General features: G+C 73.7%; 52 protein-coding genes and 1 pseudogene (1 of these 53 cut by a window edge). 27 read left to right on the top strand and 26 right to left on the bottom strand.

Features of this window, described 5'->3' with window-relative positions; all coding sequences use genetic code 11:
- Positions 1–155 precede the first annotated feature (155 nt).
- Positions 156–1901 carry a malto-oligosyltrehalose trehalohydrolase gene (gene treZ / locus ACFWJB_RS11955; RefSeq protein WP_386921918.1) on the bottom strand — a complete coding sequence of 582 codons (1746 nt, stop codon included), beginning with the start codon at positions 1899–1901 and terminating at the stop codon, positions 156–158.
- A 175-nt stretch (positions 1902–2076) separates the two neighbouring features.
- On the opposite strand from treZ, the gene ACFWJB_RS11960 reads away from it, so the two are divergent.
- The 3 genes from ACFWJB_RS11960 (at position 2077) to ACFWJB_RS11970 (ending at position 4568) form a co-directional block, all read left to right on the top strand.
- Positions 2077–2628, top strand: a complete 552-nt coding sequence (locus ACFWJB_RS11960) for an FHA domain-containing protein (protein WP_385464087.1) — start codon at positions 2077–2079, stop codon at positions 2626–2628.
- A 192-nt stretch (positions 2629–2820) separates the two neighbouring features.
- Positions 2821–4143, top strand: a complete 1323-nt coding sequence (locus ACFWJB_RS11965) for a M14 family zinc carboxypeptidase (protein ID WP_386921920.1) — start codon at positions 2821–2823, stop codon at positions 4141–4143.
- Positions 4140–4568: an SSI family serine proteinase inhibitor gene (locus tag ACFWJB_RS11970; protein WP_385464093.1), complete on the top strand. Its 429-nt coding sequence runs from the start codon at positions 4140–4142 to the stop codon at positions 4566–4568. The genes ACFWJB_RS11965 and ACFWJB_RS11970 overlap by 4 nt, the downstream gene beginning before the upstream one ends.
- Positions 4569–4603: 35 nt before the next feature.
- Here ACFWJB_RS11970 and lpdA read toward each other — a convergent pair whose 3' ends face one another.
- Positions 4604–6007, bottom strand: a complete 1404-nt coding sequence (lpdA, locus tag ACFWJB_RS11975; RefSeq protein WP_385464096.1) for a dihydrolipoyl dehydrogenase — start codon at positions 6005–6007, stop codon at positions 4604–4606.
- 120 nt (positions 6008–6127) lie between these two features.
- Between lpdA and ACFWJB_RS11980 the strand changes: the two genes are divergently transcribed.
- The gene (locus ACFWJB_RS11980; RefSeq protein ID WP_385464099.1) at positions 6128–7075 is read left to right on the top strand and encodes a LysR family transcriptional regulator; all 948 of its coding nucleotides are present in this window, start codon (positions 6128–6130) and stop codon (positions 7073–7075) included.
- A 61-nt stretch (positions 7076–7136) separates the two neighbouring features.
- Here ACFWJB_RS11980 and treY read toward each other — a convergent pair whose 3' ends face one another.
- Both treY and ACFWJB_RS11990 read right to left on the bottom strand, forming a co-directional pair.
- Entirely contained in the window at positions 7137–9533 is a 2397-nt protein-coding gene (gene treY / locus ACFWJB_RS11985) for a malto-oligosyltrehalose synthase (protein ID WP_385464102.1), read from the bottom strand.
- A gap of 74 nt (positions 9534–9607) precedes the next feature.
- Positions 9608–10294: a TetR/AcrR family transcriptional regulator gene (locus ACFWJB_RS11990; RefSeq protein WP_385464105.1), complete on the bottom strand. Its 687-nt coding sequence runs from the start codon at positions 10292–10294 to the stop codon at positions 9608–9610.
- 140 nt (positions 10295–10434) lie between these two features.
- On the opposite strand from ACFWJB_RS11990, the gene ACFWJB_RS11995 reads away from it, so the two are divergent.
- Positions 10435–11553, top strand: coding sequence for a serine hydrolase domain-containing protein (locus ACFWJB_RS11995; protein WP_385464108.1), 1119 nt, complete (start codon positions 10435–10437; stop codon positions 11551–11553).
- 22 nt (positions 11554–11575) lie between these two features.
- On the opposite strand, the gene glgX is transcribed toward ACFWJB_RS11995, so the two are convergent.
- Complete coding sequence (glgX, locus tag ACFWJB_RS12000; protein WP_385464111.1) at positions 11576–13693, bottom strand: glycogen debranching protein GlgX; 2118 nt, start codon at positions 13691–13693, stop codon at positions 11576–11578.
- 342 nt (positions 13694–14035) lie between these two features.
- Between glgX and ACFWJB_RS12005 the strand changes: the two genes are divergently transcribed.
- Together ACFWJB_RS12005 and ACFWJB_RS12010 are read left to right on the top strand one after the other, a co-directional pair.
- Complete coding sequence (locus ACFWJB_RS12005; RefSeq protein WP_385464114.1) at positions 14036–15283, top strand: SAV2148 family HEPN domain-containing protein; 1248 nt, start codon at positions 14036–14038, stop codon at positions 15281–15283.
- Positions 15284–15399: 116 nt separating this feature from the next.
- Positions 15400–16215, top strand: a complete 816-nt coding sequence (locus tag ACFWJB_RS12010) for an exonuclease domain-containing protein (protein ID WP_385464117.1) — start codon at positions 15400–15402, stop codon at positions 16213–16215.
- A gap of 29 nt (positions 16216–16244) precedes the next feature.
- On the opposite strand, the gene ACFWJB_RS12015 is transcribed toward ACFWJB_RS12010, so the two are convergent.
- Positions 16245–17108 carry a phosphotransferase enzyme family protein gene (locus ACFWJB_RS12015; protein ID WP_385464120.1) on the bottom strand — a complete coding sequence of 288 codons (864 nt, stop codon included), beginning with the start codon at positions 17106–17108 and terminating at the stop codon, positions 16245–16247.
- A gap of 237 nt (positions 17109–17345) precedes the next feature.
- Here ACFWJB_RS12015 and ACFWJB_RS12020 point away from each other — a divergent pair, with 237 nt between their 5' ends.
- From ACFWJB_RS12020 to ACFWJB_RS12035, 4 genes and pseudogenes are all read left to right on the top strand, one after another.
- Positions 17346–18284: a carbohydrate ABC transporter permease gene (locus tag ACFWJB_RS12020; protein WP_385464123.1), complete on the top strand. Its 939-nt coding sequence runs from the start codon at positions 17346–17348 to the stop codon at positions 18282–18284.
- Positions 18281–19114: a carbohydrate ABC transporter permease gene (locus tag ACFWJB_RS12025; protein WP_385464126.1), complete on the top strand. Its 834-nt coding sequence runs from the start codon at positions 18281–18283 to the stop codon at positions 19112–19114. Before ACFWJB_RS12020 ends, ACFWJB_RS12025 begins: the two co-directional genes overlap by 4 nt.
- Positions 19114–20397, top strand: coding sequence for an ABC transporter substrate-binding protein (locus tag ACFWJB_RS12030; RefSeq protein ID WP_385464129.1), 1284 nt, complete (start codon positions 19114–19116; stop codon positions 20395–20397). Before ACFWJB_RS12025 ends, ACFWJB_RS12030 begins: the two co-directional genes overlap by 1 nt.
- A gap of 44 nt (positions 20398–20441) precedes the next feature.
- Positions 20442–21681 (top strand): annotated as a pseudogene (locus ACFWJB_RS12035) (glycosyltransferase).
- A 71-nt stretch (positions 21682–21752) separates the two neighbouring features.
- Here the strand turns inward: ACFWJB_RS12035 and ACFWJB_RS12040 are convergent.
- The gene (locus tag ACFWJB_RS12040; RefSeq protein WP_385464132.1) at positions 21753–24005 is read right to left on the bottom strand and encodes an MMPL family transporter; all 2253 of its coding nucleotides are present in this window, start codon (positions 24003–24005) and stop codon (positions 21753–21755) included.
- Between the two features lie 383 nt (positions 24006–24388).
- On the opposite strand from ACFWJB_RS12040, the gene ACFWJB_RS12045 reads away from it, so the two are divergent.
- The gene (locus ACFWJB_RS12045) at positions 24389–24943 is read left to right on the top strand and encodes a DUF1697 domain-containing protein (protein ID WP_385464135.1); all 555 of its coding nucleotides are present in this window, start codon (positions 24389–24391) and stop codon (positions 24941–24943) included.
- 41 nt (positions 24944–24984) lie between these two features.
- Here the strand turns inward: ACFWJB_RS12045 and ACFWJB_RS12050 are convergent, their stop codons facing one another.
- From ACFWJB_RS12050 to ACFWJB_RS12115, 14 genes are all read right to left on the bottom strand, one after another.
- Positions 24985–25734 carry a sirohydrochlorin chelatase gene (locus ACFWJB_RS12050; protein ID WP_385464138.1) on the bottom strand — a complete coding sequence of 250 codons (750 nt, stop codon included), beginning with the start codon at positions 25732–25734 and terminating at the stop codon, positions 24985–24987.
- Between the two features lie 8 nt (positions 25735–25742).
- Positions 25743–26639, bottom strand: a complete 897-nt coding sequence (locus ACFWJB_RS12055) for an ABC transporter permease (protein WP_385464140.1) — start codon at positions 26637–26639, stop codon at positions 25743–25745.
- The gene (locus ACFWJB_RS12060; protein ID WP_385464143.1) at positions 26626–27414 is read right to left on the bottom strand and encodes an ABC transporter ATP-binding protein; all 789 of its coding nucleotides are present in this window, start codon (positions 27412–27414) and stop codon (positions 26626–26628) included. The genes ACFWJB_RS12055 and ACFWJB_RS12060 overlap by 14 nt, the downstream gene beginning before the upstream one ends.
- Before the next feature lie 35 nt (positions 27415–27449).
- Positions 27450–28553 (bottom strand): aliphatic sulfonate ABC transporter substrate-binding protein, encoded by a 1104-nt coding sequence (locus ACFWJB_RS12065; RefSeq protein WP_385464145.1) that lies wholly within the window; start codon positions 28551–28553, stop codon positions 27450–27452.
- Positions 28554–28792: 239 nt separating this feature from the next.
- A complete protein-coding gene (locus tag ACFWJB_RS12070) occupies positions 28793–30148 on the bottom strand; it encodes a sulfate adenylyltransferase subunit 1 (RefSeq protein ID WP_386921929.1) in 1356 nt (451 codons plus the stop codon).
- Between the two features lie 2 nt (positions 30149–30150).
- On the bottom strand, positions 30151–31098 hold the full coding sequence (gene cysD / locus ACFWJB_RS12075; protein ID WP_386921931.1) for a sulfate adenylyltransferase subunit CysD: 948 nt from the start codon (positions 31096–31098) through the stop codon (positions 30151–30153).
- On the bottom strand, positions 31095–31664 hold the full coding sequence (gene cysC, locus ACFWJB_RS12080; protein ID WP_386921933.1) for an adenylyl-sulfate kinase: 570 nt from the start codon (positions 31662–31664) through the stop codon (positions 31095–31097). The genes cysD and cysC overlap by 4 nt, the downstream gene beginning before the upstream one ends.
- A 1-nt stretch (position 31665) precedes the next feature.
- Positions 31666–32376, bottom strand: a complete 711-nt coding sequence (locus tag ACFWJB_RS12085) for a phosphoadenylyl-sulfate reductase (RefSeq protein WP_385464157.1) — start codon at positions 32374–32376, stop codon at positions 31666–31668.
- Complete coding sequence (locus tag ACFWJB_RS12090) at positions 32373–32552, bottom strand: hypothetical protein (RefSeq protein ID WP_385464160.1); 180 nt, start codon at positions 32550–32552, stop codon at positions 32373–32375. The genes ACFWJB_RS12085 and ACFWJB_RS12090 overlap by 4 nt, the downstream gene beginning before the upstream one ends.
- Positions 32549–34246 carry a sulfite reductase SirA gene (gene sirA, locus ACFWJB_RS12095; RefSeq protein WP_385464163.1) on the bottom strand — a complete coding sequence of 566 codons (1698 nt, stop codon included), beginning with the start codon at positions 34244–34246 and terminating at the stop codon, positions 32549–32551. Before sirA ends, ACFWJB_RS12090 begins: the two co-directional genes overlap by 4 nt.
- Positions 34247–34425: 179 nt before the next feature.
- Positions 34426–34509 carry a putative leader peptide gene (locus tag ACFWJB_RS12100; RefSeq protein WP_385464191.1) on the bottom strand — a complete coding sequence of 28 codons (84 nt, stop codon included), beginning with the start codon at positions 34507–34509 and terminating at the stop codon, positions 34426–34428.
- Positions 34510–34636: 127 nt separating this feature from the next.
- A complete protein-coding gene (locus tag ACFWJB_RS12105; protein WP_385464166.1) occupies positions 34637–35209 on the bottom strand; it encodes a GNAT family N-acetyltransferase in 573 nt (190 codons plus the stop codon).
- 96 nt (positions 35210–35305) lie between these two features.
- On the bottom strand, positions 35306–36604 hold the full coding sequence (locus tag ACFWJB_RS12110; protein ID WP_385464169.1) for a hypothetical protein: 1299 nt from the start codon (positions 36602–36604) through the stop codon (positions 35306–35308).
- Positions 36605–37160: 556 nt separating this feature from the next.
- The gene (locus ACFWJB_RS12115; protein ID WP_386921937.1) at positions 37161–38795 is read right to left on the bottom strand and encodes an acyl-CoA dehydrogenase family protein; all 1635 of its coding nucleotides are present in this window, start codon (positions 38793–38795) and stop codon (positions 37161–37163) included.
- A gap of 100 nt (positions 38796–38895) precedes the next feature.
- On the opposite strand from ACFWJB_RS12115, the gene ACFWJB_RS12120 reads away from it, so the two are divergent.
- Together ACFWJB_RS12120 and ACFWJB_RS12125 are read left to right on the top strand one after the other, a co-directional pair.
- Positions 38896–40029 (top strand): YihY/virulence factor BrkB family protein, encoded by a 1134-nt coding sequence (locus ACFWJB_RS12120; RefSeq protein ID WP_386921939.1) that lies wholly within the window; start codon positions 38896–38898, stop codon positions 40027–40029.
- A gap of 74 nt (positions 40030–40103) precedes the next feature.
- On the top strand, positions 40104–40793 hold the full coding sequence (locus ACFWJB_RS12125; protein WP_385464179.1) for a helix-turn-helix domain-containing protein: 690 nt from the start codon (positions 40104–40106) through the stop codon (positions 40791–40793).
- Here ACFWJB_RS12125 and ACFWJB_RS12130 read toward each other — a convergent pair.
- A complete protein-coding gene (locus tag ACFWJB_RS12130; RefSeq protein WP_385464181.1) occupies positions 40773–41177 on the bottom strand; it encodes a VOC family protein in 405 nt (134 codons plus the stop codon). The genes ACFWJB_RS12125 and ACFWJB_RS12130 overlap by 21 nt on opposite strands.
- 129 nt (positions 41178–41306) lie before the next feature.
- Between ACFWJB_RS12130 and ACFWJB_RS12135 the strand changes: the two genes are divergently transcribed.
- The 5 genes from ACFWJB_RS12135 to ACFWJB_RS12155 all read left to right on the top strand — a co-directional run bounded on the left by ACFWJB_RS12135 (position 41307) and on the right by ACFWJB_RS12155 (position 45755).
- Positions 41307–41627, top strand: coding sequence for a hypothetical protein (locus tag ACFWJB_RS12135; RefSeq protein WP_386921942.1), 321 nt, complete (start codon positions 41307–41309; stop codon positions 41625–41627).
- 67 nt (positions 41628–41694) lie between these two features.
- Complete coding sequence (locus tag ACFWJB_RS12140; RefSeq protein ID WP_386921944.1) at positions 41695–42366, top strand: hypothetical protein; 672 nt, start codon at positions 41695–41697, stop codon at positions 42364–42366.
- A 157-nt stretch (positions 42367–42523) separates the two neighbouring features.
- Positions 42524–42943 (top strand): YciI family protein, encoded by a 420-nt coding sequence (locus ACFWJB_RS12145; RefSeq protein ID WP_385464188.1) that lies wholly within the window; start codon positions 42524–42526, stop codon positions 42941–42943.
- A complete protein-coding gene (locus ACFWJB_RS12150; RefSeq protein WP_386922089.1) occupies positions 42940–44079 on the top strand; it encodes an RNA polymerase sigma factor in 1140 nt (379 codons plus the stop codon). The genes ACFWJB_RS12145 and ACFWJB_RS12150 overlap by 4 nt, the downstream gene beginning before the upstream one ends.
- A 170-nt stretch (positions 44080–44249) precedes the next feature.
- On the top strand, positions 44250–45755 hold the full coding sequence (locus ACFWJB_RS12155) for a carboxylesterase/lipase family protein (RefSeq protein WP_386921946.1): 1506 nt from the start codon (positions 44250–44252) through the stop codon (positions 45753–45755).
- Positions 45756–45778: 23 nt separating this feature from the next.
- Here the strand turns inward: ACFWJB_RS12155 and mmuM are convergent, their stop codons facing one another.
- A complete protein-coding gene (gene mmuM / locus ACFWJB_RS12160) occupies positions 45779–46687 on the bottom strand; it encodes a homocysteine S-methyltransferase (protein WP_386921948.1) in 909 nt (302 codons plus the stop codon).
- A gap of 161 nt (positions 46688–46848) precedes the next feature.
- On the opposite strand from mmuM, the gene ACFWJB_RS12165 reads away from it, so the two are divergent.
- From ACFWJB_RS12165 to ACFWJB_RS12175, 3 genes are read left to right on the top strand one after another with little or no spacing between them, the layout of a single operon-like run.
- Positions 46849–47688, top strand: coding sequence for a CPBP family intramembrane glutamic endopeptidase (locus ACFWJB_RS12165; RefSeq protein WP_385471453.1), 840 nt, complete (start codon positions 46849–46851; stop codon positions 47686–47688).
- Entirely contained in the window at positions 47685–48851 is a 1167-nt protein-coding gene (locus ACFWJB_RS12170; RefSeq protein ID WP_386921951.1) for a sensor histidine kinase, read from the top strand. The genes ACFWJB_RS12165 and ACFWJB_RS12170 overlap by 4 nt, the downstream gene beginning before the upstream one ends.
- On the top strand, positions 48848–49507 hold the full coding sequence (locus ACFWJB_RS12175; protein WP_385471459.1) for a response regulator: 660 nt from the start codon (positions 48848–48850) through the stop codon (positions 49505–49507). The genes ACFWJB_RS12170 and ACFWJB_RS12175 overlap by 4 nt, the downstream gene beginning before the upstream one ends.
- An 18-nt stretch (positions 49508–49525) precedes the next feature.
- On the opposite strand, the gene ACFWJB_RS12180 is transcribed toward ACFWJB_RS12175, so the two are convergent.
- Entirely contained in the window at positions 49526–50062 is a 537-nt protein-coding gene (locus ACFWJB_RS12180) for a hypothetical protein (protein WP_386921953.1), read from the bottom strand.
- 117 nt (positions 50063–50179) lie between these two features.
- Between ACFWJB_RS12180 and ACFWJB_RS12185 the strand changes: the two genes are divergently transcribed.
- The 3 genes from ACFWJB_RS12185 to ACFWJB_RS12195 are packed head-to-tail and all read left to right on the top strand — an operon-like array spanning position 50180 to position 52232.
- Positions 50180–50650, top strand: a complete 471-nt coding sequence (locus ACFWJB_RS12185; protein WP_386921955.1) for a hypothetical protein — start codon at positions 50180–50182, stop codon at positions 50648–50650.
- Complete coding sequence (locus ACFWJB_RS12190) at positions 50647–51393, top strand: isocitrate lyase/phosphoenolpyruvate mutase family protein (RefSeq protein ID WP_385471468.1); 747 nt, start codon at positions 50647–50649, stop codon at positions 51391–51393. The genes ACFWJB_RS12185 and ACFWJB_RS12190 overlap by 4 nt, the downstream gene beginning before the upstream one ends.
- A gap of 35 nt (positions 51394–51428) precedes the next feature.
- Positions 51429–52232 (top strand): SAM-dependent methyltransferase, encoded by an 804-nt coding sequence (locus tag ACFWJB_RS12195; protein ID WP_385471471.1) that lies wholly within the window; start codon positions 51429–51431, stop codon positions 52230–52232.
- A 12-nt stretch (positions 52233–52244) separates the two neighbouring features.
- On the opposite strand, the gene ACFWJB_RS12200 is transcribed toward ACFWJB_RS12195, so the two are convergent.
- Positions 52245–52817 (bottom strand): TetR-like C-terminal domain-containing protein, encoded by a 573-nt coding sequence (locus ACFWJB_RS12200; protein ID WP_386921958.1) that lies wholly within the window; start codon positions 52815–52817, stop codon positions 52245–52247.
- Positions 52818–52969: 152 nt separating this feature from the next.
- Here ACFWJB_RS12200 and ACFWJB_RS12205 point away from each other — a divergent pair, with 152 nt between their 5' ends.
- On the top strand, positions 52970–53419 hold the full coding sequence (locus ACFWJB_RS12205) for a nitroreductase/quinone reductase family protein (RefSeq protein WP_385471477.1): 450 nt from the start codon (positions 52970–52972) through the stop codon (positions 53417–53419).
- 16 nt (positions 53420–53435) lie between these two features.
- On the opposite strand, the gene ACFWJB_RS12210 is transcribed toward ACFWJB_RS12205, so the two are convergent.
- Positions 53436–54692, bottom strand: coding sequence for an FAD-binding protein (locus ACFWJB_RS12210; RefSeq protein ID WP_386921960.1), 1257 nt, complete (start codon positions 54690–54692; stop codon positions 53436–53438).
- A gap of 148 nt (positions 54693–54840) precedes the next feature.
- Here ACFWJB_RS12210 and ACFWJB_RS12215 point away from each other — a divergent pair, with 148 nt between their 5' ends.
- Positions 54841–55423, top strand: the beginning of a protein-coding gene (locus tag ACFWJB_RS12215) for a radical SAM protein (RefSeq protein WP_385471483.1). The gene runs 737 nt beyond the window's last position; 583 of the gene's 1320 nt are visible here — the first part of the coding sequence; it begins with the start codon at positions 54841–54843; its stop codon lies off the right edge, out of view.

A 55423-nucleotide genomic window follows, 5' to 3' on the forward strand; every position in this document is an offset into this window, starting at 1 on the left:
CCCGGTACGCACGCTCGCCGCGTTGCCGGACCGCCCACGTGGCTCCGCCACGAGGGCGCTCCGGCGCCTTGCGATCGCACGCACCGGACGCCGCTTCTTCTCCCGCGCTCATTTGTCAGACACCCCCTAGGGCGCCCGGGCGAGCCGCCGGCACGTCACTCCTGGGCGAGCACCACGCTCGACTCGCCGGGCAGGCGCAGTACGCCGTCCTCGCCCGGTCCCTGCACCGGCTCCCAGGCCGCGAGCACGCGGGCGGGGCGGGGGCCCAGCGGGATCGCCGCCGGCACGGTGCCCAGGTTGACGGCCACCCGGATGTCCCCGCGGCGGAAGGCCAGCCAGCGCCCCTCGCGGTCGTGGGCCACCCTGGTGTCGGCGAGGTCGGGGTCGGTCAGGTCCGGCTGCTCGTGCCGCAGGGCGATCAGTCGGCGGTACCAGGCCAGCACGCGCGCGTGCGGCTCGCGTTCCGGCTCGGACCAGTCGAGGCAGGAGCGGTCCCGCGTCGCCGGGTCCTGCGGGTCGGGCACGTCCTCCTCCTTCCAGCCGTGCGCGGCGAACTCCCGCCGCCTGCCGCGCCGTACGGCCTCCGCGAGGTCCGGGTCGGTGTGGTCGGTGAAGAACTGCCACGGCGTGCCCGCCGCCCACTCCTCGCCCATGAACAGCATCGGCGTGAACGGCGCCGTCAGGGTCAGCGTGGCTGCGCAGGCCGCCAGGCCGGGGGAGACCAGGGACGCCAGCCGGTCCCCCCGGGCGCGGTTGCCGACCTGGTCGTGGGTCTGGCTGTAGCCGGTCAGCCGGTGCGCCCCCGTGCGCTGCCGGTCCAGCGGCCGGCCGTGGTGGCGGCCCCGGAAGCTGGAGTAGGTGCCGTCGTGGAAGTACCCCCGGGTCAGCGTCTTGGCCAGCGCCGCCAGCGGATCGCGCGCGAAGTCGGCGTAGTAGCCCTGCGACTCACCGGTCAGCGCGGTGTGCAGGGCGTGGTGGAAGTCGTCGTTCCACTGCGCGTGCACGCCCAGGCCGCCCTCCGCGCGCGGGGTGATGATCCGCGGGTCGTTCAGGTCGGACTCCGCGATCAGGAACAGCGGCCGGCCCAGGTCGGCGGCCAGGCCGTCGACGGCCGTCGACAGCTCCTCCAGGAAGTGGCACGCGCGCGTGTCGGCCAGGGCGTGCACCGCGTCCAGGCGCAGTCCGTCGATCCGGTAGTCGCGCAGCCACGCCAGGGCGCTCTCCACGAGATACGCCCGCACCTCGTCGGAGCCGGGCGCGTCCAGATTGATCGCGGCACCCCAGGGCGTGTGGTGGGTGTCCGTGAAGTACGGGCCGAAGGCGGGCAGATGGTTGCCGGACGGACCCAGGTGGTTGTGCACCACGTCCAGGACGACGCCCAGACCGAGTCCGTGCGCCCGGTCGACGAACCGCTTCAGCGCGTCGGGCCCGCCGTACGGCTCGTGCACCGCCCACAGCGACACGCCCTCGTATCCCCAGCCGTGCCGGCCGGGGAACGGGCACAGCGGCATCAACTCGACGTGGGTGACGCCCAGTTCCGCCAGGTGGTCCAGCCGCTCGGCGGCGGCGTCGAGAGTGCCCTCGCGCGTGTACGTGCCCACGTGCAGCTCGTACAGCACCGCGCCGGACAGCGGGCGTCCGGCCCACTCGGCGCGCCACGGCCCGCTCCCGTGGTCGACGACCGCGCTCAGCCCGTCCGGGCCGTCCGGCTGCCGTCGTGAACGCGGATCCGGCAGCACCGGCCCGTCGTCCAGCGCGAAGCCGTAGCGCGACCCCTCCCGGGCCTCGGCCCGGCCGCACCACCACCCCTGTCGCTCCGGATCGCGCTCCATCGCGCCCGTGACGCCGTCGCACGTCAGCGTCACGCGGTCGGCCTGCGGTGCCCACACCTCGAACTGCACGGACGGTTCCCCTTCGTCTGCTCACCGTGACGTAGCCCGTCCATGGTCCTGCAAAACCGATCGATCCGCCGGGGAACGTGCCTGTTCGCGGCGGGTGTCGTAAACCAGAGTCCGTGCCGGGGGCGTTTCCCGCTCTTCTGGACACCCACGGCCCGGCTGACCGACAATCACCTGCGTGACGTCGTCCTTCGAGTTCAACACATACCCCGCGCGGTTGTCCGACGCGGAGCGCGACAAGGCGCTGCAGGTGCTGCGGGACGGCGTCGCCCTGGGCCGCCTGTCGCACGACACCTTCGTGCGCCGCATGGAACTGGCGCTGGCCGCCCACCACTCGCACGAACTCGCCGCGCTCACCGCCGACCTGCCCACGGAGGGCAGGGCCTCGCGCCTGGTGTTCGGCGCCGTCGAGGCGGTCTCGGGCTTCGGCGTCCGGCTGCGCCGGGCCTGGCAGGCCGAGCGGCTGCCCAAGCTGCTGCTGCCGCACCCCGGCACCGGCCACCCGCTGCGCATAGGGCGCGACCCGGCGAGCGGGCTGCGCCTGACCCACGAGACGGTCTCCCGCGTGCACGCCGAACTCGTCCGCCAGGGCGGCCTGTGGGTGCTGCGCGACCTCGGCTCGACCAACGGAACCACGGTCAACGGACGGCGGGTCATCGGCGCGGCCGTGGTCCGCGAGGGCGATCAGATCGGCTTCGGCCAGATGGCGTTCCGCCTGGCCGTGAACTGACCCCGCGCACAGCTCTGGCCTGGGTTTCACGCCGCGTCGCCATGTCCGGGCATGGCCAAATCCTTTTGCCTTTGCTGGTGTTGACGTACCTCCGAAGTCGTGAAATGACTGTGCGTACACCGCGCACGTCAGGTGGACCGACGGCTCCCATCGTGGAGGTGTGCCCTGCCGCCTCTCCTGCGCTACCCGACCGTGGACGAGCTGGGCGCCCGGGCCGCCGCACTCGTCGCCCGCCATCCCAGCGCCGCACGGCTGCGCCGCGTCGGCACCTCCCGGGCGGGCACCCCCCTGCTGCTGCTCTCCGTCGGCCACGGCGCCCGTCAGGCCCTCGTCGTCGCCGGGCCGCACGCCAACGAGCCCGTGGGCGGCGCCACCGTGCTGCGGCTGGCCGAGCGGGCCCTGGCCGACCCGCGGCTCACCGAGGACGCCGACGCCACCTGGAACCTGCTGCTGTGCGCCGACCCCGACGGCTCGCGCCGCAACGAGGGCTGGCTTTCCGGTCCGTACACCCTCGGCCGCTACGCCCGGAACTTCTTCCGGCCCGGCTTCCTGGAACAGCCCGAGTGGCTGCCCGACGGCCCCGACCACGCCACGCTGCCGGAGACCCGCACCCTGCTCGCGCTCCAGGACGAACTGCGGCCCTTCCTGCACTGCTCCCTGCACGGCGTCGACGTCGGCGGCGGCTTCGCCGAACTGACCCACGACCTGCCCGGCCTCGCCCAGCGCATGGCCCGCACCGCGGCCCGCCTGGGCATCCCCCGCGAACTCGGCGCCTACGACACCCTGTACTGGCCGGGCCTCGGCCCCGCCCTCTACCGGATACCGCCGCCCCGCGCCGGCGACCTGACCCAGGCCATCACCGAGGCCGCCGTCGACTCGACCTGGTGCCACCCGAGGCGCTACGGCACGGTCACCGCGGTCGTCGAGGCACCCATGTGGGGGGTGGCGGCCGTCGAGGACGACTCGCCCCCGGCCGACCGGGACGCGGTGCTGCGCTCCGTGAGCCGGGTCCTGCGCCACGACACCCGGCGGCTGCACCGCCTCCTCGCCCGGCTCCGGCCGCACGCCGGTGCCGGCCCGGACGCGGCCCGCCTGCTCGCGCCGGTCGACGACTACCTGCTGGTCTGCCCCCGGCTCGCCGACGCCTGGGACCCCGACGCCGACGACGGCACGGGCCGCCCGCTGCCGCCGATGAGCACCGCCCACCTGGTCGCCGTGCGCCTCGCCGGCCGGCGCCTCGCCCTGCGCACCGCGGGCCTGCTGCACCAGCTGGTGACCCGCGGCGGGAAGGACCCGGCGGGCGTACTGCCGGAGCTGGACCGGCTCGTCGACGAGTGGTGCGCCGACTACCGCGACGGCTGCGGGGCGCGCTGGATACCGGTCGCACGCCAGGTGGAGTACCAGACCGGCGTGGTGCTCGCCGCGCTGGAACTGGCCGGGCGGCGCACCGCGGTCTCCCGTTCGGGTGAGCCGGGCTGGGGCTCCGAGCCCGCCGTGCCGATGCACCGGGAATGACCCACATCATCAAGGCCGCGGCGACCCGGACGGGCCTTCTCCTGACCGCCGTCCTCCTCGCCGCCGGCGCCGCCCCCGCCCGGGCGGCCGCGGCGCCCGAGCCCGCCGACGACTGGCTCCTGGTCACGGTCGCCCGGGGCGGGACGACCACCGACACCGCCCCCCGGGCCATGCTCCGGTGCGATCCGCCCCGGGGCCACGCCCGCGCGGCCGAGGCGTGCGCCGACCTGGAGACGGCGAACGGGGACCCGGGCCGCGTCCCGCCACGGGACACCCTCTGTCCGATGGTCTACGCACCGGTGACCGCGCACGCCGAGGGGCAGTGGCGCGGACGGGCCGTCGACTACACGCAGACCTTCCCCAACACCTGCGTCATGACGGCGCGGACGGGAGCGGTCTTCGCCCTGGACGGCATCCAGGGATGAGCCGGGGCGGGCGGGTGGTCCGGCGGCGCCGGCCGTCACTGCCGGTGCAGCCCGCGGCCCGCCAGGGCCAGGAACACCTCGCCGACCGCCTCCGACAGGGTGGGATGGGCGTGCACGTGCCGGGCCACGTCGGCGGGCTCGGCGTCCCAGCCGACGATCAACTGGCTCTCGGCGATCATCTCCGACACGTGCGGACCCACCAGGTGCACCCCGAGCACCCGCCCGCCCCCGGCCTCGGCGACGACCTTCACCATCCCGCCCTGCCCGTGCACCATCCCCTTGGCCACGGCCGTCAGCGGCATCAGGTCGACGGCCGGCTCGTACCCGCGCGCGCGTGCCTCCGCCTCGCTCAGCCCGACGGCGGCGGTCTGCGGCGCCGAGTACGTCACCCGGGGCACCGCCGCGTAGTCGACCGGCGCGGACGCCACGCCCGCCAGCGTCTCGGCCACCAGCAGGCCCTCGGCGAACGACGCGTGGGCCAGTCCGGGGGACGGCGGCGGCAGCAGGTCGCCCACGACGTGGACACCGGGCACGGCCGTCTCCAGCCGGTCCCAGTCCGCCGGTACGACGAAACCGCGCGCGTCGGTGCCGAGGCCCGCCGCACCCAGGCCGAGCCCGTCGGTGACCGGTGCCCGGCCGACGGCCACCAGCAGCCGCTCGGCCCCGATCACCAGGGTCTCGCCCCGGGCCGTGCGCACCCGCGCGCGGACGCCGTCGTCCAGCACCTCGGCGTCCAGCAGCCGCGCGCCCACCCGCACGTCGACGCCGCGCTTCTTCAGACCCCGCGTCAGATGACGGCTCACGTCCGCGTCCTCCAGCGGCACGATCCGGTCCGCGGCCTCCACCAGGGTGACCTCCGCGCCCATCGAACGGTGGAACGAGGCGTACTCGACGCCGATCGCGCCACCGCCCAGGACCAGGACGGACGCCGGCAGCCCGGGCGCGAAGAGCGCGTCGTCGCTCGTCACCACGCGCCGTCCGTCCGGGTCGAGCCCCGGGAGGGTGCGCGGGCGTGAGCCGGTCGCCAGCACGATCCCCCGGCGCGCGGTGAGGCCGGGGCCGTCGTCCACGCGTACCGAGCGCGGCCCCGTGAGCCGCGCGCTGCCCCGCACCACCGTCACGCCCGCGCGCGCGAGGTGCGCCTCCACACCCCGGTGGTTGCGGGCCACGATGTCGTCGCGGGTGGCGACCAGGGCCGGCCAGTCGACACCGTCCAGGCTCGCCTTCACCCCCCAGCGCTCACGCGCCTCGGCGATGCCGTCCACCAGTTCGGCGGCGTGCAGCATCGCCTTGCTCGGGATGCAGCCGCGGTGCAGGCACGTCCCGCCGACCTTGTCGCGCTCGACCAGGGCGACGTCGAGACCCAGGGCCGCGGCACGCAGCGCGGTGCCGTAACCGCCGGTGCCGCCGCCGATGACGATCACGTCGTGTGTGTTCATGCCCCCAGCGTCCGCCCGGGCCTTGTCATGAGTCCAAGGCAATGTTCTTGTGGGTCCGATGCAGGACGTTCATGGCAGTGCGCCGGCGGAATCCGGTGCCCGGGCGGGGGAGGAGCGGGGATGAGTCTGCGTCAGATGGAGTACTTCATGGCCGTCGTCGAAGAGGCGTCGTTCACCCGGGCGGCCGAGACCCTGCACGTCACGCAGTCCGCGCTCTCGCACCAGATCAAGGCCCTGGAGAGGTCGGTCGGCGGCGCCCTGCTGGAGCGCATGCCGCGCGGGGTGCGCCTGACGCCGATGGGCCGCGCCTTCCGGCCGCACGCCGAACTCGCCGTCCGCAGCGCCGCCCAGGCCCGCCGCGCGGCCCGCGCCGCCGCCGGGGCCGAGGGCGGGGAACTGCACGTGGCGGCCGTGCACTCGGTCGCCGTGGGCATCCTGCCCGGCGTCTTCGCCCGCTGGCGCGCCGCCCACCCCCGGGTCCTGCTGCACCTCCACGAGTACGCGACGACCGAGGCGCTGGAGGAGGAGGTCGAGCGCGGCACCGCGGACCTCGCCGTCGGCCCGGCGCCCCACGACTGGCCCGGCACGGTCGTCGCGGTCGGCGAGGAGGAGATCGTCCTGGTGGTGCCCTTCGACGACCGCTTCGCGGGCCGTACGACGGTGACGCTGCCGGAACTCGCGGACCGGCCCTGGGTGCGGTGCGCCATGGAACCCGTCGTCGAGGGCGAGCGCTTCCTCGACCTGGTGTGCGGACGGGCCGGGTTCCGGCCGCTCACCGCCGCCTTCACCGAGCACACGTCGACGGCCGTGCGGATGGCCGCCGCCGGCGTCGGGGTGTGCACGGCGCCCTCGTACATCGTGGGCGGGGCGGTCGGCGAGGACTGCGTGGTCCTCACGCCCGACCCGCCGTGGCGGCGGCCGATGACGGTCTTCGCCCGCGTGCCCCCGACCGGCGCCGCCGAGGCGTTCGTCGACCTGCTGCGCACGACCTGGCCGGCCCCGGGCCCACCGGCCGCCCCCACACGACCGGCCGGGACCTGCGACGCCGTCGGAGCGGCGGCGGGGTGAGGAGGGGCGGCGCCCTCCGGCCCGTGGCGTCCCGGGCGGCGGCCGTCGCGTCGGGGCGGGGTCAGCCGGTCTCCGTCGTCCCCGCCCGCTCCAGCAGCGCCACCGGCAGGTCCGCGAACAGGTCCTCCACGCGCGCGTGGCCCTCGAACTCCCGGCCCGGGACCAGCGCGTCGGTCCAGCGGCCCGGCGGCAGCGCGAGTGTCGTCCCGCGCCAGCCGCCCGACTCGGCCAGTCGCAGGGACAGCCGGGTCACCGCCGTCAGCACCTGGCCGGAGCGGACGAACGCCACGCAGTGCGCCGCCGCGGGACCGTCGGCGGGCAGGGCCTCGTACGTCGCCGTGCCGCCGAAGGCGCCGGGCCGCCGTGCCCGCAGCGCAAGCGCCGCCCGGGTCACCGCGTCCTTGTCCCCGGCGCCGGCCGGCGGGAACTCCACGGGACGCCGGTTGTCGGGGTCCACCAGCGCCCGGTACTCGTTCTCGGTGCCCTGGTAGAGGTCCGGCACGCCCGGCATCGTGAGGTGCGTCAGGGCGGTGCCGAGGACGTTGGCGCGGATGTGGGGCTCCAGACCGGCCCGGAAGGCGGCCACCCGTTCACCGGGGGCGCCGCACGGCCCGGCCGCCACGAACCGGGCCACCGCCTCCTCGTAGGCCGGCTCCTGCTCGGTCCAGCTGGTGTGCGTCCCCGCCTCGCGCACGTGCTTCAGCAGCGCCTGCCCCACGCGCTCCCCGTCCGCCGGCCCCAGGCCGAACACCGTCTGCCAGGCCGCCCACGCCAGCTGGCCGTCCGGCGCCCCCTCGACGGCGCCGCCGACCTCGGCCAGGACGTCCGCCCAGCGCTCCGGGCACTCGGTGAGCACCGCCAGCGCGGCGCGCACGTCGGCGCTGCGCTTGGTGTCGTGGGTCGACACGACCGTGCCGGTCGTCGGCCAGTCGCGCTGCACGCGCGCGCAGAACGCGTGGAACTGCTCCGGCGACAGCGCCGGAGCGCCCGGGTTCCCGCCCACCTCGGTCGCCGACAGCAGCGGCACGTAGCGGTAGAACGCCGTGTCCTCGACCGACTTGGCGCGCAGCGCCGACGCCGTCTGGGCGAACCGCGTCCGGAACTCCACGTGGTCCGGCCCGTCACCGAACCGGCCCAGCACCAGGTCCCGCACCACGTCCACCGCACCGGCCTCCTCCGGCACCGCGAACGCGCGCCGCGCCTCGGCCGCCGCCTCCTCGGTGACCACCGACGCCGCGTCCTGCGGCGTGTACGGCCGGTACACCTCCAGCCGGACCAGCAGCTCCCGCAGGGCCGCCCGCAGCGCCCACGGCGCCCGGTCGCGCAGCGCGGCGTGCGGCGAGGCGACGCAGAGACGGTGCGCCACCCGGGTCAGCCGGTCCGTCTCCGCCGCCAGCTCGTGCGAGAGCACCTGGTACGCCGCCCGCCGCACCGTCGCCGCCCAGTCCCCGCCCCGGTCCGGCTGCGGGGTGGCGAACCCGCGGTACGGGCCAAGGAGTTCGCCGTACCCCGCCGGGTCGACGAAGAGCCCGTCGATGTGCCGCAGGGCGTCGTAGCCGGTCGTGCCGGCGACCGGCCAGGAGGCGGGCAGCCGCTCACCGTCCGCCAGGATCTTCTCCACGACCGTCCACCGGCCGCCGCTGGCCTCGTGCAGCCGCCGCAGGTAGGCGCCGGGGTCGGCGAGGCCGTCGGGGTGGTCGACGCGCAGCCCGTCGATCACGCCCTCGCGCAGCAGCCGCAGGACCGTGGCGTGCGTGGCCTCGAACACCTCCGGGTCCTCCACCCGCACCCCGATCAGCTCGGAGATGCTGAAGAAGCGCCGGTAGTTCAGCTCGGTGCGGGCCAGCCGCCACCACACCGGCCGGTACCACTGCGCGTCCAGCAGCTGCGGCAGCGGCAGGTCACCGGTGCCCTCCCGGAGGGGGAAGGCGTGGTCGTGGTAGCGCAGCACGTCGCCGTCGACCCGCAGGTCGTCCAGCACCTCGCCGACCGGTGCGCCGAGCACGGGAAGCAGCACCTGACCGCCCTGCGCCTCCCAGTCGATGTCGAACCACCGCGCGTACGGCGACTTCGGACCCTCCCGCAGCACGTCCCACAGGGCGCGGTTGTGACGGGGCGACATCGCCATGTGGTTCGGCACGATGTCCACCACCAGCCCGAGACCGTGCTCCCGCGCGGTGCGCGCCAGGGCCCGCAGTCCCTCCTCCCCGCCCAGTTCCCCGCGCACCCGCTCGGGGTCCACCACGTCGTAGCCGTGCGGCGAGCCCGGGACCGCCTCCAGGACGGGGGACAGGTGCAGATGGGTGACGCCGAGCGAGGCCAGGTACGGCACGGCCGCCGCCGCGGCCGCGAACGGGAACCCCGGCTGGAGCTGCAGCCGGTACGTGGCACGGGGAGCCGGAGAGGTGGACGGGGCCGGGACGGACGTGGGCACCGGGTCGGGTCGCTCAGGTGTCATGGAAAGCTACGTACCCGTCTCGTCGCCTTTCGTGTCATCGGCCGGGCCCGGCCGGCGCACGGGCGTACCGGTCCTCAGTCCTCCCGGCGGGAACCGGCCGGCCCGCTCGGGCGGACGGCGTTCTCGATGTGGGCGAGTTGGGCGGCGAGGATCTCCTCGAACGCGGCGCGGCGGTCCGCGCCGAGGGGGCGGACGTCGCGGGCGAAGTGGGCCAGCGCCGGGAAGCGCTCGGGGTCGGCGCCGAGGACCGCCGTCCGGAACTGCTCCATGCCCTGTTCGTGCTCTTCCGGTGTGACCGCGCCGGCGCCGGCCTCCGCGGCGATCAGCGCGGCGATGATGACCGCGATCCGGTGGTAGCGCACCGGGATCTCCTCCTCGGGCAGTCCCGCCGCGCGCAGCGCCTGCAGCACCTCTTCCATGACCAGCCGGGAGCCGGTGCCGCCCGACGCGTAACGACCCCAGACCACGGCGAGCTGGGGCTGCCGGCCGAAGGCCTCCCGTACGCGCAGGGCCAGGGCGGTGATGCGCTGCTTCCAGTCGCCCTCGGGCCGGTAGCCGTCCATGGCGGCCGCGAGGATCCGGTCGGCGACGGCGCGCAGCAGCTCGGTCTTGTTGCGGAAGTGGCGGTAGAGGCTCGAGGAGTCGGTCCCGAGCGTCGCGGCCAGCTTGCGCACGCTGAACGACTCGGCGTCGCCCGTGCGCAGCAGCTCCTCCGTCGCATCCAGGATCTCCTCGGTCGACCAGCGCCTTCGGCCTGCCATCCCACTCCTCTCGAAGGGGCTCAGTCTAACGGGTGCACTTGGTGTTGCACGCACCGCGTGCATAATGAGTGCACGAGCCTGCCGAGCGGCCCCGCCGCCGACGGGCCGATGCCTCACTCGTGCCCGAAAGGACTTATGCCGTGCGGAAGTTACTGGATTCCGCGGCCCTGGCCGCGGCCCTCGAGAACGTCCACCTCGCCGGGATGCCGGGCCTGTTCGCCGAGGTGCGGGACGGCGACCAGGTCTGGCGCGGAGCCGCCGGGGTCGCCGAGGTCGCCACCGGCCGTCCCGTCACCGCCGGCATGCGGCACCGTGTCGGCAGCATCACCAAGACCTTCACCGCCGCGGCGGTGCTGCAGCAGGTCGAGAGCGGCCGGATCGGCCTCGACACACCGATCGGCCGGTACCTCCCGGAGCTGGTTCCCGGGGAGCGCGGTGAAGCCGTCACGGTCAGGATGCTGATCAACCACACCAGCGGACTCGCCGAGTACCTGCCCCACGCCTACCCCTCCCTCAAGGCGTTCCCCGCACTCGCGGACACCCGGCCGCAGAGCCTGGACGACCACCGGCTCACGCGGTTCGACCCCGTCGCACTGATCGGCATGGGGGTCGCCGCACCCGCCGTCGGCACCCCGGGCGGCACTCCCGGGGTGTACTCCAACACCAACTACCTGCTCCTCGCCCAGCTCCTGGAGCGAGTGACCGGCACCACGGCCGAGCGGTACATCACCCGGAACGTCATCGAGCGCGCCGGGCTCCGGGACACCGAGCTCCCGGCGGGCCCGCACATCGACGGGCCGCACGCGCGGCTGTACGAGGCGTGGTTCGGCATGATCGACCCGCCGCGCGACTACAGCGTCTTCGACATGTCGTGGGTGGGCCCGGCGGGCTCGCTGATATCGACCGTCTCGGACCTCAACCGCTTCTACGGCCTGCTGCTGGCCGGGAAGATCGTCGGCCCGGCGTCGCTGGCGCAGATGCGACGCACCGTCCCGGTCGTCTCCCAGGAGGGAAGGACGATCGACTACGGCCTCGGCCTGCACCCGATGCCGGGCCCCGGCGGGGCCACGTACTGGGGCCACGGCGGCACGGTCTGGGGCGCCGGAGCGCTGGCCATGATCCGTGCCGACGGAGAGCGGCAGCTGGCGGTCGCGGTGAACATGCAGAGGTGGAACAGGCTCGGCCCCTCCGGCGAACCGCGGCCCCATCCCATCGACGCCGCGCTCGCGACCCTGTACCGCGTGGCGATGTACGACTGAGCGGACCGGGGCCGGCCCCGTCCTAGACCGGCCGCCGCAGTACCGTCAGGCTCCGGTCCACCAGCGTCAGCCGGTCCCCGGCCTGCACCTTCGTCCCCGTACCGGCCGGGACGCCGTCGGTCAGGGCGGTGTCGACCACCACCTCCCACTGCCGGCCGTGGTCGACGGGCACCACGAAGTCCAGGGACTTCGGCGACGCGTTGAACATCAGCAGGAACGAGTCGTCGGAGATGCGCTCGCCCCGCGCGCTCGGCTCGGAGATCGCGTTGCCGTTGAGGAACACCGTCAGGGCCGACGCCTGCGCCGAGTTCCAGTCCCGCTGGGTCATCTCCGTGCCCTCCGGCGTGAACCAGGCGATGTCCGACAGCTCGTCGTGGGTGCCCTCCACGGGCCGGCCGTGGAAGAAGCGCCGCCTGCGGAAGACCGGGTGGTCCCTGCGGAGCCACACCATGGCGCGCGTGAAGTCCAGCAGCCCGGTGTCGGCGTCCTCGCCCTCGGGCCAGGACACCCACGACAGCTCGTTGTCCTGGCAGTAGGCGTTGTTGTTGCCCCGCTGGGTGCGGGCGAACTCGTCACCGTGACTGATCATCGGCACGCCCTGGGACAGCAGCAGCGTGGCGGTGAAGTTCCGCATCTGCCGGGCCCGCAGCTCCCGCACCGCCGGGTCGTCGGTGTCGCCCTCGGCGCCACAGTTCCAGGAGCGGTTGTGGCTCTCGCCGTCCCGGTTGTCCTCGCCGTTGGCCTCGTTGTGCTTGTCGTTGTAGGAGACCAGGTCGTGCAGCGTGAACCCGTCGTGGCAGGTCACGAAGTTGATGGAGGCCAGCGGGCGGCGCCCGTCGTCCTGGTACAGATCGGACGAGCCGGTCAGCCGGGAGGCGAACTCCGCCAGGGTGCGCTGCTCGCCGCGCCACAGGTCCCGCACCGTGTCCCGGTACTTGCCGTTCCACTCGGTCCACAGCGGCGGGAAGTTGCCCACCTGGTAACCGCCCTCGCCCACGTCCCACGGCTCGGCGATCAGCTTCACCTGCGAGACCACCGGGTCCTGCTGCACCAGGTCGAAGAACGACGACAGCCGGTCCACCTCGTGGAACTGCCGTGCCAGGGTCGCCGCGAGGTCGAAGCGGAAGCCGTCGACATGCATCTCGGTGACCCAGTAGCGCAGCGAGTCCATGATCATCTGCAGGACGTGCGGGGACCGCATGAGCAGCGAGTTCCCGGTGCCGGTGGTGTCCATGTAGTACCGGGGGTCGTCGGTCAGCCGGTAGTAGGACGGGTTGTCGATGCCCTTGAAGGACAGCGTCGGGCCCAGGTGGTTGCCCTCGGCGGTGTGGTTGTAGACCACGTCGAGGATGACCTCGATGCCCGCCTCGTGCAGCGCCTTCACCGCCGACTTGAACTCCAGCACCTGCTGGCCGCGGTCACCCCAGGAGGCGTACGCGTTGTGCGGGGCGAAGAAGCCGATCGTGTTGTAGCCCCAGTAGTTGTTCAGGCCCATGTCGACCAGGCGGTGGTCGTTCACGAACTGGTGCACCGGCATCAGTTCGAGCGCCGTCACCCCCAGCTCGGTCAGGTGCTCGATGACCGCCGGATGGGCGAGGGCCGCATAGGTGCCGCGCAGTTCCTCGGGGAGCCCGGGGTGCCGCATGGTCAGGCCCTTCACGTGGGCCTCGTAGATGACGGTGTGGTGGTACTCCGTACGGGGGCGCCGGTCGTCGCCCCAGTCGAAGTACGGGTTGACCACGACGGACGACATCATGTGCGGGGCCGAGTCGAGGTCGTTGCGCCGGCCGGGGTCGTCGAAGTGGTAGCCGTACACCTCCTCGCCCCACTGGACCGAGCCGCTGATCGCACGCGCGTACGGGTCGAGGAGCAGTTTCGCGGAGTTGCAGAGCAGCCCGCGCTCCGGCGCGTACGGACCGTGCACGCGGTACCCGTACCGCTGTCCCGGCATCACGCCGGGCACGTACGCGTGCCGGACGAACGCGTCGCTCTCCCGCAGTTCCACCGCCGTCTCCGAGCCGTCGTCGTGCAGCAGACACAGCTCTACTCGGTCCGCGGCCTCCGTGAAGACCGCGAAATTGGTGCCGGCGCCGTCGTACGTGGCACCGAGCGGATATGCCTCTCCAGGCCAGACCTGCATGGACACGACTCTTTCAGGTGTGCGGCGCCGGTGCGGACGCCTGGGCTCCGAGTCTCCCCGAAAGTGAGGCGACCACCTAGCACTCACGTGCCTCCTACCCACCGCGCGCCGATCCGTTCCGGGTGAGTTGCGGGCCGGGCCGGCCGCGTCGTACGGCGTCACCCCTATGAATCCGGTCACCCGCCCGGGCCGGACGCCCGGAACGGGCCCGTGGATCAGGGCCGTTGGGAAAACCGGCCCGCCCATCCGGCTGCACCGCGCACCGCTCGCGGAGTACCCTTCCTTGATCGTTGGACAGGGTCTGACCGGGAGTGCTCCCAGGGAGCGGAAGGCGGTGCGCGGGTGGGCTCGGGAGGGCTGGAGCTGCCCCCTGGTGACGAGGGTCACGAGGGGAGCTCCCCGGACGTCCCGCCCGGTGCGGTGTCCCTGGCGCGGCCCATGAACGCGGGTGCGATCGGTCCGGAACTGGTCTGGGACGCCGACGCCTGGCACGAGGTGCGCACGCGCGCACAGCGGGCCGGCCGGGCGTACATCTGGCTCAACCTCGTGGAACAGCGGCTGCGCGCGGTCGTCGCCGCCGTCCTGCGGCCGGTCTACGAACCCGTCCACGGCGACGACTGGGTGGTCGCCGCGGCCGGACCCGCCGGGCAGGAGTGGGTGCAGCGCGCGGTCGCCGTCCGCGAGGTCAGCCGCCGCAAGGGCTACCTCCTCGACCCGGCCGACGACAACGTCCTCAGCTTCCTCACGCTGCCCCAGCTGCGCGAGCTCATGGTCCAGCACTGGCCCTGTTTCGCGCCCTACGTCGACGAGCGCCGGGACGTGGAACTGGCCCTGGACGAGCTGGAGGTCACCCGCAACGTCGTCTCCCGCAACCGGGCGCTGTCCGAGGCGGTCCTGAGCCAGGCCGAACGGGCCTCGGCGCGGCTGCTGGAGGTCCTCGGCGCGGGCAGTGACCTGCCGTCCACGCGCCGGCTCCCGGTCGACGCGGTGGAGGACCTGGTCGGCGACCGGTACGCCGACGTGGTCGCCGTGCACCCGGACCGGGTCCGGCTGCTGCGCCAGTTCCCGGCGGAGGACATCTTCGGCAGCGCCCGCCGCGTGGACGCGCTCGGCATCGGCCTCAACCTGCTCGTGCAGAACTTCTCCGGCCGCCGTCTGCTCCGGCTGGCCGAGTCCGGCGGCCGGGTGCGGCTGCTGTTCCTGAACCCCGCCTCCAGCGCGATCAAACGCCGCGAGCGCGAACTGGGCATCAAGCGCGGCGAGCTGAGCCGCGCCGTCGAGACGAACATCCTGCACATGCGCCGGGTGCGCTCCCGGCTGCGGGACCCGGGGGCCTTCGAGATCCAGGTCTTCGACGAGACCCCCCGCTTCACCGCCTACCTCGTCGACGGGGACGGCGCCGACGGCATCGCGGTCGTGCAGTCCTACCTGCGCCGGACGCGGGGGATGGAGGCGCCGGTGCTCGTCCTGCGCAACGGGCGCAACGGCGGCAAGGTGGTGAAGTCGGACCAGGTGGACGAAGGCGGACTTTTCCCCACCTATCGCGAGGAGTTCGAGCTGATGTGGGCGGATTCGCGACCGGTGTCCTGAGCCCCGGAGCCCGGTCGGCCCCCGGCACAAACGGAACGCGATCCTCTGATTGTCAGTGGCGCGTGCGAAGGTGAGGAACCACTGGGGGAACGCACCACCGAGGAGGGGGACCGCCCATGGGCCGGCACCTGAAGCCGCCGACCGGCTTCGACCTTGAGACGACGGACACGGATCCGCGCGAGGGGGCGCACATCGCCACCGGCGCCGGTGAGGGCCGCGCGACGACCTGGATCACCGGGCCCCTGGCGGCCTTCGACCTGGAGACCACGGGCACGGACATAGAGACCGACCGCATCGTCACCGCGGCGGTCGTACGGCTGGAGCCGGACGGAGCCCTCTCGACGGAGCGGACCTGGCTGCTCGACCCCGGCGTGGTGATACCGGCGGAGGCCGCGGCGATCCACGGCATCTCGACGGAGCACGCCCGCGCGCAGGGGGCTCCGGCCCGGTCCGCCGTCGAGGAGATCACCCAGGCCGTGGCCGAGGTCCTGCGGGCGGGGACACCCCTGGTCGTGATGAACGCGCGCTACGACGTGTCGCTGCTGGACCGTGAGTGCCGGCGGTACGGGCTGGAGTCGCTCAGTGAGCGGCTGGGCGCCGTCCCGTCGCCGGTCGTCGATCCCCTGGTGATCGACAAGCACATCGACAAGTACCGCAGGGGCAAGCGCGCCCTCCACGCGCTGTGCGCGCACTACGGCGTGTCGCTCGACGACGCCCACGACGCGAGAGCGGACGCGGTGGCCGCGGCCCGCGTGGTGCGCCGCATGGGGGAGAGGCACCGGCCCCTCGGGATGATGTCCCCGGCGGACCTGCACGACCTCCAGGTACGGGCGGCGGCCGAGCAGTCGGCCTCCCTCCAGGCGTACCTGAGGCGGACCGACCCGGCGGCGGTCGTCGAGCCGGCCTGGCCGGTCGTCCCGCGCAGCGGATGACGTCCGAGCCGGCCCCACCGGGACCGGCGTCAGAAGGGATACCAGCGCACCGTCGGGTCGTCGTCCCGCAGTGACGCCACCCGGCGTTCGAATTCGGCCAAGGCCTTCGGGTTGCTCGGGGCGTGCTGGGCCACCCACGCGCAGCTGGCCGTCTCGCGGGCCCCGCGCAGCACCGCGCAGCCGTCCCACTCGCGCACGTCCCAGCCGTAGGTCGCGGTGAAGGCGTCGTACGCCTCGGCGGGCAGCCCGTACCGGTCCCGGCTGAGGGCCATCACCACCAGGTCGTGCTCGCGCAGGTCGGCGGAGAAGGTCTCCAGGTCGACCAGGACCGGCCCGTCGGGACCGACGTGCACATTGCGGGGGAGCGCGTCGCCGTGGATCGGACCCGGCGTCAGACGCGGGGTGAGCGCGGCGGAGGCCGCCGCGAAGCCGTCGCGGCGCTCACGCAGATACGCCGCGTCCGCGGGGTCGATCACGTCGCCGGCGAGCCGCAGCCAGCGTTCCACCCCGCCCAGCAGCTCGCGGGCCGGCAGCGCGAACGAGGGGGAGGGCAGCGCGTGCACCAGCCGCAGAAGTCCGGCCACGTCCCGCGGCTCGGTGGGCCGCACCGCGTCGGGCAGCCGGTGCCACACGGTTACGGGATGCCCGTCGACCATCAGCGCCTGAGGCCCGGCCGCCCGCACCGCCGGCACACCGGCGCCCTCCAGCCACACCGCGACGGCCAGTTCCCGGCCCGCCCGCTCGAGGAGCCCGGCGTCGCGGCCCACCTTGACCACCAGGTCGCCGGCGGCGAAGACCGCGTTCTCGCCGAGGGCGAGCAGCCGCGCCCGCTCCGCCGGGCCGGGCAGCACCTCCGCCGCGGCCAGCACCTCCCGCGCCCGTGCCTCGTCCATCGTCCGCCCTCCGTGTCCGTCCGCTCCGTCGTCGCCGCCCCGCCTCGCCGCGAGGGCCCGGGTCTCCGGCGCGAGGCCGGCGCACGTCCGCCGTGCGCGTCCACCGCCGGGATCCCGCCATCCGTCGGCCAGTGTCGCATCCGCACAGGTGGGAGCGTGTGCGCGGGCCCTTGACGGGGCACAGCGCCTTCACGACCATGACCAGGCCCGTTCGAGCCGCGCAGAGGGGCTGCCCACGTGACATCGGTGACCGAGGTGAAGACACCGGCGCGCCGCGCGCCCGGGGGCCGGGACCGGCCACGGCGCGGCCCCGACCACGGCGCCTGGTTCCTGGTGCTGCCCGCCCTGCTCCCCATCCTCGTCCTCAGCGTCGGACCGCTCCTCCACGGCATCCTGCTGGCGTTCACCGACTCCCAGTCGGGCCGGACCGAGCCCACCCGGTGGATCGGCACCCTGAACTTCCAGGACCTGCTGCACGACACGCTGTTCTGGGAGTCGTTCCGCATCGGGCTGGTGTGGGCGGTCGGCGTGACGGTGCCGCAGTTCCTGCTCGCGCTCGGCCTCGCCCTGCTGCTCGACCAGAACCTGCGGCTGCGCTGGCTGGCCCGCGCCCTGGCCATCGTCCCCTGGGCGATGCCCGAGGTCGTCGTCGGCGTCATGTGGCGGCTGGTCTACAACCCGGACGCGGGCATCCTCAACGAGACCCTGCGCGACCTGGGCCTCGGCGACGGCCGCGACTGGCTGAGCGGCCTGGCCACCGCCCTGCCCGCCGTTATCGTCGTCGGCGTCTGGGCCGGCATGCCGCAGACGACGGTCGCCCTGCTCGCCGGCCTCCAGAACACCCCGCGCGAGCTGCACGAGGCCGCCGCCGTCGACGGCGCGGGTGCCTGGCGCCGCTTCCGCACGGTCACCTGGCCCGCCCTGAGGCCGGTCGCCCTCGCCATCACCGCGCTCAACCTCATCTGGAACTTCAACTCCTTCGCCCTGGTCTACGTGCTGACCAGCGGCGGCCCCGGCGGCCGGACCCGGCTGCCCATGCTCTTCGCGTACGAGGAGGCCTTCCGCTACGGGCAGTTCGGTTACGCGGCGGCGATGGGCTGCGTCATGGTCGCCGTGATCTCGGTCCTGCTGGCCGTCTTCCTCGTCGGCCGGCTCAGGGGAGGTGACGACGCGTGAGGACCTCGACCGGAGCCCGCGTGGGCCAGTACGCCGCGCTGCTCGCGTACCTCGTCTTCCTGGCCTTCCCGTTCCTCTGGCTCCTGTCCACCGCGTTCAAACCGCCGCGCGAGCTGGCGAGCCTCCACCCCACCTGGATCCCGGAGCACCCCACCCTCGACAACTTCCGGCAGGCCTTCGACGAGCAGCCGCTGCTGCACGCCGCGCTCAACTCCCTCCTCGCCGCGCTCGCCGCCGCCGTGATCGCGGTGCTCGTCGCGACGCCGATGGCGTACGTCATGGCCCGCCACCGCGGCCGGCTCGCCCGGGCGGCCACCGGGTGGGTCGTGGTGAGCCAGGCCTTCCCCCTGGTCCTGCTGATCATCCCGCTCTTCCTCGTCCTGAAGAACCTGCGGCTGATCAACTCCGTGCCCGGGCTGGTGATGGTGTACGTCGTCTGGTCGCTGCCGTTCGCGCTGTGGATGCTCTCGGGCTACGTCCGTGCCGTGCCGGCCGAGCTGGAGGAGGCCGCCGCGGTCGACGGGGCCGGGCGGCTGCGCGTCCTCGTCTCGGTGACCGCGCCGCTGCTCGCGCCGGGCATCGTGGCGACGGCGCTGTTCGCGTTCGTCACCGCGTGGAACGAGTTCTTCTTCGCGCTGGTGCTGCTGAAGACACCGGAGAAACAGACCCTGCCCGTCGTGCTCACCCACTTCATCGGCGCCGAGGGCGTCGCGGACCTCGGCCCGCTCGCAGCGGCGGCCTTCCTCGCGACGCTGCCCTCGCTGGTGGTGTTCGCGATCGTCCAACGGCGGATCACGGGCGGCATGCTCGCCGGGGCGGTGAAGAGCTGATGCGCGCGAAGACCCTCGCCCTGCTCGTCGCGTTCGCCCTGCTGCTGACGGCCTGCACCGGCGCGGGCGGCGACGCCGACGACGGCCGGATCACCCTGCGCTTCCAGTCCCTGGCCTGGCAGGAGGAGTCGGTCGAGGCCAACAAGGAACTGGTCGAGGAGTGGAACGCGGCCCACCCGGAGGTGCGGGTCGAGTACGTCCAGGGCAGCTGGGAGAGCGTCCACGACCAGCTCCTCACCTCCTTCGAGGGCGGCGAGGCGCCGGACATCATCCACGACGCCTCCGACGACCTCGCGGACTTCGCCCACGGCGGCTACCTCGCCGATCTCACGGACCTGCTGCCGCGGCGGCTGAAGGACGACATCCCGCCGCACGGCTGGGAGACGGTCACCTTCGGCGACGGCGTCTACGGCGTGCCGTTCCTCCAGGAACCCCGCGTGCTGATCGCCAACACGGCTCTGCTCGAGAAGTCCGGGGTCCGTATCCCGACCCCCGAACACCCCTGGAGCTGGCCGGAGTTCCGGCAGGTGACCGAACGGCTGAGCGGCGACGGGAGGTACGGGGTGGCCTGGCCGCTCAAGGAACCCGTGTCCGCCACGCTCAACCTGTCGCTCTCCACCGGCGGGCAGCTGTTCCACCGCGGCGCGGACGGCAAGGTCACCGTCCGGTTCGAGGAGGCCGACCAGGTGGTGCCGCGCACCGTCCACGACCAGGTCGGCCGCGACCGCAGCGCCCCCGCGTCCACCCTCGGCAGCGGTGGCTCCGACACCCTGCCCGGGTTCTTCGCGGGCAAGTACGCGATGGTGCCGCTCGGCTTCTCCTACCGCCAGCAGATCGCACAGCAGGCCCCCGAGGGCTTCGACTGGCAGGTCCTGCCCGCCCCGGCCGGCGCCGAGGGGCTGGCCCAGGGCGTCAGCCCGCAGACGCTGTCGGTCGCCGAGGACAGCCCGCACAAGAAGGAGGCCGCCGCGTTCATCGACTTCCTCCTCCGGCCGGACAACATGGTCCGCCTCGCCCTCGGCGACTGGATGCTGCCCACCGGCACCCGGGCCCTCGAGGACCCCGCCCTGCACACGCCCGAGAACGGCTGGGCCACCGGCACCGCCCTCGCCGCCCACCTGCGCCCGGCACCCGCCCAGTCCGTCCGCGGTTACGCCGAGTGGAAGGACAAGGTGGCCACGCCCGCGCTCCAGGAGTACTACAGCGGGGCGATCGGCATCGAGGAGCTGCGCACGCGGCTGGAGAAGGACGGCAACCTCGTACTCGCCCGCTACCAGCGCTGACGACACCGCCGCCCGGGCGGGGCGGCGCCGCCACCGGAAACCGATTGCACGAGACGTATCGTCTCGTGTACGGTCCGGGGCATGACCAGTCGCGCCCACATCGCCATGTTCTCCATCGCCGCGCACGGCCACGTGAACCCGAGCCTGGAGGTGATCCGCGAACTCGTCGCACGGGGGCACCGGGTGACGTACGCGATCCCGCCGGCCCTCGCGGAGAAGGTCGCGGAGACCGGCGCCGAACCCAAGCCGTGGAACAGCATCCTGCCCGGCCCCGACGCCGACCCGGAGGCCTGGGGCACCACCCTGCTGGACAACGTCGAGCCGTTCCTGGACGACGCCGTCCAGGCGCTGCCGCAGCTCGCCGAGGCGTACGAGGGGGACGAGCCGGACCTGGTCCTGCACGACATCGCCTCCTATCCGGCCCGCGTCCTCGGCCACCGCTGGGGCGTGCCGGTGGTGTCCCTCTCCCCGTGCATGGTCGCCTGGGAGGGGTACGAGCAGGAGGTCGCCGAGCCGATGTGGGAGGAGCCGCGCAGGACCGAGCGCGGCCGGGCCTACTACGCCCGCTTCCAGGCCTGGCTCGAGGAGAACGGCATCACCCAGCACCCCGACCCGTTCACCGGCCGCCCCGCCCGCTCCCTGGTGCTGATCCCCAGCGCGCTCCAGCCCAACGCCGACCGCGTCGACGACAGGACGTACACCTTCGTCGGCGCCTGCCAGGGCGACCGGAGCACCGAGGGCGACTGGCGGCGCCCCGCCGGTGCCGAGAAGGTCGTGCTCGTCTCCCTCGGCTCCGCCTTCACCAAGCAGCCCGCCTTCTACCGGGAGTGCGTGAAGGCGTTCGGCGACCTGCCCGGCTGGCACCTGGTGCTCCAGGTCGGCCGGCACGTCGACGCCGCCGACCTCGGCGACGTGCCGGCGAACGTGGAAGTGCGGTCCTGGGTGCCGCAGCTGGCCGTCCTCAAGGAGGCCGACCTGTTCGTCACCCACGCGGGCGCGGGCGGCAGCCAGGAGGGACTGGCCACCGCCACGCCGATGATCGCCGTGCCGCAGGCCGCGGACCAGTTCGGCAACGCGGACCTGCTCCAGGGGCTCGGCGTGGCCCGCCAGCTGCCCACCGAGGACGCCACCGCCGAGGCGCTGCGCACCGCCGCCCTCGCCCTGGTCGACGACCCGGAGGTGGCCCGGCGCCTGAAGGAGATCCAGGCCCGGATGGCCCAGGAGGGCGGCACCCGGCGGGCCGCCGACCTGATCGAGGCGGAGCTGGCGGCGGCCCGGTCCTGACCGCGCCGGTGACGGCGAAGGGCCCGCCGGTTCCCCCGAACCGACGGGCCCCTCGCCGTTTCCCGGGCCGCTCAGACCCCGACTCGCTCGCCCTCGTCGTCGCGCGCCACCGGCGTCACGACCGCCGCGGGGGACTCGTCGTGGGTGAGGTCCGGCAGCCGGTGCAGCCACTTCGGCAGGTACCAGTTGCGCTCGCCGAGCAGGGCCATCACGGCCGGCAGCAGCACGCCCCGGATGACCGTCGCGTCGATCAGCACCGCGGCGGCCAGGCCCACGCCCATCTGCTTCATGGACTGCATGGACAGCGTGCCGAAGATGGCGAACACGGCGACCATGATGACCGCGGCGCTGGTGACGACACCGGCCGTGGTGACCACGCCGTGCTGGATCGCGTCCCTGGTCGTCCGGCCGCGCATCCGCGCCTCACGGATCCGCGAGACCACGAACACGTGGTAGTCCATCGACAGGCCGAAGAGGATCACGAAGAGGAACAGCGGCAGCCAGGTGACGATGGCGCCGACCCCCTCCGCGCCCACCAGCGAGGCGCCCCAGCCGTGCTGGAAGACGGCGACCAGGATGCCGTACGCCGCGCCCACCGACAGCAGGTTCAGGACGATCGAGGTGGCCGCGACCGTCAGGGAGCGGAACGACAGCAGCATCAGCAGGAACGCGAAGACCACGACGAAGACGAAGACCGGCGCGACCGAGCCGACGAGCTGGTCGTTGAAGTCCTTCGAACCGGCCACCTGCCCGGTGATCGGGGCCTCGACACCGTCGACCTTGCCGAGCGTGGCGGGCCGCACGTCGTCGCGCAGCTTGTCCAGGCTTTCGCCCGCCTTGTCCTGGTCGGAGCCGCCGACCAGCGGGACGTAGACCAGGGCGACGTTCTGCTCGTCGTGCATGGTGATGTCGACCGGGCCGCGCGAGGCGCCGGAACTGATCGCCTGCTCCCGGAAGTCGGCGAGCGCCGCCCGCACCTCGGGCGCGTTGATGTCGTCGGCGCTGACGACCACCTCGGCCGGGTCGGAGCCGCCGGGGAAGGCCTCGTTGACCCGGTTGTACGTCTGCACGATGGGCAGCGAGTCGCCGAACTCCTGGTCCAGGGTGAGGTTCTGCGTCTTCATGCCGATCGCGGGAGCGGCGACGGCCAGCAGGGCGCCGACCGCCACGGCGGCGGCGAGCACCGGCTTGGCGAGCACCCGTCGCAGCACGGCCGTCCAGAACCGGCTGCCCTCCTCGGTGCCCCGCCGCTGACGCCGGCGCAGGAACGGGACGCGCCCCTTCTCCACCCGCTCGCCCAGCAGGGACAGCAGCGCCGGCAGCACCGTCACCGACCCGACCATGGCGACCGCGACCACCATCAGCGAGGCCAGGCCCATCGCCTCGAACTCGGCGATGCCGGTGAACAGCATGCCCGCCATCGCCACGCACACCGTCACGCCGGAGACGACGATCGCCCGTCCACTGGTGGCGGCGGCGATCCGCAGCGCCGTCTGCGCGTCCCGGCCCGCGGCACGCTCCTCGCGCTCGCGGCGCAGGTAGAACAGGCAGTAGTCGACACCGACGGCCAGACCGACCAGCAGCATCACGGAGTTGGCGGTGTCGCTCATCGGCTGGAAGTGGCTGACGAGGCCCATCAGGCCCATCGTCGCCATGATCGCGGTGATCGCCAGCGCCACCGGCACCAGCGCCGCCACCAGCGCGCCGAAGGCGACGAGCAGGATGCCGAGGGCCACCGGCACCGCGGAGTACTCGGCCTTCTGGAAGTCGTCGCCGAAGGCGTCGTCGAACGTCTTCATCATGCTGGCGCCGCCGATCTCCTCGATCCGCAGCGACTCGTGGTCCTTCTGGACGCCCTCGACGGCCTTCAGCACCGGCTCGACCCGCTCGCCCGCGGTGTCCGCCTCGCCGCGCATGTCGAACTGCACCAGCGCGCTGCGGCCGTCCTTGGAGATCGTCTTCGCCTCGTACGGCGAGGTCACCCCCGTGACCTCGCCGGTGCCCTCCACCGCCCGGACGACCTCGGTGACGGCGGCACGGAACTCGGCGTCCGTGGCCGTCAGCTTCCCGTCCTTCGCCTGGACCAGGACGGTCTCACCGGCCGGCTCGTCGATCCCGGCCTCCTCGACGATCCGGGCGGCGGTGTGCGTCTCGCCGCCCATCTGGTCGCTCTCGTTGACGTCGACCCGGCCGGCCGCCGAGCCGAGCCCCATCGCCAGGACGACGAACAGTACCCAGATCCCGACGGCAGCCCATCGGTGCCGGGCGCTCCAGCCGCCGGCCCGGGCGGCTATGCCCCGCACCCGTGTGTCTCCGTTCCCCATGACGGGCTTGCCCCCTCGTCTGCGGTGGAGGCCCCCTGCCGCCACCTTCCGCTTCGAAGGTATGGCCCGGATAAGTCCCGCTCGTCGTGCTGACCGGTGAAGTGGGACGGGCCCGGCTCATCCCTTCGGATGTCCGGTCTCACCGCTGGGGAGGATGACAGCCCCTTACATCTACCCCGGGCCCCTCGGGGACGGTGATCAGGGTGCGGCCGTCGGCACGGAATCCGCCAGGTCGCCTTCCGCAGGGTTGTTGAACAAGTCACAGGCGTGTGCGGTGCTTGAAGACCGCCCCGCGGATCGGGGAGAGTGGCGCGTGTCCGCCCGGCGGACGCGGCCGTCGCGCCCACCCCCACGGGGCGCGACGGCCGCTCTAGGGTGTGCGCATGACGACGACGTATGCGGCGCTGCTGCGCGGGATCAACGTGGGTGGCGCCAAGAAGGTTCCGATGGCCGAGCTGCGCACGCTCCTCGAGGGCCTCGGACACGACGGCGTACGCACCCATCTGCAGAGCGGGCAGGCGGTGTTCACGTCCGGCCACGGGGACGAGGAGTCCCTGGCCGCCGAGTTGTCGCGGGCGATCGAGAAGCACTTCGGCTTCCCGGTGGACGTGATCGTGCGCGACCACGCCTACCTGCGGGCCGTCGCCGAGTCCTGCCCCTTCCCCGCCGCGGACCTCGAGGCCCGGCAGCTCCACGTCACCTACTACTCGGCGCCGGTCGACGAGGAGCGCTTCGCGTCGGTGGACCGGGCCGCCTTCCTCCCCGAGGACTTCCGGCTCGGGGACCGCGCCCTGTACCTGTACGCCCCGGACGGCCTGGGCCGCTCCAAGCTCGCCGAGGCCCTCGCCAAGCCCCGCGTCCACAAGGGCCTGATCGCCACCAGCCGCAACTGGAACACCGTCACCAAGCTGGTGGAACTGACCGCCCCCCGCACCTGACCGCCGACGCGCTCGCCGCCCTCGGCCCGGCCGCCCGGCCGTCAGGCGCCGACGGCCAGCGCCGGCGCCGGCGTCCGCGCCGCGTCGTACCGCTCCAGCAGCAGCCGTGCCACCTCGGGCGCCGGGCCCAGGACGTCCGCCAGCACGTCGGCCCCGGCCGCGCCCCGCACGATGCGGTCCGGCAGGAAGCCGGGGGCCAGCACGTACGGGGCGACGGCGACGCGTTCACAGCCGGCGGCGCGCAGTTCGCGGACCGCGTCCTCGGTGCGGGGCAGGGATGCGGAGGCGAACGCAGGCCGCACGGCGCACCAACCGGTGTGCCGCCACTCCCGCGCGATTTCTGCGATCACTGCGATCGCCTCCGGGTCGGAGGACCCCGCCGAGGCCAGCACGACCCCGGTCGAGGACTTGTCGGCGGGCGTGAGGCCCGCCTCGTACAGGCGCCGTTCCAGCGCCGTCAGCAGCAGCGGGGAGGGACCGAGCACCTCCGCCTGCCGGATCCGCAGCCGCGCCGGCGCGTCCGCGAGGACGGCCGGGATGTCGGCCTTGGCGTGGAAGGCGCGGGTCAGCAGCAGCGGCAGCGCCACGACGTCCCGCACGCCCTCCGTCGCGAGGGACTCCAGCACGCCCGGCACGGAGGGCACGTTGAAGTCCAGGAAGCCGGTCTCCACCCGCACGTCCGGGCGCATCGCCCTGACCCGGCGGACCAGGGCGTGCACGGTCGCGGCGTGCCGCGGATCGCGGCTGCCGTGGGCGACGACCAGAAGGGCGGGGCGGACCGGACGGTGCATGGGGTGCCTCAGCTCCTCACCAGCAGACCGCGGCTGCGCAGCACCCACCGCTCCAGCGGGCTGAAGATCAGCAGGTCGATGGCGATGCCGACGATCAGGATCAGCAGGATGGCCTCGAAGACCATGGCCATGTCGCTGGCGTTGCGGCCGTTCTCCAGCAGCTGGCCGAGGCCCACCCCCAGGTCGGGGAAGGACGCGATGATCTCGGCGGCCATCAGCGACCGCCAGGAGAAGGCCCAGCCCTGCTTCAGGCCCGCCACGTAGCCCGGCAGCGCGGCCGGCAGCACGATGTGCCAGGTTCCCTTCAGCCCCGTCGCGCCCAGCGTGCGGCCGGCCCGCAGGAACAGCGGGGACACCTGGTCCACGCCGGACACCAGGCCGTTGGCGATGGACGGCACCGCGCCCAGCAGGATGACGGCGTACATCATCGTGTTGTTCAGGCCCAGCCAGATCACCGCCGGCGGCACCCAGGCCACCGACGGCAGCGACTGGAGCCCGGACAGGATCGGCCCGATCGCCGCCCGCACGAACTTCACCCGCGCCACGAGCAGCCCCAGCGGGGTGCCGATCACCAGGGCGAAGCAGAAGCCGAGCAGGCCGCGCGAGACGCTGGTCCAGATGTAGCCGAGCAACTCGCCCTTGAGCCAGGCCTGGTGGACGACGTCCCACACGTCAGACGGGGCCGGCAGCTTGGTCGGGTCGTCGACGATGCCGAACGAGACCAGCCCCTGCCAGACCGCCAGCACCAGGAGCACCGCCACGGTGGGCGGGAGGATCTTCTCGACGAACGTCTGCCGGAACGGCTTGCGGCCCTGCTGCACCGTCTCCAGTGCGTCGAGTCCCGCCTCCAGACCGGCGAGGTCGCCGCCGTCCTTCGGCGGGCTGGTCGTCTCAGTGCTGGCCATGGCGGCGGATCTCCCCACGCAGTTCTTCGGTGATCTCGACGGACAGTTCCGCCACGGCGGTGTCCTCGATGCGGCGCGGGTGCGGGATGCCCACCGTCCACTGGCGCGCCACGCGCCCGGGGCGGGAGGACAGCAGCACCACGCGCTCGGCGAGCCGCACGGCCTCGCGCACGTTGTGCGTGACGAACAGGACGGACAGCCGCGTCTCCCGCCAGATCCGGGTGAGTTCGTCGTGCAGCACGTCCCGGGTGATCGCGTCGAGCGCCGCGAACGGCTCGTCCATCAGCAGCAGCTTGCTCTCCTGCGCGAGGGCGCGCGCCATCGCGACGCGCTGGCGCATACCGCCCGACAGCTCGTGGACCCGCTTGCCGTACGCGCCCTTCAGCCGGACGAGTTCGAGCAGCTCCTCGGCCTTGTCGCGGCGGTCGGTCTTCGGCACGCCGCGCAGCTTCAGGGCGAGTTCGATGTTCTTGCCCGCGGTCAGCCACGGGAACAGGGCGTGCTCCTGGAACATCAGGGCGGGCCGCCCGTCCGTGGTGATGGCGCCGGCGCTGGGCCGGTCCAGGCCGGCCACCAGGTTCAGCAGCGTGGACTTTCCGCAGCCGGAGGCCCCCAGGAGGGTGACGAACTCGCCGGGCGCGACATCGAGTGTGATGTCGTCCAGCACGAGCTGCTGTCCGGCGGGGCCCGCGAACGACTTCGAGACGTGCTCGATCCGGGCGGCGTGCGTGGCCGCCTCGGTGCCGTCGGCGGCCTTGGCGAGGGTCGTGGCCATGGTCGTCACCTCCTGGGGAATGGTCGGATCCGGGCTTACTTGACGCCGAGACCGGCGTCGTCGACCGCGGGCTCGCCCTTGGCCGCGAGGACCTTGTTGAGCAGCGTGAGGTCGTAGATGCCCTGCAGGTCGGGCTTGTCCAGCAGACCGGCCTTCACGGCGTGCTCGGCCTGGGCGTCGAGGGTGGCGGCCAGCGGGTCGTCGGTGACCGCGATCGACTTCCACGCCGGGTCCAGGACCTCGGCCGGCAGCGCCTTGCCCGTGTCCTTCTCCAGCTGCTTGTTGGCCGCGGCCTTCGCCTCGTCCGGGTTGGCCTCGATCCACTCGTTGGTGTCCACCGAGGCCTTCAGGACGGCCTCGACGGCCTTCGGGTGCTCCTTGAGGAACTTCTGCGACACGATGATGTTCGTGATCACGAACTTCTTGCCGGGCCACAGCGTCGACTCGTCCAGCAGCACCTTGCCGCCCGCGGCGACCAGCTTGGACGCGGTCGGTTCCGGCACCCAGGCGCCGTCCAGGGAGCCCGACTTGTAGGCGTCCGGGGTGACCTTGTTGTCGCTGCGGACGACGGTGACGTCGCCCTTGCCGCTCTGCGCGTCGACCTTCCAGCCCTGCTCGGCGATCCAGTTGAGGAACGCGACGTCCTGCGTGTTGCCGAGCTGCGGGGTGGCGATGCGCTTGCCCCTGACGTCCTCCAGGGACTTGATCCGGTCCGGGTTCACCACCAGCTTGACGCCGCCGGAGGCCGAGCCGCCGATGATGCGCAGGTTCTTCCCGTCCGACTTGGTGTAGCCGTTGATGGAGGGGGAGGGGCCGATCCAGCCGATGTCGATGGAGCCGGAGTTCAGCGCCTCGATCTCGGACGGGCCCGCGTTGAACGTCGCGTACTTGGCCTCGGTCGCGCCCAGCGCCTTCTGGAAGAAGCCCTTCTGGTTGCCGACCAGGGCGGTGGCGTGGGTGACGTTCCCGAAGTAGCCGATGCGGACGGAGTCCAGCCCGTCGATCTTCTCGGCGCCCGCGGCCACCTTGGCGGTGTCCTCGTCCTCGGACTCGGAGCCGTACCCGCAGGCGGCGAGGGCGAGGAGCGGCAGGGCGGCTATGACCGCGAGGGTGCGGCGCAGAGCGGTGTTGGCAGGCACGGGAGGCTTTCCTCTCGTTGGCCCGGCGGTCACGCCTGTCGGTTCGTCCGATGGGTCAGGTCGTGGCCGGGAGGTCGGCAGGTCTTCGGCTGTGCGGGTGGGGGGTGTGGGCGCGCATGCGGTGCGCGTACGTCACCGCGCACATCGCGCCACCCCGCCCTGCCCGCTGCCGAGAGCACCGCTGCCGACGCGGCCGCCCTCCTTCGCGAACGTGGAGTAGATGTCGGGGGAGTTCATGCTCAGAAGTCCCACCCGTCCTCGTCGTCGGCGTCCTTGACCGGCGCCGGGGCGGCGAAGGACTCGCCGGCCATCCCGGCGGTGAGCGTGGTGCCGTCGCTCGGGTCGATCAGGATGAACGAACCGGCGCGGCGGGAGTCCGCGTAGGAGTCCGCGGGCAGCGGCTCGGCGGTACGGATCTTCACGCGGCCGATGTCGTTGGCGACGAGCTGTCCGGGGTGCGGGTGCAGGGACAGGTCGTCCAGCGTGAGCCGGGCCGGTATGTCCCTGACGATGGCCTTGACCGTGCGCGTGCCGTGCTTGAGCAGCACCCGGTGACCCACGGTCAGCGGCGCGTCGGCGACGTGGCAGACGGTGGCCTCGACGTCCTGGGTGGTGGCCGGGGCGTCCTTGCTGGGCACGATCAGGTCGCCGCGGGAGACGTCGATGTCGTCCTCCAGCAGCAGCGTCACCGACTGCGGCGTCCAGGCCGCGTCGACCGGCTCGCCGAGCAGGTCGATGCCGGCCACCGTCGAGGTGCGGCCCGACGGCAGCACGGTGACCGGGTCGCCGACCCGGAAGGTGCCCGCGGCGATCTGGCCGGCGTAGCCCCGGTAGTCGGGGTGCTCGGTGGTCTGGGGCCGGATCACGTACTGCACGGGCAGCCGGGCGTGGCAGTGGGCCAGGTCGTGGCTGACCGGGACGGTCTCCAGGTGCTCCAGGACGGTCGGGCCGCCGTACCAGTCCATGACCGCCGACGGCTCCACCACGTTGTCGCCCGCGAGCGCCGAGATCGGGATCGCGGTGACCTCCGGGACGCCCAGTTCCGTCGCGTACGCCGTGAACTCCTCGGCGATGGCGGCGAACACGGACTCCCGGTAGTCGACCAGGTCCATCTTGTTGACGGCGAGCACTACGTGCGGCACCCGCAGCAGCGCGGCGATCGCGGCGTGCCGGCGGGTCTGCTCGACGACGCCGTTGCGCGCGTCGACCAGAACCACCGTCAGCTCGGCCGTGGAGGCACCGGTGACCATGTTCCGGGTGTACTGCACGTGCCCGGGGGTGTCGGCCAGGATGAACCGGCGCCTGGGCGTGGCGAAGTAGCGGTAGGCCACGTCGATGGTGATGCCCTGCTCGCGCTCGGCCCGCAGGCCGTCGGTCAGCAGGGCGAGGTCCGGGGCCTCCTGGCCGCGGCTCGCGGAGGCGCGCTCCACGGCCTCCAGCTGGTCCACGAGGACCGACTTGGAGTCGTGCAGCAGGCGGCCGACCAGGGTGGACTTGCCGTCGTCGACGGACCCGGCGGTGGCGAACCGCAGCAGGGTGGTCTCCGACAGCTGCTCGACCGACAGCGGCTCGGTGGGCTCGGTGGTGCTGGTCATGTCTAGAAGTACCCCTCGCGCTTGCGGTCTTCCATCGCGGCCTCGGAGAGCTTGTCGTCGGCACGCGTGGCGCCGCGCTCGGTGAGCCGGGAGGCGGCGATCTCGGCGATCACCTTCTCGATGGTGTCGGCGTCGGAGTCGACCGCGCCGGTGCAGGACATGTCGCCGACGGTGCGGTAGCGCACCCGCCGCCGGACCACCATCTCGTCGTCCTTCGGGCCGCCCCACTCGCCGGCGGTCAGCCACATGCCGGCCCGCGCGAAGACCTCGCGCTCGTGGGCGTAGTAGATCTCGGGCAGCTCGATGCCCTCGCGGGCGATGTACTGCCACACGTCCAGCTCGGTCCAGTTGGACAGCGGGAAGACCCGTACGTGCTCGCCGGGGGCGTGCCGGCCGTTGTACAGGTTCCACAGCTCGGGGCGCTGGCGCCGCGGGTCCCACTGGGAGAACTCGTCGCGCAGCGAGAACACCCGCTCCTTGGCGCGGGCCTTCTCCTCGTCGCGGCGCCCGCCGCCGAAGACGGCGTCGAACTTCTCCGCCTGGATCTTCTCGGTCAGCGGCAGCGTCTGCAGCGGGTTGCGCGTGCCGTCCGGGCGCTCCTTGAGCACCCCCCGGTCGATGTAGTCCTGCACGGAGGCGACGTGCAGGCGCAGCCCGTGCTTCTCCACCGTGCGGTCGCGGTAGTCCAGGACCTCGGGGAAGTTGTGCCCGGTGTCGACGTGCAGCAGGGAGAACGGCACGGCCGCGGGGGCGAAGGCCTTCAGCGCCAGGTGCAGCATGAGGATGGAGTCCTTGCCGCCGGAGAACAGGATCACCGGCCGCTCGAACTCGCCCGCCACCTCGCGGAAGATGTGCACGGCCTCGGACTCGAGGGCGTCGAGGTGGGAGAGGGCGTACGGGCTGCTGGTACCGCCCTCGCCCTCCTTGACCGTGGCGACGGTCGTCGTCATGCCAGTCCCCTTTCGCTGAGCAGGGCGTACACCGCCGCGGCGGACTCCTGGACGGTCTGGTCCTGCGACTCGATGCGCAGGTCGGGCGCGACGGGCTCCTCGTACGGGTCGTCGACCCCGGTGAGCCCCGTCAGCTCACCCGCGGCCTGCTTGGCGTACAGGCCCTTCACGTCGCGTACGGAGCAGACCTCGACCGGCGTGGCCACGTGCACCTCCACGTACGCCGTCCCGTGGGCCTCGTGGCGCTTGCGCACCGCGTCCCGGCTGTCCGCGTACGGCGCGATCACCGGGACCAGCGCCGTGACGCCGTTGCGGGCGAGCAGTTCGGCGACGAAGCCGATCCGCTGCACGTTGGTGTGCCGGTCCTCGCGGCCGAAGCCGAGGCCCGCCGAGAGGAACTCGCGGATCTCGTCGCCGTCGAGCACCTCGACGCGGTGGCCCTCCTCGCGCAGCCGGCCGGCCAGCTCGTGCGCGATGGTGGTCTTGCCGGCGCTCGGCAGACCCGTGAGCCAGACGGTGGCTCCGGTCGTCACGTGGTTCTCCTGAATCTCGGTGGTCGTCGTCATGTCAGCCGTGCAGTCCGCACTCGGTCTTGGAACGGCCCGCCCAGCGGCCGGCACGCGCGTCCTCGCCCTCCAGCACACGACGGGTGCAGGGCGCGCAGCCCACGGAGGCATAGCCGTCCATCAGCAACGGGTTGGTGAGGACTCCGTGCTCGGCGACGTACGTTTGCACATCTTCCTGTGACCACCGGGCGATGGGGGAGATCTTCACCTTGCGGCGCTTCTCGTCCCAGCCGACCACGGGGGTATTGGCCCGGGTCTCGGACTCGTCGCGGCGCAGTCCCGTCGCCCAGGCCAGGTAGCCTTTCAGGCCCTCCTCCAGCGGCTTCACCTTGCGCAGCGCGCAGCACAGGTCGGGGTCGCGGTCGTGCAGCGCGGGGCCGTACTCGGCGTCCTGCTCGGCGACCGTCTGGCGCGGGGTGAGCGTGATGACGTTCACGTCCATCACGGCCTCCACGGCGTCCCGGGTGCCGATGGTCTCCGGGAAGTGGTAGCCGGTGTCGAGGAACACCACGTCCACGCCGGGCAGAGCGCGGGAGGCGAGGTGGGCGACGACCGCGTCCTCCATGGACGAGGTCACGCAGAACCGGTCGCCGAAGGTCTCAGCGGCCCACTGGAGGATCTCCAGCGCCGAGGCGTCCTCCAGTTCGCGGCCCGCCCGCTCGGCCAGCGCCTTCAGCTCGTCCGTCGTCCGCTCTTTCCGAGTGGCCGTCATATCGCTTCCCCTCCCGTGGAGTTGGGTCGAAGTCCACGGGCCATCAGCCCGAGGAACCTCAACTGGAATGCGCGGTTGCACGCCGCGCATTCCCAGGCGCCGTGACCCTGCTCGCCCGGACGCAGGTCCTCGTCGCCGCAGTAGGGGCAGTAGAAGGGCGCGGCGCGCTCGCTCACGACAGCGCCTCCTCCGAGGCGCGGGCCGCCCAGGTGGCGAACCTCTCGCCGTCCGCGCGCTCGGCCTGATAGCGCTTCAGCACCCGCTCCACGTAGTCCGGGAGCTCCTCCGCCGTCACCTTCAGGCCGCGCACCTTGCGGCCGAAGCCGGCCTCCAGGCCGAGCGCGCCGCCCAGGTGCACCTGGTAGCCCTCGACCTGCTCGCCCCGGTCGTTCAGGACCAGCTGGCCCTTGAGACCGATGTCCGCGGTCTGGATGCGGGCGCAGGCGTTCGGGCAGCCGTTGAGGTTGATGCTGAGGGGCTCGTCGAACTCCGGGAGGCGGCGCTCCAGCTCGTCGATGAGCGAGGCGCCGCGGGCCTTGGTCTCGACGATGGCGAGCTTGCAGAACTCGATGCCGGTGCACGCCATGGTGCCGCGCCGGAACGTCGAGGGCCTGGCGCTGAGGTCCAGCGCCTCCAGGGACTCCACCAGGGAGTCGACCTGTCCCTCCTCGACGTCGAGGATGATCATCTTCTGCTCGACGGTGGTGCGGACCCGGGTCGAGCCGTGCGCCTCCGCGAGGTCGGCGACCTTCGTCAGGGTGGTGCCGTCGACGCGGCCGACGCGCGGGGCGAAGCCGACGTAGTGGCGCCCGTCCTTCTGCCGGTGCACACCGATGTGGTCGCGCCAGCGGCCGGCCGGGTCGGCGGGCGCCGGTCCGTCGGTCAGCTTGCGCTTCAGGTACTCGTCCTCCAGTACCTGGCGGAACTTCTCCGCGCCCCAGTCCGCGACCAGGAACTTCAGGCGGGCGCGGTTGCGCAGGCGCCGGTAGCCGTAGTCGCGGAAGATCGAGATGACGCCCTCGTAGACGTCCGGCACCTCGTCCAGCGGCACCCAGGCGCCCAGGCGGACACCGAGCTTGGGGTTGGTGGACAGGCCGCCGCCGACCCACAGGTCGAAGCCGGGCCCGTGCTCGGGGTGTTCCACGCCGACGAACGCCACGTCGTTGATCTCGTGGACAACGTCCTGGACCGGCGAGCCGGAGATCGCGGTCTTGAACTTGCGCGGCAGGTTCGAGTAGGCCGGGTTGTTGAGCACCCGGCGCTTCATCTCCTCCAGGGCCGGCGTGCCGTCGATGATCTCGTCCTCGGCGATGCCCGCGACCGGGGAGCCGATCATCACGCGGGGCGTGTCGCCGCAGGCGGTGACGGTGGACAGGCCGACGGCCTCCAGGCGGTTCCAGATCTCGGGCACGTCCTCGATCCGGATCCAGTGGTACTGGACGTTCTGCCGGTCGGTGATGTCGGCCGTGCCCCGCGCGAACTCCTGGGAGATCTCGCCGATGACGCGGAGCTGAGCGGTGGTCAGCGCGCCGCCGTCGACGCGCACGCGCAGCATGAAGTAGCTGTCGTCCAGCTCCTCCGGCTCCAGGATCGCGGTCTTGCCGCCGTCGATGCCCTGCCTGCGCTGGGTGTACAGACCCCACCAGCGCATCCGTCCGCGCAGGTCGCCGGGGTCGATGGAGTCGAACCCACGCTTGGAGTAGATCGTCTCAATGCGTGTCCGCACATTGAGACCGTCGTCGTCCTTCTTGGTCTGCTCGTTGCCGTTGAGCGGGGTGAAGTGACCCATGGCCCACTGACCCTCGCCACGGTGACGGCTCACCTTGCGGCGGGGAGTCGCGGCGTCTGGATTCGGCGGGTTGGCGGCCATGGTGGACACGTCCTTCGGGACAGCGACGGATACGCCGGCGCGCGGCGCCGTCGTTGACGGGCGGTGGTCGGGTGGCGGGTGGGAGCCTCTGACCTGCGCGTGGGCGCATGGACATACGTGCGCGTCATTGCGCGGGGGTGAGGCGAATGCAGAGGATCCGGGTGGTGCTGGAGGGTCTCTCAGCGCGTACGACAGATGGCGCTGGACATGCGGCCGAGGTCGACGTGCCGCCGACTCACCAAGGCAATTCCAGTTCCGGACATGGCGGAAGCCTGGCACGGCGATCTGGACACAGTCCAGCTTCATCCAAAATGCGGACGCCCCTGTCCCGAGGAACGAGACAGGGGTGTCGTGGGTCACATAGACCGAAAAGAGGCGCTTCGGAGCAGGTCAGGACGGGAAGGCGCCGGGCCACGGGCCCGGGGTATCCACCTCCGGTTCCTCCTCGACCATGGTGTCGAACAGGCGGAAGCCGCGACGCCGGTAGTTGTCCATCGCGAACTCGCCGTCCTTGCTGCACGTGTGCAGCCACACCCGCTTGGTCGTGGCCAGTCCCGGCCAGCGGTCCGCGAGGTCCCAGGCGCGGGCGGTGCCGTACGAGAGCAGGTGACCGCCGATGCCCCGGCCGCGGAAGGCCGGAATCAGGCCGAAGTACTCGATCTCCACGACCCCGTCGTCCCCGGGCGTCAGCTCCACGTACCCGGCGGGTGTGCCCCGGTCGTAGGCCACCCAGGTCTCCACGCCGGGCCGCCGGAGGTGCTCCTGCCACCGCGCGTAGGACCAGCCCAGCCGGTCCGTCCAGCGGATGTCGCCGCCGACGGAGGCGTACAGGAAGCGGCTGAACTCGGGGGAGGGCACTTCGGAGCGGACGATCCGCACGTCCCCCTCCGGCGCTGCGGCCGGCAGCAGATCCGTCGGCGCGGTCTGCTCCAGGGACCAGGTGGTCACGGCGATGTGGGTCATGCCGGTCAGGGAATCATCCGGTCGCGAGATCTGTCGATCCCGGTTCCGCGCCGGTGCGGGCCCGGCCGCCCTCAGGCCACCGAGGAGGCGCGGCCGTCAGTCGAACGCCTCGTCCATCGAGGTCAGCGGCACCGCGAAGAGCATGCGGTCCGACTGGGACCAGACCTCACCGGTTCCCGCCCCGTAGGACAGGGAGCCCGGCGGCCCGCTCCAGCACCGGCGCGAGCGGTCGGCGCCGCACTCCGCGGCCCGGGCGCCCTCCGTGTCCTGCCGCCACAGCGTCCCGTGCCCGGCCCCGTCGCCGGCCGGCCGGCCCAGGTACCAGTCGGCGCGCCCGGCGCCGGCCGGACGGTGCGCCAGCACGCCCCCGACCTCGGCCACCCCGGTCTCGTACGCCTCCCGCGCGTCCACGTGCCCGGCGGAGTCGGTGGCCGGCAGCGCGTCGCCGTCCGGGTCCGCGCCGAGCGCGTAACTCCACAGGCGGGTGGGCCGCTCGGCGTCGGCGGGCACGTACTCGCTCGCCACCAGGGAGGCGGGGACCGTGCCGCGGTCCAGTGAGATCGCGGCGGGCCGCGCGGCGTCCGGTGTGCCGGCGAGGCGGTAGGAGGCGACGGCGGGCAGCACGTACCGGTGGCCGTACGCCGCCCAGCCGCCGGGCACCCGGCCGACCGCGCCGGCGTCGGCGGTGGCGCGCTGGACGCGGTCCACGTCGTACACGTACAGCGCGTTGCGGTCCCCGGAGCCGGCGGTGACCAGCAGCTTGTCCCCGTACCAGACCATCCCGGAGACGGGGGAGGAGAGGGCGCGGTAGTCGCGTCCGCCGTCCACCGGGACGGCGAGGAGCGCCGAGGCGTAACCGGGACGGCCGGGATCGTCGGCGTCGACGAACGAGACCCGGGCGAGGGCCCCCCCGGGCGTGCCGCCGTCGCGGCTCCACGCGGCCAGGACGACCCGGTGGGAGCCCCGGAGGCCGTCCGCGCCGGCGTCCCCCGAGGTGGTGACCGCGCCCGGGCGCCAGCCCCGCGTGTCCTCGTCGTCCCAGCAGTAGGCGCGCGTGGCCGCGGGGGAGACCGGCAGCGCCTCGCGCTCCCCGTCCGTGCAGTCGGCGGCGTCGCGCAGCGTGTGGTCGGCGGAGCCGAGGACGGTGTCGACGCCCACCGGCTCGCCCATCGCGGCGGAGAGCCGGTCGAGCCAGGGCCCGGGCACCCGGTGCTCCGTCAGCCGCAGCGCGCCGGTCGGGGCGAGCGGCTTCAGCGCACCGGGGTCGCCGGCGACCTCGGCCTGCGAGGCGCTGATCATCGTGGCGGCGCCGGTGAGTGCGAGCGCCGCCCCGGTCAGGGCCGCGCGCAGCGCCCTGCCCCGACGGCGCCGACGGTGTCTGCCGCGCTGCTTCATAGAACCTCCACGGGCCCCGATCCAACTGCGCCCGTCGTTCCGTGCGTTGACCGTGGAGCAGAGGGGGCGGTCCGTGGAGGATGCTACGGCAGGCGGAGGGGCCCGCGGAGCCGGACGCTGCAAATATGCGGCAACGAACCACCTTTCGGGGGCTTCCCGGGACCCGTCCGCGTGCTCGGGGGACGGTGTCCGGGCCGGCTGCGTCCGGCCCGCGCCCCGCGCCCGGTGCTCCGCCGGCCCCGGGGCGGTCGAGCCGGGCAGCGGGTCGCGGGGGTCGTCCGGCGCGACCACCTCGACCTCGGCGTCGTCGCGGAAGCGGTACGGCCGGTGCCGCGGACAGGCGGACGGACACAGTCCGCACACAGCCGGCGGCAACTTGCAACCCCCTGCGACCCTGGTGGCCGGCCGAGCCGGTGTCCGAAACTAGAGCCACGCCGTCCCGAGCGGCGTGCGCGGCCTGAACGGGCCTGTGTGACGGGGGCGGTGCCGTGTCGGCGCGGCACCACCCCCGTGTCCGCCCGGCCGCGTGCAGCCGATGGGAGACGCCGGGGTCGGATCAGGCCACCGGACGGGCCCGCTCGACCACCGACTCCAGACCCAGGGTCGGCGGCAGCGTGCCGAAGGCCGCACCCCCGTCACCGCCCAGCCGTGAGGCGCAGAACGCGTCGGCCACCTCCGGCGGCGCGTACCGCACCAGCAGCGACCCCTGGAGCACCAGCGCCAGCCGCTCCACCAGCCGCCGGGCCCGTCCCTCGGCGGCCTCCAGGTCGGCGAGCTCCGTCAGCAGGTCCCTGATCGCCGCGTCCAGGCGGTGGTCGGCGCCCCGGGCGAGGCCCACCTCCGTCAGATAGGCGTCCAGGGCCAGCGGCTCCCGCCCCAGCGCGCGCAGCACGTCCAGCGCCTGGACGTTGCCGGCCCCCTCCCAGATCGAGTTCAGCGGCGACTCGCGCACCAGCCGGGGCAGGCCGGACTCTTCGACGTAGCCGTTGCCGCCCAGGCACTCGGCGGCCTCCACCGCCACCGGCGCACAGCGCTTGGTCACCCAGTACTTCGCCGCCGGCACCGCCAGCCTGAGCAGCGCCCGCTCCCGCTCGCTCCCGTCGTCGTACGCCGCCGCCAGCCGCAGCCCCAGCGTGGTGGCCGCCTCCGACTCGATCGCGAGGTCGGCCAGGACGTTGCGCATCAGCGGCTTGTCGATCAGCTTCCCGCCGAACGCCTCCCGGTGGGCGCAGTGGTGCACCGCCTGCGCGACGGCCTGCCGCATCAGCCCCGCCGAGCCCAGTACGCAGTCCAGGCGGGTCGCCGCCACCATGCCGATGATGGTGCGCACCCCGCGCCCCTCCTCGCCGACCCGGCGCGCCCAGGTCCCGGCGAACTCGACCTCGGCGGAGGCGTTGGACCGGTTGCCCAGCTTGTCCTTCAGCCGCTGGATCAGGAACACGTTGCGGGTGCCGCCCGCCAGCACGCGAGGCACCAGGAAGCAGGTGAGTCCGCCCGGAGCCTGCGCCAGCACCAGGAAGCCGTCGGACATGGGCGCCGAGCAGAACCACTTGTGCCCGGTCAGCTCGTACGTCCCGTCCTCGGCCAGCGGCCGGGCCGAGGTCGTGCCCGCCCGGACGTCGCTGCCGCCCTGCTTCTCCGTCATGCCCATCCCGAACAGCACGCCCGCCTTCAGGTGCGCCGGCCGCAGCTCGCGGTCGTACACCTGGGCGGTCAGCCGGGGCTCCCACTCGGCGGCGAGGGCGGGGTCGGTGCGCAGGGCGGGCACCGCCGCGTGGGTCATCGACAGCGGACAGCCGTTGCCCGCCTCGGCCTGCGTCCACAGCAGGAACCCCGCGGCACGCCGGACGTGCCCGCCCGGCCGGGTCCAGGCCCCGGTGAGGCCGGCCGAGACGCCCTTGCCCAGCAGCCGGTGCCAGGCCGGGTGGAAGTCGACCTCGTCGACGCGGTGGCCGTAGCGGTCGTGCGTGCGCAGGACCGGCGGGTTGGTATTGGCCTGGGCGCCCCACTCCAGCACCTGGACGGAGCCGCAGCTGCGTCCAAGACCGGACAGCTCGGCCAGCGCCTCCTCGTGCAGTCCGGGTTCCAGATGCCGTTCGACCGCCGCCACGAGGGCCCGGTCGGTGCTGAAGACGTCGTAGCCGGCCAGCGGCGGGGCCTGGTTCGTCACGGTGTGCGTGCTGCCTGCCATGACGGCGAACCTACCGCGCCCGAGGGCCGGGGAGGGCCCCGCCGGCATCCGGGGCCGTCCGCGGATGAGTGGGGGTGCCCGCGGCGGATACCTTTAGGGCGTGCAGCCAGCAAGTGAATCCCCCGAACGGCCCTCGGGCCGGCTCCACCGCGCCCGGGTCCTCTACCGGAACGTCTCCAAACGCAGGACCGCCTGGCTGCTGCTGAAGGACACGGTCAACTCGTGCATGGAGTACCGCATCCTCGGCCTGGCCGCCGAGGCCGCGTTCTTCACCCTGCTCTCGGTGCCGCCCCTGCTCCTGAGCGTCCTCGGACTGCTCGGCTACGTCGACTCCTGGATCGGCGCCGACACCACCGAGAGCCTGCGCACCAACATCCTGGACGCCTCCCGCACGGTGCTCTCCGAGCGGGGCGTCAAGCAGATCACCGAGCCGATCCTGGACGACGTGATGAAGGGCGGCCGACCCGACGTCATCTCCATCGGCTTCCTGTTCGCCCTGTGGTCCGGCTCCCGCGCGGTCAACGTCTTCATAGACACCATCACGGTGATGTACGGCCTCGACGGGGTCCGGGGGATCGTCAAGACCCGCCTGATGGCCTTCCTGCTGTTCATCGTGGCCCTGCTGATCGGGTCGATCGCGCTGCCCCTGATGGTGGCCGGGCCGGACGCCGTGGTGCGGGTCGTGCCCTGGTCGACGACCGTCGTGCAGGTCCTGTACTGGCCCGTCGTGATCGTCCTGTCCGTGGCCTTCCTGACCACGCTGTACCACGTGTCGGTGCCCGTGCGCTCCCCGTGGATCGAGGACGTGCCCGGTGCGCTGGTCGCCCTCGCCATGTGGGTGCTGGGCAGCTTCCTGCTGCGCATCTACCTCACCAGTACCGTCGAGGGCCCGACCATCTACGGCTCGCTCGCCGCGCCCGTGGCCGTGCTGCTGTGGATCGGTGTGTCCGCGTTCGCCGTGCTCGTCGGGGCCGCGGTCAACGCGGCCATCGACCGGGTCTGGCCGGCCGCCGCCACCGCCGCGGCCCGCGAGGCCAACGAACGGCTGCGGCAGGCGCAGGTCGCCGAGTACGTGGCCCGGGCCGCCGCCAGCGGCGAGGCGGACCCCGACATGCCGTCCGAGTTCCCGGAACGCTGGTCCCGGTTCCTGCCCCCGGAGGACGTCACGGCCCGCCTGCGCTCCCACGGCAAGCACACACCGCCCACCGACCACGACAAGCCGGAGGCCTCGTAACCGGCCCGGTCCTCCCCGGGCAGGGCAAGCGGGTGTACGGCGTCGGCCCGCCAGGGCGGCGTAGCCTGGCCGGCGTGTACGCGGAACGAGCCTCCCGGCTGCCCGGCGCGGTGGTGTGGACCAGCGAACGGGCCGGGTCCGGCCCCGGGCGGGTGCTGCCCGACGGCTGCATGGACCTGCTGTGGCACGACGGCCGGCTGCTGGTCGCGGGCCCCGACACCCGCGCTCACCTCACCGACGGCGCGCCGGGCCGCTGGGCGGGCGTCCGCTTCTACCCCGGCACCGCGCCGGCCCTCCTCGGCGTCCCCGCGCACGAACTGCGCGACCGGCGCGTCGACCTGGCCGACCTCTGGCCGGCCGCCCGGGCGCGGCGGCTGACCGCGCGGGTGAACGCGGCCGCCGACCCGGCGAGCGGGCTGGAGGAGGCCGCGCTGGCCCGGGCGGCCGGCAGCGAACCCCCCGACCCGTTGCTGCGGCGGATCGTCACCGCCCTCGACGCGGGCCGCCCGGTCGGCGCCACCGCCGGGGAACTCGGCCTCGGGGCGCGCCGGCTGCACCGCCGCTCACTGGCCGCCTTCGGCTACGGCCCCAAGACGCTGGCCCGCGTGCTGCGGCTGCAGCGCGCCCTCGCCCTGGCGCGGGGCGGCACACCCCTCGCGGAGACGGCCGCCCGGGCCGGGTACGCGGACCAGGCGCACCTGGCCCGCGACGTGCGGGAGCTGGCGGGCGTGCCGCCGGGCGAGCTACTCGGACGCCGCCGGTAGCGCGGCGAACAGGTCGACGCCGTTGCCGTCGGGGTCGAGCACCACGGCGTACCGCTGCCCCCAGAAGGCGTCCCAGGGCGGAAGCTCACCGTGGTGCCCGGCGCCGGTCAGCTCCTCGTACAGCGCGTCCACCTCCTCGGGCGCGTCGCACAGCAGCGCGAGGGAGGCCCGCCCGCCGCCGGCCGGGGGCTGCCACCCGGGGAGGAAGGAACGGACGGTCTCCTCGGTGTCCAGCAGCAGCCGGATCCCGCCGGGCAGTCCCGCCTCGGCGTGCGGCCGCGTCCCGGCGTCGTCGGGAAAGGCGAAACCGAGCCGGCGGTAGAAGGTCACGGAGGCGGCCATGTCGGAGACGACCAGGCCGATGGCATCGAAGCGTGCGGTCATGGCGCCACGGTAGGCAGGCCGGCCGGAGCGCGTCTTGAAGGAATCGGACACCGGGAGCGCCGGGCACGACGGCTCAGAACGACCTCAAGTCCCTTGATCCGCACGGCGGGCGGCGCCGACCATGGAGCCATGCTCAGACGACAGGAGATCGGCGTGCTGGTGCTGCGGGACTCGGACCTCGTCGGCGCCCGCCTGCGCGAGGCGCTCGCCGAGGCGCCCCCGGAGGAACGGCCCGGCCTGGAGCGCGCCGCCGCCCTGGTGGAGCGCGCGGCGGCGGTGCCCGACGCCGCCCTGCGCGCCCGCTGGGTGCACCAGCACCTCGAGGCCGCCGGGCACGACGGCCCGGCCGACTCCGTACGGGCCGTCAAGGTGCTGCGCGAGGCGGTACCCGGCCTCAGCCTGCGGGCGGCCGTCCAGCTGTCCAGGGAGGCGGCGGCGCACCGTCCCTGACCCGGGCGAGACCGCGGCGGCCGGACGCGGGTCCGGCCGCGGGACACCGGTGCGGCAGGATGGGCGCATGACTCGCCGCGCCCGCTTACTGCCGCTGTTGCTGCTGTCCACCGCGCTGCTCGCCGCCTGCGGCACGGAGGGGCCGGACGGCGACCCGGTCGCCGCCGCGGCCTCCGCCGCGGCCGCCTCGGCCCGGGCGGAGGACGCCCCCCTCGTCCCCGGCGAACTCGAGGAGCGGGCGGGGGCGCTCGGCATCGCCCCCGAGCTCGTCTACGTCACCAGGGCCCCCGGGCTCACCCTGGCCCAGCAGTCCGTCGGCGTGCTCGGCGACGACGGCTTCTCCGCCGTCTACCTGACCGGCACGGGGGCCCAGGTCCGCCTCTCCGTCGAGCGGGGCTCGATGACCGGGGAGACCTGTCCGGGCCGGCCGGTCGGCGACGGCACCGCGGGGCGGGCCACGTGCGAGCGCGACGCGGAGGCCTGGTACCGCACCGGAGGCGGACAGCACGAGTACGCCCTGCCCAAGAACGGGCACGTCGTCCGGTTGTCCGCCGGCAGCGACGCCGTGACGCGCGACGTCCTGCGCGAGGCCGCCGTCTCGGTCCACCGGCCCGACGCCGCCGAGGCCGCGGCCACCCTGCCCTCGCCCCGGCCCGCCGCCGGCACGCCCGTGGAGCGCGGCGACCTGCCCCCGGTGGGCGACGGCGCGCCCGACAACAGCGTCGACATGGGCGGCTGACCGACGGCGGCACGGGGCCGCTCCCGCGCCGCCTGCCGACCGGGCGGGCGGAGGAGCCCGAAAAAAAATCCGCCGGTGGTGTCGAGAACGCTTGACCGGCTCCGTCCCCGGGGTGAAGGCGGCCACAATGGGCCGCACGGCACCGAGGAGAGACACCATGGCCAAGTACCTGCTGCTCAAGCACTACCGCGGCGCCCCGGCCGCGGTCAACGACGTCCCCATGGACCGGTGGACGCCGGAGGAGATCTCGGCCCACATCCAGTACATGAACGACTTCGCGGCCCGGCTGGAGAAGAGCGGCGAGTTCGTCGACGGGCAGGCGCTGGCCCCCGAGGGAGCGTGGGTCCGCTACGACGGCGAGGGGCGCCCGCCCGTCACCGACGGACCGTTCGCCGAGACCAAGGACCTCATCGCCGGCTGGATGGTGATCGACGTCGACAGCTACGAGCGCGCCGTCGAGCTGGCCGGGGAGCTGTCGGCGGCGCCCGGGGCCGGGGGCGAGCCGATCCACGAGTGGCTCGAGGTGCGCCCGTTCCTGGCGGCGCCGCCCACCGTCCCGGAATGCCCTCACGGATGAACGAGGCCCTGCTCAGGAGCCTCACGCCGAGCGTCCTCGGCGTCCTCGTCCGCCGCGGAGCCGACTTCGCGGCGGCCGAGGACGCCGTGCAGGACGCCCTGCTCGAGGCCGTCCGCGTCTGGCCGGCCGGCCCTCCGCGGGACCCCAAGGGCTGGCTGGTCACCGTGGCCTGGCGCCGGTTCCTCGACGCGACCCGCTCGGACGCCGCCCGCCGCCGGCGCGAGGACCTGGTCGACGAGGAGCCGGCCCCCGGCCCCGCACCCGCGGCGGACGACACGCTCCGGCTCTACTTCCTGTGCGCCCACCCCTCGCTGACGCCGGCCTCCGCGGTCGCGCTCACCCTGCGCGCCGTCGGCGGCCTGACCACCCGCCAGATCGCCCGGGCCTACCTGGTGCCCGAGGCGACGATGGCGCAGCGCATCAGCCGGGCCAAGCGCACCGTCTCCGGGGTGCGGTTCGACCGGCCCGGCGACGTCGCCACCGTGCTGCGCGTCCTCTACCTGGTCTTCAACGAGGGCTACTCCGGCGACGTGGACCTCGCCGCCGAGGCCATCCGGCTCACCCGGCAGCTCGCCGCCTCCGTCGACCACCCCGAGGTGGCGGGGCTGCTCGCCCTCATGCTGCTCCACCACGCCCGGCGCGCCACCCGGACCGCGCCCGACGGCAGCCTCGTGCCGCTCGCCGAGCAGGACCGGTCCCGGTGGGACACCGCGTCGATCGCCGAGGGCGTCGGGATCCTCCAGGCGGCCCTCGCCCGCGACCGCCTCGGCGAGTTCCAGGCGCAGGCCGCCGTCGCGGCCCTCCACGCCGACGCGCCGACCGCCGAGGAGACCGACTGGGTGCAGATCGTCGAGTGGTACGACGAGCTGGAGCGCCTGACGGACAGCCCCGTCGTCCGGCTCAACCGCGCGGTGGCCGTGGGCGAGGCCGACGGACCGCGCGCCGGCCTCGCGGCGCTCGCGGAGCTGGAGGACTCACTGCCCCGCCACACCGCGGTGGCCGCCTATCTCCACGAACGCGACGGCGACCGGGAGACGGCGGCACGGCTGTACGCCGAGGCGGCCCACCGGGCCCCCAGCCTCGCCGAGCGCGACTACCTGACCCGCCGGGCCGCCCGCCTCAACGCCGGCCGGTGACGCCGGGCGGGACCGGCCGGCGTCGCGGGGTCCGGCGGGCAGGGGCGCCCGGTTGAGGGGATCATGGGAGCGGGGCCGGAATACATCCGGACGGCGTGACGCTCTGTCCTGAGCGGTGCGCGGTGCGGTGGCACGACGGTCCGGTGGCGCGGCGAAGGGCGGGTGAGGGCATGACGGCAGACCCGGCGGATCCTGTGGTCGCCACGCCCCACGGGGCGGTACGCGGCAGACACGAGAACGGGATCGCGGTGTTCCGGGGCATCCCGTACGCGGCGCCCCCCTTCGGCCCCCGCCGGTTCCGGCCCCCCGTGCCGCCCGAGCCCTGGGACGGGGTGCGCGACGCGGGCGCCTTCGGCCCGACCGCGCCGAAACCGCCGTACTCCGAGGCGTTCGCCCAGTACCTGTCCGACCCGGCGATCCCCGGCGACGACTGCCTCAACCTCAACGTCTGGACGCCGGAACCGGGCCCCGGAGCCCGCCTGCCGGTCCTGGTGTGGCTGCACGGCGGCGCCCTGACCAGGGGCTCGTCCGCCGTACCCGTCTACGACGGCAGCACCTTCGCCCGCGACGGCGTGGTCTGCGTGTCGGTCAACTACCGACTGGGCGTCGAGGGCTACGGACTGTTCCCGGACGCCCCCGCCAACGCCGGACTGCGCGACCAGATCGCCGCGCTGGAGTGGGTGCGGCGGTCGATCGCGGCCTTCGGCGGCGACCCCGACAAGGTGACCGTCGCCGGTCAGTCGGCCGGCGCGATCAGCATCGGCGCGCTGCTCGCCGCGCCGCGGGCCCGCGGACTGCTGCGGCGGGCGGTGCTGCAGAGCGGGGCGCCGGAGGCGGCCGACCGCGACAAGGTGCGCCGCATGGTGCGCCGCATGGCCGCCCGGCTGAAGATCCCGGCGACCGCGGAGGCCTTCGCCACCGCCGACCGCGGTCAGTTGCTGCGCGCCCAGGCCGAGGTGGGCAGGCTCAGCAGCCCGGTGCTCGGCGGGCCCGCCTTCGGGATCGTCGTCGACGGGGACGTGCTGCCGGGCGACCCCCTCGAGGCCCTCGTCGACGGCGGGGCGGCATCCGGCGTCGACCTCATGATGGGCTGGACGCGCGACGAGTACCGGCTCTGGCTGGTCCCCGGCGGCCTCCTCGAACGCGTCGACCGGCTCGGCGCCGTCGCCCTGGCGGGCGCGCGGGCCCGCTGCCACTGCGGCAACGAGGTGGTACGCGGCTACCGCGCCCTGCGCCCCGGCGCCGGCCCCGCCGAGATCGTCGGCCAGCTCGTCACCGACCATCTGCTGCGCATCCCGCTGCACCGGCTGGCCGACGCACGGCCGGGTTCGTCCCACGTCTACGAGTTCGCCTGGCCGTCCGGCCTGCCCGGCCTCGGCGCCTGCCACGCGCTGGAGCTGGGCTTCGTCTTCGACTCCGGCGACGGGCCGGACGCGCGCAGGCTCGCGGGCGAGGGCGCTCCGCAGGAGCTGGCCGACGCGATGCACGGGGCGTGGGTCCGGTTCGCCGGGTCCGGGGACCCGGGCTGGCCGGCATGGGACGCCACGCATCCCGTCCAGGTCTTCGGCGACGGCGTCCCGCACACGGTGTACGGGCCGCACGACACCGAGTACGGCCTGTGGAAGGACGACGTCGCCCCGCGCGGCACGCGCATCGGGCGTCCGGCGCGGCGGTGACGTGACCGGCGGACGGTGCCGCGTCAGGGCCGGGCGAGCGCCGCCGCGACCGACGCGATCGCCTCCGGACCCACCCGGCAGCACCCGCCGATCAGCCGCGCCCCGGCGTCCCGCCAGGCCCGCACCCCGCCGGGAGCGAACGTGGAGCGGCCGGTCCAGCCGCGGGCACCGGCGTCCCAGGACTCGCCGCTGTTGGGATAGACGACAACGGGTTTGCCGGTGACCCGGGCGGCCGTCCCGATCGCACCCGCCGCATCCCGCGGGGCACAGCAGTTCACACCGACCGCGACCACCTCGTCCGCGTCCGCGGCCAGGGCAAACGCCTCCTCCAGCGGCTGCCCGGCGCGGGTGCGGCCGCCCGCCACGGTGTACGACAGCCAGGCCGGCACGCCCAGTCCGCGCACCGCCCGCAGCAGCGCCGCGGCCTCGTCGGTGTCGGGGACCGTCTCCAGCGCGAGCGCGTCCGGCCGGGCGGCGGCCAGGACCTCCAGGCGGGGCCGGTGGAAGCGCTCCAGTCCGTCGACGGTGAGCCCGTACCGGCCCCGGTACTCGGAGCCGTCCGCGAGCATCGCCCCGTAGGGGCCCGCCGACGCCGCCACCCACAGTCGGCGGTCCGTCTTCGCGCGGCGGGCCGCCTCCCGGGCCGCCTCCACACTCGATGCCATGAGTTCGGCGGCGCGCTGCCGGCCGACACCGCGCCGGGCGAAGCCCTCGAAGGTGGCCTGGTAGCTCGCGGTGATCGCCACGTCCGCGCCCGCCTCGAAGTAGGCGAGGTGCGCCCGGGTGATCGCCTCGGGGTCCTCGGCGAGCAGCCGCGCGGACCACAGGCCGTCGCTCAGGTCGTGGCCCGCCGACTCCAGCTGGTTGGACATGCCGCCGTCGAGCACGAGGGGGCGGCCGGAGCCGAGGGCGTCGGCGAAGTCGCTGGTCATGGCACGAGGTTAGCCAGTCCCCGGGCACCGGCCGGGCGGTTGTCCCCCGTGCGAGCTACGGCCAGGTGTCCACCCGGAGGTGACGATCTCCGGCTCCCGGATCCGTAGCGTCCGGTGCAGTTCGTGCGGCACTCGGCCGCCGGCCCGACAAGGGGGTCCCCGTGAGGTTCGTCTGGCAGTTCCTGGCCGTCATGGCGATGTACGCCGTCGCCGGCAACGCCGTCAACGCGGTGAAGGGCAACGACGCGCTCGCGCTGGTCCTCGGCGTCGCGGCGGCGGCGCTGGCGGTGCTGGTGTACGCATGGGTGGTCCGGCGCACCGAGCACCGGCCCGCCACGGACGTGGCCCGGGAGGGCGCCGTGTCCCGGACCGGCTGGGGCGTTGTGATCGGCGCCGGGATGTTCGGCGCCGTCATCGTGAACCTCTACACCGCCGGGTACTACGAGGTCGACGGCCTCGGCTCGGTGACGGGCGCGCTGGGGCTGGCCGGCTTCATGGCGGGCGCCGCCGCGACGGAGGAAGTGGTGTACCGCGGTGTGCTGTTCCGCGTCGTCGAGGAGCACATCGGCACCTATCTCGCGCTGGCGCTGACCGGCCTGGTGTTCGGCCTCTCCCACCTGCTCAACGAGCACGCGACCCTGTGGGGCGCGCTCGCCATCGCCATCGAGGCCGGCTTCATGCTCGCCGCCGCGTACGCCGCCACCCGCAGCCTCTGGCTGACCATCGGCGTGCACTTCGGCTGGAACTTCGCCGCGGCCGGCGTCTTCAGCACCGAGGTGTCCGGCAACGGCGCCAGCGACGGGCTGCTGGACACCGTGACGTCCGGTCCGGAACTGCTCACCGGTGGCGAGTTCGGGCCGGAGGGCAGCGTGTACTCGGTGGGCTTCGGGGCGCTGCTGACCCTCGTGTTCCTGTGGCTGGCCCACCGGCGCGGCAACGTCGTGCCGTTCGGCTCCCGGCGTGCCGCGGTCGTCGACTCCGCCGCTAGGCTTTCCCGGTGACAGATCGTCGGCGGGTTCAGGAGTCGTGGCACCGGCTCGATGTCACGTTCCGGGACCTCCCGCTAGGGGTACTGCTCTTCGTCGCCTCGGTCACGCCCGTGTTCCAGGGCAACGGCACGGAGATCGGCGACCTGCCGACGCGGTCCGCCGACGCGCTCACGGGCGTGGCCGCCGCCCTGCAGTGCCTTCCGCTCGCCGTGCGGCGGCGGTTGCCGCTCGTCTGCCTCACCCTGGTGTCGCTCGGCTTCGCCCTCGACCAGCTGCGCGGGTACCACCTCGTCGCGGGCACCGCGCTGCCCGTCGCCCTGCTGAGTGCCGGGTCCTACCTGGAGCGGTACCGGCGCACCACCCTGGTCACCGCCTCCGCGGCGTACTCGGTGCTGGCGGTCGCGCTCCACGAGCGCGGACCGGGCGAACCGGCGGCCGAGTTCGTGACGTTCTACCTGGCGCTCGCCCTCGCGTGGGGCATCGGCGTGTGGATGCGGTCCGCCCGGGCCGCGGAGGCCGAACGCCGCAGCCGCGTCGCCGAGGACGCCCGCAGCGCCGAACGCACCCGGATCGCCCGCGAGCTCCACGACGTCGTCACCCACCACGTGACGGCGATGGTCGTGCAGTCCGAGGCGGCCCGGTACCTGACCGCGACGCCCGACCGCCTCGACCGGACCCTGACCGCCGTCAGCGACACCGGCCGGCGCGCCATCACCGATCTGCGGCACCTGCTGGACCTGCTCAACCCCGACCACGGCACCGGTCAGGGCGGCGAGGACAGGACGCCGCCCGTCGGCAGGCTGCTCACGCTCGTCGAGCAGACGCGGCGGGCCGGGCAGCCGGTGGAGTTCACCGAGGAGGGCACGCCGCCGGCCTCGACGGGCAGCGCCGACCTCGTGGCCTACCGGGTCGTGCAGGAAGCCCTGACGAACGCCCTCAAGTACGACCACGGCGGCCGGACCTCGGTCCGGGTGCGCCATGGCGAAAGGGAGATCACCGTGGAGGTCGGCACGGACGGCTCCGGGTCACGGGACGCCGCCCCCGGCGGCAGCGGGCGCGGCCTGGAGGGTCTGCGCGAACGGGTCGGCGTCCTGGGCGGCGACTTCAGCGCGGGCCGCGGCGCCGCCGGTGGCTTCCTGGTCCGGGCGCGGATACCCGCGGGGGGACCGGCGTGAGCGCGCCCGTCCGGGTCCTGGTCTGCGACGACCAGGCGCTGATCCGCACCGGACTGGCGACGATCATCGACGCGCAGCCCGACCTGGAGGTGGCGGGCGAGTGCGGGGACGGGCGGAGCGCGGTCGAACTGGCCGGCCGGCTGCGCCCGGACGTCGTCGTGATGGACGTGCGCATGCCGATCCTGGACGGCATCGAGGCCACCCGGCTCCTGGCCGGCGCCGGTGTGGAGCACCCCGTGAAGGTGCTCGTGGTGACGACGTTCAACCTGGACGAGTACGTCTACGAGGCGCTGCGGGCCGGAGCGAGCGGGTTCCTGCTCAAGGACGCGCCGCCGGACCGGCTGCTGCACGGCATCCGGACCGTGGCCCTGGGCGCGGCGCTGCTGGATCCCGAGGTGACGCGCCGGCTCGTGGGCCGGTACGCCGCCCGCATCCGGCCCGCAGCGGGCCGCGCCCAGGACATCCCGCTGACGCCCCGCGAACTGGAGGTCCTCCGCCTCATCGCGGACGGCCTGTCCAACAGCGAGATCGCCGCGGCCCTCGTGATCAGCCACGAGACCGTCAAGACCTTCGTGTCCCGCATCCTCACCAAGCTCGGACTGCGCGACCGCGTCCAGGCCGTCGTCTACGCCTACCGGCGGGGCCTGGTCACCTGAGAACCCGCGGCCCGCGGTTCAGCCCTGCAGGCGACGGCGCATCTGCGTCAGGCGCCGGTCGTAGTGGAAGTGGTACCAGACCATCCACGTCATGGAGACGACCGCGGCGGCCAGCATCCAGCCGCCGGCGGCCACCGCCCCGGAGGCGAGCCATAGGGCCGCGGTGCCGAAGAAGATCACGGCGAGGAGGGGGAGCGCCCACCAGCGGTGGCGCCGCAGCCGCCGCTGGCGGGAGTCGACCAGCGCCGCCAGCGCCCGCCGTCGCGCGGGCTCCTCGGGCGGCGGCGCGCCCTTGAGGATCTGCCGCTCCATGACGGGTACGTCGTCCGGTTCGGTACCGGTGGTGCGGGCGTCGCGGTTGCGGCGCCGGCGTACCAGCCACACGACGAAACAGCTCGTCAGCGCGGCGCTCACCAGGGCCGGCAGCCATCCCGAGGCTCCGTTCAGGGCCATGCGGGTCACGAGCCCGATGACCAGGACCATCAGGCCCATCACCCATAACTTGTCCTGCCACCGCCGCTCGGGGCGGCCGTCCCGTCGCTCGATGCTCGCCATGTCCACCTTCCGGCCGGTCGAAGTAGCCGATGACTCGGGGTGACCCTCCGGGTACCCGCCCGAAGGCCCGGGACACTTCGGCGGGGACCGAAGCAACGGGACCGTAGCGTCGGGGACATGAGCGACACGAACACCGTCACCGAGACCCTCGCGCCCGCCGACGCCGTCACCGGCATGGTCGACCACGTCCTCGCCCTGGCCGCCACCTGGACCGGCTGGGACGGGGAACCCGCCCACGTCGACGACCGGGTCTACACCCCGCACAAGGCCGTCCGGCGCGTCACCGACCACCTGATCGACCATCTCGCGGAGCTGGAGGCGCGGTTGGCGGGGGAGCAGCCGCAGCCCGACCACTGGCACGCCTCCGGCATCACGACGGACGCGGACCGCGCGCCGTTCACCCAGGAGGATCTCGAGGAGGCCCGCAGCCGCCTCACCCGGCTCGCCCGGATCTGGGCCAACCGCCTCGACGCGCTCAGCGGCGAACAGCTCGACGACTCGCCCGGCGAGGGCTGGAGCTTCCGCGAACTCGCCACGCACGTCGCGGAGTCCGCGTACTACGCCGATGCCGTGGGAGACCTGTCGTGACCGCCTTCGCCGACCTGCACCGCGAGGGGGAGCCCCTGCTGCTGCCGTGCGCCTGGGACCACGCCTCGGCGCTGCTGCTCGCCGGCCAGGGCTTCGCGGCCGTCGGCACCACCAGCCTGGGTGTCGCGGCGGCGCACGGGCTGCCCGACGGGGCGTCGGCGACCCGCGAGGAGACGCTCCGGCTGGCTCGCGACCTGGGAGCGGGGCCGTTCCTCCTCTCCGTCGACATGGAGAGCGGCTTCAGCGACGATCCCGACGAGGTCGCGGAGCTGGCACGGCAGTTGGCGGCCGCCGGCGCCGTCGGCGTCAACCTGGAGGACGGCCTCGGCCCCGTCGACCGGCATGTGGCGAAGATCGCCGCGGTCAGGGCGGCGGCCCCCGGCCTCTTCGTCAACGCCCGCACCGACACGTACTGGCTCGGCGACGGCGAGGGGACGTCACGGCGCCTCGACGCCTACCGGCAGGCGGGCGCCCACGGCCTCTTCGTCCCCGGGGTGGCCGACCCGCGCACGATCTCCGCGCTGGTCCGGCGGCTCGACGTCCCCCTCAACGTCCTCTGGACACCGGCCGGCCCCTCCCTGCCGCACCTCACCGACCTCGGGGTGCGCCGGGTGAGTCTGGGCTCGCTGCTGTACCGGCGCGCGCTCGGCGCCGCCCTGGACGCCGTGGCCGACATCCGGTCCGGGCGGGCTCCCGGCGGCACGGTGCCGAGCTACGACGACGTGCTGAAGCTGGGTAGTTGACCCCCTGGGGTGTCGCTCTGTGTGAAGCTGTCCCCATGGATCACCCGCGTGATGAAGTCAGGGCCAGGCTGCAGACCGATCGCCCGCACTCCGCCCGTGTCTGGAACTACCTGCTGGGCGGCAAGGACAACTACCCCGTCGACAGCCAGGTCGGCGACGTCATCCTGTCGACCTTCCCGGAGTTCGCGGCCGTCGCCCGGCTGCAACGGAAGTTCCTGGGGCGCGCCGTGCGCTTCCTGGTCGAGGAGGCCGGCATCCGCCAGTTCCTCGACATCGGCACCGGTCTGCCCACCGCGGACAACACCCACGAGCTGGCCCAGCGCATCGCGCCGGAGAGCCGCATCGTCTACGTCGACAACGACCCCCTCGTCCTGACGCACGCCGAGGCGCTGCTCACCAGCAGCGAGGAGGGGGCCTGCGCCTACATCGACGCCGACGTGCGCGACCCCGACCGGATCCTCGCCGAGGCCGCCAGGACCCTGGACTTCGACCGGCCGATCGGCCTGACCATGCTGGGCATCATGGGGCAGGTCGCCGACGAGGAGCGGCCCGGCGAGCTGGTGGCCCGGCTGGTGGCGGCACTGCCGCCGGGCAGCTACCTCGCCCTGAGCGACGGCACGAACAGCAACCCCGCGCTCAACACGGCCGTCGAGACCTACAACGGGCAGTCGGCCAACACCTACCACCTCCGCTCCCCGCAGGAGATCGCCGGCTACTTCGCCGGGCTCGACCTCGTCGAACCCGGTGTGGTCGCGACCGCCTCCTGGCGCCCGGACGGCATCCCGTCCACGGAGTCCACCGCCGAGGTCGCCGTGTCCGGCGTCGCGCTCAAGGCCTGAGCGGGCGCCCGGTCAGCCGCCGGACGGCCAGTGCTCCAGCGCGACGTGCAGCGCGTCCACGGCCCTGTCCCACGACGCCTGGACGTCCCGCGGGGCGCCGAAGGCCCCGGCGGCCTCCAGGGCGCAGTAACCGTGGAAGGTACTGCGCAACAGGCGTACGGCATCGGTGAGATCGGGCTCACCGAGGCCGTACGCGCGCAGCATCCCGTAGGTGATCTCCGCGGTGCGGCGCAGCGCGGGGGAGTCGGCGGCGACTGGCCGGTCGACCCGGACCTGGGTCGCGGCGTACCGGCCGGGGTGGCTCAGCGCGTACGCCCGGTACGCGCCGGCGAAGGCGGCCAGCGCCTCCTTGCCGGCCCGCCCGGCGACCGCCTCCGCGATCTCCTCGATCAGCTCGCCGCCCGCCAGCAGTGCCATCCGCACGCGCAGATCCCGCAGAGAGCGGACGTGGGTGTACAGGCTCGCGTCCTTCACCCCCAGGCGCCGGGCCAGCGCGGAGACGGTGACGCTCTCGAAACCCGTCTCGTCGGCGAGGTCGGCGGCGGCCGCGACGACGCGCTCGGTCGTGAGGCCGGCTCGGGGCATGGGTCCACCTCTCCGGCGGGTGCGCGTGCTTCGCGGGGTTTCCAGCCCGCATCCTAGGACAGGCGCGGGTCCGCGCCCCGGCCCGGCCGACCGGCCCGCACCGGCCCCCGGATCTCTCGCGAAGGCGCGGCGGCTGTGGCAGATTGACCGGCATGGACCCGTCGACGATGAGCACCGAGCAGCGCAACGAGCTCAACCGCCAGGTCGCCGAGCAGTTCCGCGCGCAGCGGGGCAGCGGGAAGATCGGCGAGATGATGCACGCCGACCGGATGCTCCTGCTCACCCACACCGGGGCCCGCAGCGGCACGCGCCGCACCACCCCGATGGGCTTCTGGCGGCTCGACGGCGACCGCGTGACGGTCGTCGCCTCCAACATGGGGGCGCCGCGGCACCCGGACTGGTTCCACAACGTCGTGGCCCACCCCGACGTCACCGTCGAACTCGGCCCGGACACCTATCCGGCCGTCGCCACCGTCCTGGACGCACCCGAACGCGACCGGCTGTGGCCGCTGCTGCTCGAACAGGCGCCGTTCTTCGCCCGGCACCAGGAGCAGGCCGGCCGCGCCATCCCCCTGGTGGAGCTCCGCCGCACCGCGGGCTGACCGCCGACCGCCCGCCTCAGCCGGCCAGCACCCCGCGCACGAACGCGTTGGTGAACTTGCCCCGCGGGTCCAGGTCCGCGACGAGCGCCCCGAAGTCGCCGAGCCGCGGATACCGGGCGCGCAGCACGGCCGCCGGAGTGGTGAACACCTTCCCCCAGTGCGGCCGGGCGCCGAACGCGTCCAGCGCCGCCTCCACCCGCCGCACCACCGGCAGCACCGCCTCCGTGTCCGCCACCCAGGTGAAGTGCACGGCCACGGTGTCGCGCCCGTACGCGGGGCCCAGCCACTGCTCGTCGGCGGCGACCGTGCGGACCTCGCAGGTCTGGAGCACCGGCGCGACACCGTCCCGTATCGAGTCCAGCGCGCGCAGGGCGTCCACGGCGTGCTCGCGCGCCATCAGGTACTCCGACTGGAGCTCGTCGCCGCTGCTGGGCACGAACTCCGCGCGGAAGTGCGGCAGCCGCTCGTGCCAGGGCCCCGCCACCCCGAACTGGTCGGTGCAGTTCACCGCGGGCATCCCCGGCACCGGATGCATCTTCCCGGCGGCCGGCGCCGCCCACGGGAAGCCGGGCAGCGGCCGGTCGGTGCGCCGCTTGAGCCACACCTGCCGGAAACCCGGCTCCCGCCAGTCCGTGAACAGGCTCACGCTGTACGCAGCCGCCATCACCGTGTCGAAGCCCGGCCCGTCCACGGCGGCCGGCGGCAGCTCGGTGAAGACGTGCTGCTCGACCTCGTACGCCGGCTCCAGGTCCAGGGTGAGGGCGGTCACGACGCCGAGCGCGCCGAGCGAGGTGACCGCGCCGCCGAACCGTTCCTCCCCGCGTGCCAGGGTCAGCGCCGAGCCGTCCGCCGTGACCAGTTCCACCTCGCGCACCGCCGACGCCAGCGGCCCGTTGCCCACGCCGGAGCCGTGCGTGCCGGTCGCCACCGACCCGGCGACCGAGATGTGCGGCAGCGAGGCCATGTTCGGCAGGGCCAGTCCGCGCGCGTGCACCAGCCGGGCCAGCTCCGCGTACCGGACGCCGCCGCCCACCCGCACCGTGCGGGCGGCCGTGTCCACGTCCACCTCGGGCGGCAGTGCGGCCAGGGAGAGCAGCGCCCCCTCGGCGCCCGGGTCGGCGATCCCGTTGAAGGAGTGCCCGCTGCCCAGCACCCGCACCCGCGGGCTGCGCGCCACCGCGCTCCGCAACTCCTCGGCCGACCGCGGCCGCAGCAGTTCGCCGGCCCGGTAGGTGATGTTGCCGGCCCAATTGGTCACGGCGGTGACGGTCATACCGCTGCCCTCCCGAAGCTCCACGAGGACCAGGAGTCCTCCCGCCGGAAACCTACCTGGCGCGCCGGGAGGGGCCCCGGGCGGCCGGACGTCCGGCCGGGGGCATACCGTGAGAAGTCGAACGCCTGAGCCGGGAGGAGACAACGGGATGGACAGCCGTACCGCGCTGGTCGAGGATCTGATGGAGCGGTTCCCGCACGTGCCGCGCGAGGCCGTCTTCAAGGAGGACCTCCTTCGGGGCGGTGTGGCCTTCGACCCTTCCGCGCTGAGTGACAACGAGGACGGCGAGGTCAAGCCGAAGTCGTACTTCATCTTCTCCTTCGACCACGGCACCCTGCCCGAGCTGGGCGAGGCCGCGCTGCGCCGCCCGCCCGAGGAGATCATCCTCACCGGCGGCCCCTACGACCTGCGCCGCACGGTGGTCTCGGTCCGGGTGAACCCGGCCTCCCCCTACCGCGTCGCCGCCGACGAGCACGGCCAGCTCGGTCTCTACCTCGACGGCAGGCGGATCTCCGACGTCGGCGTGCCGCCGATGCCCGAGTACTACCGGCACACCCTCTCCAACGGGAAGTCGGTCATGGAGGTGGCCCCGACCATCCAGTGGGGCTACCTGATCTACCTGACCGTCTTCCGGGTCTGCCAGTACTTCGGCGCCAAGGAGGAGTGCCAGTACTGCGACATCAACCACAACTGGCGCCAGCACAAGGCGGCCGGACGCCCCTACACGGGTG

Source organism: Streptomyces sp. NPDC127100 (genome assembly GCF_042724095.1).
Lineage (GTDB): Bacteria > Actinomycetota > Actinomycetes > Streptomycetales > Streptomycetaceae > Streptomyces.

What these genes read in the sequence shown, in the direction of transcription:
- ACFWJB_RS12155 (WP_386921946.1), top strand. Translation starts at nt 44,250, where the DNA reads ATGACGGCAGACCCGGCGGATCCTGTGGTCGCCACGCCCCACGGGGCG.
- ACFWJB_RS12200 (WP_386921958.1), bottom strand. Translation starts at nt 52,817, where the DNA reads ATGCCCCGAGCCGGCCTCACGACCGAGCGCGTCGTCGCGGCCGCCGCC.
- ACFWJB_RS12050 (WP_385464138.1), bottom strand. Translation starts at nt 25,734, where the DNA reads ATGCACCGTCCGGTCCGCCCCGCCCTTCTGGTCGTCGCCCACGGCAGC.
- ACFWJB_RS12100 (WP_385464191.1), bottom strand. Translation starts at nt 34,509, where the DNA reads ATGTCCGGAACTGGAATTGCCTTGGTGAGTCGGCGGCACGTCGACCTC.
- ACFWJB_RS12010 (WP_385464117.1), top strand. Translation starts at nt 15,400, where the DNA reads ATGGGCCGGCACCTGAAGCCGCCGACCGGCTTCGACCTTGAGACGACG.
- ACFWJB_RS12195 (WP_385471471.1), top strand. Translation starts at nt 51,429, where the DNA reads ATGGATCACCCGCGTGATGAAGTCAGGGCCAGGCTGCAGACCGATCGC.
- ACFWJB_RS11980 (WP_385464099.1), top strand. Translation starts at nt 6,128, where the DNA reads ATGAGTCTGCGTCAGATGGAGTACTTCATGGCCGTCGTCGAAGAGGCG.
- ACFWJB_RS12185 (WP_386921955.1), top strand. Translation starts at nt 50,180, where the DNA reads ATGAGCGACACGAACACCGTCACCGAGACCCTCGCGCCCGCCGACGCC.
- ACFWJB_RS11990 (WP_385464105.1), bottom strand. Translation starts at nt 10,294, where the DNA reads ATGGCAGGCCGAAGGCGCTGGTCGACCGAGGAGATCCTGGATGCGACG.
- cysD (WP_386921931.1), bottom strand. Translation starts at nt 31,098, where the DNA reads ATGACGACGACCGTCGCCACGGTCAAGGAGGGCGAGGGCGGTACCAGC.
- ACFWJB_RS12030 (WP_385464129.1), top strand. Translation starts at nt 19,114, where the DNA reads ATGCGCGCGAAGACCCTCGCCCTGCTCGTCGCGTTCGCCCTGCTGCTG.
- ACFWJB_RS12110 (WP_385464169.1), bottom strand. Translation starts at nt 36,604, where the DNA reads ATGAAGCAGCGCGGCAGACACCGTCGGCGCCGTCGGGGCAGGGCGCTG.
- ACFWJB_RS12070 (WP_386921929.1), bottom strand. Translation starts at nt 30,148, where the DNA reads ATGACCAGCACCACCGAGCCCACCGAGCCGCTGTCGGTCGAGCAGCTG.
- ACFWJB_RS12205 (WP_385471477.1), top strand. Translation starts at nt 52,970, where the DNA reads ATGGACCCGTCGACGATGAGCACCGAGCAGCGCAACGAGCTCAACCGC.
- cysC (WP_386921933.1), bottom strand. Translation starts at nt 31,664, where the DNA reads ATGACGACGACCACCGAGATTCAGGAGAACCACGTGACGACCGGAGCC.
- ACFWJB_RS12135 (WP_386921942.1), top strand. Translation starts at nt 41,307, where the DNA reads ATGCTCAGACGACAGGAGATCGGCGTGCTGGTGCTGCGGGACTCGGAC.
- treY (WP_385464102.1), bottom strand. Translation starts at nt 9,533, where the DNA reads ATGACACCTGAGCGACCCGACCCGGTGCCCACGTCCGTCCCGGCCCCG.
- ACFWJB_RS12055 (WP_385464140.1), bottom strand. Translation starts at nt 26,639, where the DNA reads ATGGCCAGCACTGAGACGACCAGCCCGCCGAAGGACGGCGGCGACCTC.
- glgX (WP_385464111.1), bottom strand. Translation starts at nt 13,693, where the DNA reads ATGCAGGTCTGGCCTGGAGAGGCATATCCGCTCGGTGCCACGTACGAC.
- ACFWJB_RS12085 (WP_385464157.1), bottom strand. Translation starts at nt 32,376, where the DNA reads ATGACGGCCACTCGGAAAGAGCGGACGACGGACGAGCTGAAGGCGCTG.
- ACFWJB_RS12180 (WP_386921953.1), bottom strand. Translation starts at nt 50,062, where the DNA reads ATGGCGAGCATCGAGCGACGGGACGGCCGCCCCGAGCGGCGGTGGCAG.
- mmuM (WP_386921948.1), bottom strand. Translation starts at nt 46,687, where the DNA reads ATGACCAGCGACTTCGCCGACGCCCTCGGCTCCGGCCGCCCCCTCGTG.
- ACFWJB_RS12140 (WP_386921944.1), top strand. Translation starts at nt 41,695, where the DNA reads ATGACTCGCCGCGCCCGCTTACTGCCGCTGTTGCTGCTGTCCACCGCG.
- ACFWJB_RS12015 (WP_385464120.1), bottom strand. Translation starts at nt 17,108, where the DNA reads ATGGACGAGGCACGGGCGCGGGAGGTGCTGGCCGCGGCGGAGGTGCTG.
- sirA (WP_385464163.1), bottom strand. Translation starts at nt 34,246, where the DNA reads ATGGCCGCCAACCCGCCGAATCCAGACGCCGCGACTCCCCGCCGCAAG.
- ACFWJB_RS12145 (WP_385464188.1), top strand. Translation starts at nt 42,524, where the DNA reads ATGGCCAAGTACCTGCTGCTCAAGCACTACCGCGGCGCCCCGGCCGCG.
- ACFWJB_RS12105 (WP_385464166.1), bottom strand. Translation starts at nt 35,209, where the DNA reads ATGACCCACATCGCCGTGACCACCTGGTCCCTGGAGCAGACCGCGCCG.
- ACFWJB_RS12210 (WP_386921960.1), bottom strand. Translation starts at nt 54,692, where the DNA reads ATGACCGTCACCGCCGTGACCAATTGGGCCGGCAACATCACCTACCGG.
- ACFWJB_RS12040 (WP_385464132.1), bottom strand. Translation starts at nt 24,005, where the DNA reads ATGGGGAACGGAGACACACGGGTGCGGGGCATAGCCGCCCGGGCCGGC.
- ACFWJB_RS11970 (WP_385464093.1), top strand. Translation starts at nt 4,140, where the DNA reads ATGACCCACATCATCAAGGCCGCGGCGACCCGGACGGGCCTTCTCCTG.
- ACFWJB_RS12130 (WP_385464181.1), bottom strand. Translation starts at nt 41,177, where the DNA reads ATGACCGCACGCTTCGATGCCATCGGCCTGGTCGTCTCCGACATGGCC.
- lpdA (WP_385464096.1), bottom strand. Translation starts at nt 6,007, where the DNA reads ATGAACACACACGACGTGATCGTCATCGGCGGCGGCACCGGCGGTTAC.
- ACFWJB_RS12150 (WP_386922089.1), top strand. Translation starts at nt 42,940, where the DNA reads ATGAACGAGGCCCTGCTCAGGAGCCTCACGCCGAGCGTCCTCGGCGTC.
- ACFWJB_RS12060 (WP_385464143.1), bottom strand. Translation starts at nt 27,414, where the DNA reads ATGGCCACGACCCTCGCCAAGGCCGCCGACGGCACCGAGGCGGCCACG.
- ACFWJB_RS12115 (WP_386921937.1), bottom strand. Translation starts at nt 38,795, where the DNA reads ATGGCAGGCAGCACGCACACCGTGACGAACCAGGCCCCGCCGCTGGCC.
- ACFWJB_RS12045 (WP_385464135.1), top strand. Translation starts at nt 24,389, where the DNA reads ATGACGACGACGTATGCGGCGCTGCTGCGCGGGATCAACGTGGGTGGC.